The 57,017-nt window shown below is 73.3% G+C and carries 52 protein-coding genes and 1 tRNA gene (1 of these 53 running past the window's edge); 11 read left to right on the forward strand and 42 right to left on the reverse strand.

The annotated features are described in order from the left end of the window. Positions 1-81: 81 nt before the first annotated feature. Entirely contained in the window at positions 82-1,119 is a 1,038-nt protein-coding gene (locus tag ABD284_RS19840) for an NAD-dependent epimerase/dehydratase family protein (protein ID WP_344145651.1), read from the reverse strand. A gap of 249 nt (positions 1,120-1,368) precedes the next feature. On the opposite strand from ABD284_RS19840, the gene ABD284_RS19845 reads away from it, so the two are divergent. Continuing rightward, positions 1,369-1,614: a hypothetical protein gene (locus ABD284_RS19845; RefSeq protein ID WP_344145653.1), complete on the forward strand. Its 246-nt coding sequence runs from the start codon at positions 1,369-1,371 to the stop codon at positions 1,612-1,614. Between the two features lie 163 nt (positions 1,615-1,777). Beyond that, on the forward strand, positions 1,778-2,242 hold the full coding sequence (locus tag ABD284_RS19850) for a YbhB/YbcL family Raf kinase inhibitor-like protein (protein ID WP_344145655.1): 465 nt from the start codon (positions 1,778-1,780) through the stop codon (positions 2,240-2,242). On the opposite strand, the gene ABD284_RS19855 is transcribed toward ABD284_RS19850, so the two are convergent. The 4 genes from ABD284_RS19855 to ABD284_RS19870 are packed head-to-tail and all read right to left on the reverse strand — an operon-like array spanning position 2,230 to position 6,122. Next, the gene (locus ABD284_RS19855; RefSeq protein WP_344145658.1) at positions 2,230-3,030 is read right to left on the reverse strand and encodes an IclR family transcriptional regulator; all 801 of its coding nucleotides are present in this window, start codon (positions 3,028-3,030) and stop codon (positions 2,230-2,232) included. The two genes, ABD284_RS19850 and ABD284_RS19855, sit on opposite strands and share 13 nt — an antisense overlap. Beyond that, positions 3,027-3,863, reverse strand: coding sequence for a carbohydrate ABC transporter permease (locus ABD284_RS19860; RefSeq protein WP_344145662.1), 837 nt, complete (start codon positions 3,861-3,863; stop codon positions 3,027-3,029). Before ABD284_RS19860 ends, ABD284_RS19855 begins: the two co-directional genes overlap by 4 nt. After that, a complete protein-coding gene (locus ABD284_RS19865; RefSeq protein WP_344145665.1) occupies positions 3,863-4,813 on the reverse strand; it encodes a carbohydrate ABC transporter permease in 951 nt (316 codons plus the stop codon). Before ABD284_RS19865 ends, ABD284_RS19860 begins: the two co-directional genes overlap by 1 nt. 10 nt (positions 4,814-4,823) lie before the next feature. Continuing rightward, positions 4,824-6,122, reverse strand: coding sequence for an extracellular solute-binding protein (locus tag ABD284_RS19870; RefSeq protein ID WP_344145668.1), 1,299 nt, complete (start codon positions 6,120-6,122; stop codon positions 4,824-4,826). Positions 6,123-6,347: 225 nt separating this feature from the next. Between ABD284_RS19870 and ABD284_RS19875 the strand changes: the two genes are divergently transcribed. Then, positions 6,348-6,710, forward strand: a complete 363-nt coding sequence (locus tag ABD284_RS19875; protein ID WP_344145671.1) for a hypothetical protein — start codon at positions 6,348-6,350, stop codon at positions 6,708-6,710. Positions 6,711-6,821: 111 nt separating this feature from the next. Here the strand turns inward: ABD284_RS19875 and ABD284_RS19880 are convergent, their stop codons facing one another. Further along, positions 6,822-7,367, reverse strand: coding sequence for a hypothetical protein (locus ABD284_RS19880; RefSeq protein WP_344145674.1), 546 nt, complete (start codon positions 7,365-7,367; stop codon positions 6,822-6,824). A 110-nt stretch (positions 7,368-7,477) separates the two neighbouring features. Here ABD284_RS19880 and ABD284_RS19885 point away from each other — a divergent pair, with 110 nt between their 5' ends. Further along, a complete protein-coding gene (locus ABD284_RS19885) occupies positions 7,478-8,455 on the forward strand; it encodes a diacylglycerol/lipid kinase family protein (protein WP_344145677.1) in 978 nt (325 codons plus the stop codon). Positions 8,456-8,573: 118 nt separating this feature from the next. Here ABD284_RS19885 and ABD284_RS19890 read toward each other — a convergent pair whose 3' ends face one another. Then, positions 8,574-8,867, reverse strand: a complete 294-nt coding sequence (locus ABD284_RS19890) for a helix-turn-helix domain-containing protein (protein ID WP_344145680.1) — start codon at positions 8,865-8,867, stop codon at positions 8,574-8,576. A gap of 66 nt (positions 8,868-8,933) precedes the next feature. Between ABD284_RS19890 and map the strand changes: the two genes are divergently transcribed. After that, positions 8,934-9,716 (forward strand): type I methionyl aminopeptidase, encoded by a 783-nt coding sequence (gene map / locus ABD284_RS19895; RefSeq protein WP_344145683.1) that lies wholly within the window; start codon positions 8,934-8,936, stop codon positions 9,714-9,716. Between the two features lie 33 nt (positions 9,717-9,749). On the opposite strand, the gene ABD284_RS19900 is transcribed toward map, so the two are convergent. Next, positions 9,750-12,806, reverse strand: coding sequence for an NB-ARC domain-containing protein (locus ABD284_RS19900; protein ID WP_344145686.1), 3,057 nt, complete (start codon positions 12,804-12,806; stop codon positions 9,750-9,752). Between the two features lie 403 nt (positions 12,807-13,209). Here ABD284_RS19900 and ABD284_RS19905 point away from each other — a divergent pair, with 403 nt between their 5' ends. Beyond that, positions 13,210-14,040: an SAM-dependent methyltransferase gene (locus tag ABD284_RS19905; protein ID WP_344145689.1), complete on the forward strand. Its 831-nt coding sequence runs from the start codon at positions 13,210-13,212 to the stop codon at positions 14,038-14,040. Positions 14,041-14,127: 87 nt separating this feature from the next. Here the strand turns inward: ABD284_RS19905 and ABD284_RS19910 are convergent, their stop codons facing one another. Continuing rightward, complete coding sequence (locus tag ABD284_RS19910) at positions 14,128-14,460, reverse strand: histone-like nucleoid-structuring protein Lsr2 (protein WP_344145692.1); 333 nt, start codon at positions 14,458-14,460, stop codon at positions 14,128-14,130. 484 nt (positions 14,461-14,944) lie between these two features. Between ABD284_RS19910 and ABD284_RS19915 the strand changes: the two genes are divergently transcribed. Beyond that, positions 14,945-15,628 carry an HAD family hydrolase gene (locus tag ABD284_RS19915; RefSeq protein ID WP_344145695.1) on the forward strand — a complete coding sequence of 228 codons (684 nt, stop codon included), beginning with the start codon at positions 14,945-14,947 and terminating at the stop codon, positions 15,626-15,628. 116 nt (positions 15,629-15,744) lie between these two features. On the opposite strand, the gene ABD284_RS19920 is transcribed toward ABD284_RS19915, so the two are convergent. From ABD284_RS19920 to polA, 22 genes are all read right to left on the reverse strand, one after another. Next, positions 15,745-16,353 carry a cysteine hydrolase family protein gene (locus tag ABD284_RS19920; RefSeq protein ID WP_344145698.1) on the reverse strand — a complete coding sequence of 203 codons (609 nt, stop codon included), beginning with the start codon at positions 16,351-16,353 and terminating at the stop codon, positions 15,745-15,747. A 114-nt stretch (positions 16,354-16,467) separates the two neighbouring features. Next, positions 16,468-16,773: a GNAT family N-acetyltransferase gene (locus ABD284_RS19925; RefSeq protein WP_344145959.1), complete on the reverse strand. Its 306-nt coding sequence runs from the start codon at positions 16,771-16,773 to the stop codon at positions 16,468-16,470. Positions 16,774-17,787: 1,014 nt separating this feature from the next. Continuing rightward, the gene (gene der, locus ABD284_RS19930; protein ID WP_344145701.1) at positions 17,788-19,215 is read right to left on the reverse strand and encodes a ribosome biogenesis GTPase Der; all 1,428 of its coding nucleotides are present in this window, start codon (positions 19,213-19,215) and stop codon (positions 17,788-17,790) included. Positions 19,216-19,585: 370 nt separating this feature from the next. After that, positions 19,586-20,353, reverse strand: coding sequence for a (d)CMP kinase (gene cmk / locus ABD284_RS19935; protein WP_344145704.1), 768 nt, complete (start codon positions 20,351-20,353; stop codon positions 19,586-19,588). A 111-nt stretch (positions 20,354-20,464) separates the two neighbouring features. Next, on the reverse strand, positions 20,465-21,571 hold the full coding sequence (locus tag ABD284_RS19940; RefSeq protein ID WP_344145707.1) for a prephenate dehydrogenase: 1,107 nt from the start codon (positions 21,569-21,571) through the stop codon (positions 20,465-20,467). Positions 21,572-21,894: 323 nt separating this feature from the next. After that, on the reverse strand, positions 21,895-22,257 hold the full coding sequence (gene aroH, locus ABD284_RS19945; protein ID WP_344145710.1) for a chorismate mutase: 363 nt from the start codon (positions 22,255-22,257) through the stop codon (positions 21,895-21,897). Between the two features lie 91 nt (positions 22,258-22,348). Continuing rightward, a complete protein-coding gene (locus ABD284_RS19950; RefSeq protein ID WP_344145713.1) occupies positions 22,349-23,803 on the reverse strand; it encodes a pseudouridine synthase in 1,455 nt (484 codons plus the stop codon). Next, complete coding sequence (gene scpB / locus ABD284_RS19955) at positions 23,787-24,329, reverse strand: SMC-Scp complex subunit ScpB (RefSeq protein ID WP_344145962.1); 543 nt, start codon at positions 24,327-24,329, stop codon at positions 23,787-23,789. Before scpB ends, ABD284_RS19950 begins: the two co-directional genes overlap by 17 nt. A 152-nt stretch (positions 24,330-24,481) precedes the next feature. Next, a complete protein-coding gene (locus ABD284_RS19960; RefSeq protein WP_344145716.1) occupies positions 24,482-25,306 on the reverse strand; it encodes a segregation and condensation protein A in 825 nt (274 codons plus the stop codon). A gap of 63 nt (positions 25,307-25,369) precedes the next feature. Beyond that, positions 25,370-25,798, reverse strand: coding sequence for a hypothetical protein (locus tag ABD284_RS19965; RefSeq protein WP_344145719.1), 429 nt, complete (start codon positions 25,796-25,798; stop codon positions 25,370-25,372). Continuing rightward, positions 25,774-26,730: a ParA family protein gene (locus ABD284_RS19970; protein WP_344145722.1), complete on the reverse strand. Its 957-nt coding sequence runs from the start codon at positions 26,728-26,730 to the stop codon at positions 25,774-25,776. The genes ABD284_RS19965 and ABD284_RS19970 overlap by 25 nt, the downstream gene beginning before the upstream one ends. Before the next feature lie 205 nt (positions 26,731-26,935). Beyond that, positions 26,936-27,964 (reverse strand): site-specific tyrosine recombinase XerD, encoded by a 1,029-nt coding sequence (locus tag ABD284_RS19975; RefSeq protein ID WP_425573289.1) that lies wholly within the window; start codon positions 27,962-27,964, stop codon positions 26,936-26,938. Between the two features lie 216 nt (positions 27,965-28,180). After that, a complete protein-coding gene (locus tag ABD284_RS19980) occupies positions 28,181-28,861 on the reverse strand; it encodes an NUDIX domain-containing protein (RefSeq protein ID WP_386699311.1) in 681 nt (226 codons plus the stop codon). 5 nt (positions 28,862-28,866) lie between these two features. Continuing rightward, positions 28,867-30,564 carry a CTP synthase gene (gene pyrG, locus ABD284_RS19985; RefSeq protein WP_344145725.1) on the reverse strand — a complete coding sequence of 566 codons (1,698 nt, stop codon included), beginning with the start codon at positions 30,562-30,564 and terminating at the stop codon, positions 28,867-28,869. Between the two features lie 379 nt (positions 30,565-30,943). Continuing rightward, positions 30,944-31,852: a hydroxymethylglutaryl-CoA lyase gene (locus ABD284_RS19990; RefSeq protein ID WP_344145728.1), complete on the reverse strand. Its 909-nt coding sequence runs from the start codon at positions 31,850-31,852 to the stop codon at positions 30,944-30,946. 193 nt (positions 31,853-32,045) lie between these two features. Then, positions 32,046-33,041 carry a GNAT family N-acetyltransferase gene (locus ABD284_RS19995; RefSeq protein WP_344145731.1) on the reverse strand — a complete coding sequence of 332 codons (996 nt, stop codon included), beginning with the start codon at positions 33,039-33,041 and terminating at the stop codon, positions 32,046-32,048. Positions 33,042-33,366: 325 nt separating this feature from the next. Next, on the reverse strand, positions 33,367-35,463 hold the full coding sequence (uvrB, locus tag ABD284_RS20000; protein WP_344145734.1) for an excinuclease ABC subunit UvrB: 2,097 nt from the start codon (positions 35,461-35,463) through the stop codon (positions 33,367-33,369). Between the two features lie 338 nt (positions 35,464-35,801). Beyond that, entirely contained in the window at positions 35,802-36,395 is a 594-nt protein-coding gene (gene coaE / locus ABD284_RS20005) for a dephospho-CoA kinase (protein ID WP_344145737.1), read from the reverse strand. 10 nt (positions 36,396-36,405) lie between these two features. Continuing rightward, positions 36,406-36,921 (reverse strand): GNAT family N-acetyltransferase, encoded by a 516-nt coding sequence (locus ABD284_RS20010; RefSeq protein WP_344145740.1) that lies wholly within the window; start codon positions 36,919-36,921, stop codon positions 36,406-36,408. A gap of 114 nt (positions 36,922-37,035) precedes the next feature. Then, entirely contained in the window at positions 37,036-38,526 is a 1,491-nt protein-coding gene (gene rpsA / locus ABD284_RS20015; RefSeq protein WP_344145743.1) for a 30S ribosomal protein S1, read from the reverse strand. A gap of 418 nt (positions 38,527-38,944) precedes the next feature. Next, positions 38,945-39,394 carry an alternative ribosome rescue aminoacyl-tRNA hydrolase ArfB gene (gene arfB, locus ABD284_RS20020; RefSeq protein WP_344145746.1) on the reverse strand — a complete coding sequence of 150 codons (450 nt, stop codon included), beginning with the start codon at positions 39,392-39,394 and terminating at the stop codon, positions 38,945-38,947. Positions 39,395-39,541: 147 nt separating this feature from the next. Further along, on the reverse strand, positions 39,542-42,313 hold the full coding sequence (gene polA / locus ABD284_RS20025) for a DNA polymerase I (RefSeq protein ID WP_386699050.1): 2,772 nt from the start codon (positions 42,311-42,313) through the stop codon (positions 39,542-39,544). A gap of 184 nt (positions 42,314-42,497) precedes the next feature. Here polA and ABD284_RS20030 point away from each other — a divergent pair, with 184 nt between their 5' ends. After that, positions 42,498-42,911 (forward strand): PaaI family thioesterase, encoded by a 414-nt coding sequence (locus ABD284_RS20030; protein ID WP_344145749.1) that lies wholly within the window; start codon positions 42,498-42,500, stop codon positions 42,909-42,911. A 341-nt stretch (positions 42,912-43,252) separates the two neighbouring features. After that, positions 43,253-44,494 (forward strand): ABC transporter substrate-binding protein, encoded by a 1,242-nt coding sequence (locus tag ABD284_RS20035; RefSeq protein WP_344145752.1) that lies wholly within the window; start codon positions 43,253-43,255, stop codon positions 44,492-44,494. A 337-nt stretch (positions 44,495-44,831) separates the two neighbouring features. On the opposite strand, the gene ABD284_RS20040 is transcribed toward ABD284_RS20035, so the two are convergent. The 5 genes from ABD284_RS20040 to ABD284_RS20060 all read right to left on the reverse strand — a co-directional run bounded on the left by ABD284_RS20040 (position 44,832) and on the right by ABD284_RS20060 (position 50,062). Next, complete coding sequence (locus ABD284_RS20040) at positions 44,832-45,623, reverse strand: ABC transporter ATP-binding protein (protein WP_344145974.1); 792 nt, start codon at positions 45,621-45,623, stop codon at positions 44,832-44,834. A gap of 149 nt (positions 45,624-45,772) precedes the next feature. Then, complete coding sequence (locus tag ABD284_RS20045; RefSeq protein ID WP_386699053.1) at positions 45,773-46,660, reverse strand: ABC transporter ATP-binding protein; 888 nt, start codon at positions 46,658-46,660, stop codon at positions 45,773-45,775. Then, positions 46,650-47,636 (reverse strand): branched-chain amino acid ABC transporter permease, encoded by a 987-nt coding sequence (locus tag ABD284_RS20050; protein ID WP_344145755.1) that lies wholly within the window; start codon positions 47,634-47,636, stop codon positions 46,650-46,652. Before ABD284_RS20050 ends, ABD284_RS20045 begins: the two co-directional genes overlap by 11 nt. A 12-nt stretch (positions 47,637-47,648) precedes the next feature. After that, complete coding sequence (locus tag ABD284_RS20055) at positions 47,649-49,097, reverse strand: branched-chain amino acid ABC transporter permease (RefSeq protein WP_344145758.1); 1,449 nt, start codon at positions 49,095-49,097, stop codon at positions 47,649-47,651. Positions 49,098-49,489: 392 nt separating this feature from the next. Next, complete coding sequence (locus ABD284_RS20060; protein ID WP_344145980.1) at positions 49,490-50,062, reverse strand: ANTAR domain-containing response regulator; 573 nt, start codon at positions 50,060-50,062, stop codon at positions 49,490-49,492. Positions 50,063-50,210: 148 nt separating this feature from the next. On the opposite strand from ABD284_RS20060, the gene ABD284_RS20065 reads away from it, so the two are divergent. Continuing rightward, positions 50,211-50,284 (forward strand) — tRNA-Leu (locus tag ABD284_RS20065). Positions 50,285-50,593: 309 nt separating this feature from the next. After that, entirely contained in the window at positions 50,594-51,532 is a 939-nt protein-coding gene (locus tag ABD284_RS20070; protein ID WP_344145761.1) for a DUF1266 domain-containing protein, read from the forward strand. Between the two features lie 106 nt (positions 51,533-51,638). On the opposite strand, the gene pyk is transcribed toward ABD284_RS20070, so the two are convergent. The 6 genes from pyk to gltB all read right to left on the reverse strand — a co-directional run. Then, positions 51,639-53,069, reverse strand: coding sequence for a pyruvate kinase (gene pyk / locus ABD284_RS20075; protein ID WP_344145764.1), 1,431 nt, complete (start codon positions 53,067-53,069; stop codon positions 51,639-51,641). Between the two features lie 71 nt (positions 53,070-53,140). Continuing rightward, positions 53,141-53,695, reverse strand: coding sequence for a type 1 glutamine amidotransferase domain-containing protein (locus ABD284_RS20080; RefSeq protein ID WP_344145767.1), 555 nt, complete (start codon positions 53,693-53,695; stop codon positions 53,141-53,143). Between the two features lie 187 nt (positions 53,696-53,882). Next, the gene (locus ABD284_RS20085; protein ID WP_344145983.1) at positions 53,883-54,773 is read right to left on the reverse strand and encodes a prenyltransferase; all 891 of its coding nucleotides are present in this window, start codon (positions 54,771-54,773) and stop codon (positions 53,883-53,885) included. A gap of 150 nt (positions 54,774-54,923) precedes the next feature. Further along, on the reverse strand, positions 54,924-55,322 hold the full coding sequence (locus ABD284_RS20090; protein ID WP_344145770.1) for a DUF2784 domain-containing protein: 399 nt from the start codon (positions 55,320-55,322) through the stop codon (positions 54,924-54,926). Between the two features lie 159 nt (positions 55,323-55,481). After that, positions 55,482-56,945 (reverse strand): glutamate synthase subunit beta, encoded by a 1,464-nt coding sequence (locus ABD284_RS20095; RefSeq protein ID WP_344145773.1) that lies wholly within the window; start codon positions 56,943-56,945, stop codon positions 55,482-55,484. Positions 56,946-56,978: 33 nt separating this feature from the next. Next, on the reverse strand, positions 56,979-57,017 hold the final stretch of the coding sequence (gltB, locus tag ABD284_RS20100; protein WP_344145776.1) for a glutamate synthase large subunit. Its footprint extends 4,527 nt past the window's final position; the window shows 39 of its 4,566 coding nt (coding positions 4,528-4,566); its start codon lies off the right edge, out of view; the stop codon is at positions 56,979-56,981.

A 57,017-nucleotide genomic window follows, 5' to 3' on the forward strand; every position in this document is an offset into this window, starting at 1 on the left:
AGGTCCCGGCGGCGGGCGCGCAGGGCGGGCCGGGCGGGCGGGGCGGCGCGGGCGAGGGTGCGCAGGCGGCGCGGTCCGGGGTCAGCGGGCGGGGGCGCCGCGCAGGGGCGCCGCCGCGAACTCCGCCATCCCCTCGTCGAACTCCACCTGCGGGCGCCAGCCCAGTTCGTCCATGAGCCGGCGGGAGGAGGCGGTGATGTGGCGGACGTCGCCGAGGCGGTACTCGCCGGTGACGCGGGGGGACGGCCCGCCGTGCGCGCGGGCCAGCGCCTCGGCCATCTCGCCGACGGTGTGCGGGGTGCCGCTGCCGGCGTTGTAGGCCCTGAGGGTGCCGGACTCGCGGTCGGCGACGGCGTCGAGTGCGGCGGCGTTGGCGCCCGCGATGTCGCGCACGTGGACGAAGTCGCGCCGCTGGCGCCCGTCCTCGAAGACGGCGGGCGCCTCGCCGCGCGCCAGCGCCGAGCGGAAGAAGGAGGCCACACCGGCGTAGGGGGTGTCGCGGGGCATGCCGGGCCCGTAGACGTTGTGGTAGCGCAGCGAGACGGCGCGCCCTCCGGTCGAGCGGGCCCACGCGGCGGCGAGGTGCTCCTGGGCGAGCTTGGTGGCGGCGTAGACGCTGCGCGGGTCGGCGGGCGCGTCCTCGCCGACCGTGCCGGGCTCCAGCGCGGCACCGCACCGCGGGCACGGCGGTTCGAACCGCCCCGCGTCCAGGTCGGCGGGGCGGCGCGGCCCGGGGCTGACGTCGCCGTGCTCGGGGCAGGTGTAGCGGCCCTCGCCATAGACCACCATCGACCCGGCCAGCACCAGGCGTCCGGTGCCGGCGCGAGCCATCGCCGCTAGCAGCACCGCCGTGCCCAGGTCGTTCACGCCGACGTAGTCGGGCGCGTCGCCGAAGTCCGGCGACAGCCCCACCATGGCCGCCTGGTGGCACACCGCGTCGACGCCGCGCAGCGCCGCCTCCACCCCCGCGGCGTCGCGGACGTCACACCGGTGGGCTTCGCCCGCCTGCTCCGGCGGCGGCCGCGTGTCCAGCACGACCGGCTCGTGCCCGGCCCGCGCGAGCGCGGCGACGACGTGTGATCCGATGAACCCGGCTCCGCCGGTGACGAGTATGCGCATCCCGGCAAGCTATCCGCCCCCGCCCCCACGCGGTAACACGACCACTCCCTCACCACCCCTCCGCCGATGCCCGGGCATGCTGGGTGCTGCGGGCGCGGGAAGCCGCGGGATCAAGAACACGGAAACCGGTGAACGCCGATCGGTGTGAACAGCCATAGCGCGGGAGCCGCCCAGCGCCGGGGCTCCCGTCTGGTGGTCAGCGCGGTGACCTTGACAGAGGTCGTCCGCGGCGACGCGCATGATGCGACCGTGCACCGTGTTCTCTCGCGGATCGCGGTCCTTGCGGTAACCCGAGAGATCGCGCGCGCCGCCGGTGAGCTGCTCGGCCGCACCGGGCTGTCCCGCCACCGCTGCGCCATCGCCGTAGTCGCGGTGACCGCGCTCCGACAGGCGCGCCCGGTCGTACTGCTGACGAGTGACCGGGAGGACCTGGAGCGGCTCGTCGAAGAACCTGAGCGCTCCAAGGAACAGCGGGTCGCCGTGGTGCGAGTGTGAAGGACCGCGGTCGCCGAACGGCCGCGCGGCACTGCGCAGACGCCGGCTTGCCGGGCCTTTTTCGATGCCCGGAAGGCATGTTGGGTGCTGCGGGTGCGGGGATAGTCGCCGGGGTGGGCGGCGGTCGACCGGCGGCGGCGCCCGCGGACCACAGGAGGCGACCATGGCGGTGAGCATCCGCGACCTCGCGATCACGGCCGACGAGTTCGGCGCCGACGAGCGCATCCCGCACGACCACGCGGCGACCGGCGGCAACACGGCGCCGACCCTGCGGATCTCGGGGGTGCCGGACAGCGCCGCGGAGCTCGCCGTCGTCTGCCACGACCCCGACGCGCCGCTGCCGCGCGGCTTCACGCACTGGACGGTCTACGGCATCGGCCCCTCCACCGCCCGCCTTGACTCCCCGGGCGCGGGCGGGCCGGATCTGCGCGAGGGCCCCAACTCCGCGGGCGGGCACTCCTACTACGGCCCGAACCCGCCCGCCGGGCACGGGACGCACCACTACTACTTCTGGGTCTACGCCCTCGGCACCCGGGTCAGCGGCGCGCCCTCCCGCGAGGAGTTCCTGGCCGACTACGCCGGCAGCATCATCGAGCAGAACCGCGTCGTCGGGACCTACTCGGCCTGAGCCGCCGGTGCGCCGAGCTCGGTGGAGACGCGGGCGGCGACCTCGGCGACCTGAGGGCCCAGCTCGCGCACCCGGGCCGGAGGAAGGCGGCTGACCAGGGCGGATACGCTGATCGCCGCGATCGGGTCGCGGTTGTGGTCGAATACCGGCGCCGCCACGCAGCGCACCTCGGGCTCGTTCTCGCGGTCGTCGATGGCGTAGCCGCGCCCGCGGACCCTGCGCAGCTCCTCGTGGAAGAGCGCGGGGTCGGTGATGGTGTGCTCGGTGACCGGGTCGAGGCCGCCGGCGAGGACGTCGGCGACCAGGTCGGCCGGGGAGTGCGCGAGGATCGCCTTGCCCACCGCCGTGCAGTAGGCGGGCATCCGGGCGCCGATGCGCGAGGCCATCCGCACCGTCGTGGCGTTCTCCACCTTGTCGGCGTAGACGACGTCGTGCCCGTCCGGCAGCACCAGATGGCAGGTGTGGCCGGTGCGGCGCATCAGCCCGCGCAGGTGGTCGGAGGCGACCGAGCGCAGGTCGAGCTGGTCCAGGTAGGCCTGCCACAGCGCGAGGGCGCCCGGCCCCAGCCGGAAGCGCCCGGTCGCGCTGTCGCGGTGCAGCAGACCCGCCTCCTGCAGCGGGGTCGCCAGGCGCAGCACCGAGCTCTTGTTGATGCCCACGGCTTCGGCGAGCTGGGTGAGGGTGGCGCCGCCGCCGGCGGCGGGGAGCGTGCGGACGAACTCCACGATCGCCAGCGCGCGGCGCAGGGAGACCGAGGCGTTGCGCCTCGGCGCGGGCTCGGCGTTCACCCCTTCACCGCACCTCCCAGTCCCGAGGCCAGGCGGCGCTGCACGAACAGGAAGAACACCAGGACGGGCAGGGTCATCAGGACCGAGCCTGCCATGATGGCGCCCCAGTCGTTCTCGTCGGGGCGGAAGAACGACAGCAGCGCCACGGGCAGCGTCTGGTTCTCCTGCGCGGAGATGATGAAGGTGGTCGCAAACAGGAAGTCGTTCCAGGTCATGATGAACGCGAAGATGCTGGTGGCCACCACCCCCGGCGCGGTCAGCGGAAACAGCACCCGGCGCACGAACGAGAAGCTGCCGGCCCCGTCCAGCCAGGCCGCCTCCTCCAGCTCGCGGGGCACCGCCGCGACGAAGCCGCGCAGCATCCAGACGGCCAGCGGGATGGCGAAGGCGGTGTGCACGAGCACGAGCGACCCCAGGTGGTTGAGGCCCAGCTGCGGGACGGACTGCCCGATGCCGCGCATGAGGAAGAACAGCGGGATGGTCAGCGCCTCGACCGGTACCATCTGCGCGACGAGCACCATGACCAGCAGCGTAGCGCGCGAGCGGAACCTGTAGCGGGTCAGGGCGACGGCGGCGAGGAAGGCGCACAGCGTCGAGAGCACCACCACCGCGGCGGCCACGCCGAGGCTGTTGAGCAGGTAGCGGCCGAAGTCCTCCACGAGCAGGACGCGGCGGAAGGACTCCAGGGTGGGGGTCAGGGTGAACGGGGCCGGGTCGCCCGCCTCCAGGTCGGCGCGGGGTTTGAGCGCCGACAGCACCATCCAGTACAGCGGGAACGCCACCACCAGGGCGACCGCCAGTCCCGCGGCGTCGGTCCGCAGTCGGCGGAGCATCACAGCACCTCCCCTTGGCGGCGCAGGGCGCGCAGGTAGACGAGGGAGATCACCAGCAGCAGGGCGGTGGTGACCACGCCGATCGCCGATCCCAGTCCGTACTGGCCCGAGGCGAAGGCCTGCTGGTAGGCGTACACGTTCAGCACCAGGTTCTGCCCGGCGATCCCGCCTCCTCCGGTCATGATGTAGATCTGCGTGAAGATCTTGAAGTCCCAGATGATCGACTGGATGGTCACGACCGCCATCGCCGGGCGCAGCATCGGAAGCATGACGCTGAGCGCGACGCGGCCGGTCGAGGCGCCGTCGAGCCGCGCCGCCTCGATCACCTCGCCGGGGATCGCGCGGATCCCGGCGTAGAGGGTGACCATGACGAAGGGGAAGGAGCACCACACCACCTGGCTGAGCACCAGGCCGAAGGCCGACCATTTGGTGTAGGTCCAGGAGTGCCCCTCGAAGCCGGTCAGACCGATCCCGACCAGGGCCTGGTTGACCGGCCCCAGCGAGGGGTCGAACAGGAACAGCCACACGGCGCTCCCGGTGACCGCGGGGGTGGCCCAGGCGCCCAGTGCGACGAGGAAGAGCAGGGTGCGCACCCAGGCCGACAGCCGGGTGGCCAGCACGGCCAGGCAGCCGCCGACGGCGATGGTCCCCGTCACGCAGGCGCCGGCGAACACGACCGTGTTGCCGAGCACCTCCCAGAACTGCGGGTCGCCCAGCAGGGTGCGGTAGTTCTCCCAGCCGCTGAAGCGCAGCGGCTCGGCCCCGGTGACCTGCGGCTGGCGGTAGTCGTAGAAGGAGACCAGCACGAGCTGGTACAGCGGGTAGACCAGCAGGGCCCCCAGCACGGCCAGTGCGGGGGCCAGGTAGACCCAGGGCTCCAGGCGGCCGCTCCGGCGCAGCCGGGCGAATGCTCGCCCGACCGCGCGGAGCGGCGGTGCGGGGGTGGACATTGCGCTCCGGTCACTCCCCGCCGAAGGACTCGTCGAGCGAGGCGGCGGCGTCGCCGGCGGCCTTGTCGACGGACGCGTCGCCGGAGGCGACCCGCTGCACCATGGTGGGCAGCACCCCTTCGGCGTCGATGCTCGCCCAGGCGCCGGTGACGGGGACGAAGCGGGTGCCCGACTCCAGCGTCTCCACGAAGGGCGCGATGTCCGCGTCGGACGCGGCGACGTCGCTCTGCACTCCGCCGAGCGTGGGCAGGTTGCCCATCGCCTCGTACATCCGCTGCTGGTACTTCTTGCCGGCGAGGAGCTGCACGAACTCCACCGACAGCGTGTGGTGGTCGGTGCCGGAGAGCACACCGAGGTTGTTGCCGCCGGCGAAGGCGGGCGCGACTGAGCCGGGCTCGGTGCCCGGCAGCGGGATGACGGCGGTGTCGTCGGCGACGTCGGCGGCCTCGACCGCGTTGAGGTTGAAGTTGCCGCCGATGGTCATGGCCGCCTTGCCGGCGATGAAATTCTGCACGCTCTCGTTGCCGGTCATCTGGGCGCAGGTCTGCGGCGGGCAGACGTCCTTCGACAGCACCTGGGAGTACAGCTCCAGCCCGGCCTTGGCCTCGGCGGATTCGACGGCGGCGGTGTAGGAGCCGCCCTCCTTCACGGCGATGTCGCCGCCGTGTGCCCAGATGAAGGGCAGGAAGCCGTAGGTGTAGGCGCCGCCGCTGGAGAGGCCGAGCATGTCGGGCTTCTCCTTGCGCACCGTGCGCCCGGCCTCGACGACCTCCTCCAGGGTGCGCGGGGTGTCGATGCCCAGGTCCTCGAACACGTCGGTGCGGTAGAACAGGGCGCGCACGCCGAGGAACCACGGCACGCCGTAGGTGCCGCCGTCCACCCGGGCGGTGGCGGCGACGTCGTCGGACATCTGCTCGCCGGGCTTCCAGCCGGCGAGCTCCTCGGAGATGTCGGCGAACCCGCCGGCCTCGACGTAGCCGGCCAGGTCGGTGTTGCCGTACTCGGCGACGTCGGGGGCCGAGGAGGGGTCGTTGAAGGCGCCCTGGAAGCGTTCGGCGCGGGAGTCGACGGGGATGTACTGGATCTCGACCTGCACGCCCTCGTGGGCGGCCTCGAACTCCGCCACGGCGTCGTCGACGACCTTCTCCTTGGGCTCCTGGTCGACCTCGGAGAACAGCCAGACCCGCAGGGTCCCCTCCATGCTGTCCTCGCCGGTTCCGGCGTTGTCGGTCTGGGCGGGGGCGCACGCGGCCAGCAGTACGGCGAGCCCCAGCAGGGCTCCGGCGCGGATGGGGCGGCGGTATCGCATGGCAACTCCTTCGCCTGGGGGCGGGCGGCGGACGGGGGCAGGGGATGGCCCGTCGCGGTCTATACCGGACTGGACCGTTGATCACCAGAACCTAGGCAGGCCACCGGGGCGGGCTGAAGAGAGGCGGACCAAGGTTGTGCAGAGCACAACGGGCGGGCGCCTATGCGCCACGCTCCCGGCCCGCCCAGGTCGCGCCGGTGCCCGTCCGCCGGACGGACGGATGCCGTGTCCGGCATCGGCCGACTCCGGTCCTGCGGCGGCCCGGCTGGCCGCGGCCGCGGAGGCATACTCGCCGCAGCCGCCCGGCGGGCCGACCGGGACGGGTTCGTCCGCAAGCACGACGGCTACCCGGGCGTGGACGCCGAAGGCGAGGTGACCGGCGGCGTCGCCCACGTCGACCCGGCGTTCTCGCCGTACGCGCCGCCCGCGGCCGACGGGTTCGACGCGGTCGACGCGGTCGACGCGGTCGGCCAGTTCGACGCGGTCGGCGCCCGCATGCTCGCCCGGGCCGAGGACCGCACCGACGCCCGCGAGCGCTGGCCAATCGGCACCCCTACGAGGACCTGCTGCCGCCCGCGCTGCGGGTGACGGACGGCGCGGTCTTGCTCCCGCGGGTGCTGCGCGTCCGGCGGCGCTGCCCTCCGCCGGACGCCGGAGGCCAGCGCCGCCGCCTTCCCCCGCGGCGCGGCGGCCTGCCTCTCAGCGGACGGCTCCCCGCAGGACGTCGCCGCCCCACGCCGCCAGCCGCCGCTCGACGTCCCCGTCCCCGTCACCGTCCCCGCCGAGCACGTGCGTGCTGAAGGCGTCGCGCTCGTGTGCCAGCACGGCCTGCTCCCACACGCAGGGGGCGAGTCCCTGCCGCCCGGGCCGCAGCCCGTCCGGTGCGCCGGGCGGGCCCGCGAACACAGCCAGGTCGGACATGTAGCCTTCGATCCAGGTGTGGACGAGGACGTAGTCGCCGTCGCCGCCCGCGTGCACGAGCAGCACGGCGAGCCCCAGGGAGCCGCGGGCGCGGCCCGACGCCAGATGGCCCGCCGCCAGCTCCAGCGCGGCGCGCTCCTCGCGCTCGGAGACAGCGCGCCCGGGCGCTTCGATCGCATACGCCTTCACCAGGTGCCCGGAGGCTTCCCGCATGTCCAGTGGACGCACAAAGCGGGCGCGGTGCTCGGCCGCGAGCGCGCGGAGTTCGTTCGAGGCCACGGATTCCGGGAGCCTCTCGGGCAGCGCCCGGACGGGATCGGTCATAGGGCCATTATGGGCGGGCGCGCCGGCGCGCCCGCGGCCGGAGCGCGCGCCCCGCCGGACCTGCGCTGCCCCTCCGCCCCGGCGAGCCGCGGCCGCCCGGCGGATGCCCGGTGGGGCAACGTCCCACCTCTTCGGCTAGGTTCGGGCCGTGGGGCGCCTCGACCGCGGGCGCGACGAGTGAATGGAGCACCGTCATTCTGATCCTCTCCAACACCGAGGCCGGCAGCGCCGACGCCGACCGGCTGCGCGAGGTCGCCGCGGAGCTGGGGACCGAGGCGGACGTGGCGTTCTGCTCCGGCTCCGGCGATCTGGACAAGGCGCTGGACACCTGCGAGGGACACGACACGCTCGTGGTCGCCGGCGGGGACGGCAGCCTGCACGCGCTCGCCAACGTGCTGCACCGGCGCGGAGAGCTCGGCGAGCGCGCCGTGGGTCTGCTGCCGATGGGCACCGGCAACGACTTCGCCCGCACGCTGGGCATGCCCCTGGAGCCTTTCGCCGCGGCGGCGGCCCTGCGCGCCGCCACCGAGCGGCCCCTCGACCTGATCGTCGACAACGCCGGCGAGGTCACCGTGAACGCGGTGCACCTGGGCGTCGGCGCCGAGAGCACGCGCGCCGCGTCGCGGTGGAAGCGGCTGCTGGGACCGGCGAGCTTCCCGGTGGGCGGGGTGATCGCCGGCCTGGCGGCGCGCGGCTACCGGCTGCGGGTCGTGGCCGACGGCGAGGTCCTGATCGACACCGACCACAAGGCGCTGATGGTCGGCCTGTCCAACGGCCGCTACATCGGAGGCGGAACGGGAAGGCTGGCGCCCGACGCGCTACTGGACGACGGCCTGCTCCACCTGGTGGTCTCGCGGTCGCGCGGCTTCACCAAGCGCGCCGTGCACGCCGTGCGCCTGCACCGCGGCACCCATCCGCTGGAGGTGGACGTGCACCACCGCCGCGTCCACCAGGTCACCGTCACCGGCGAGCGGTGCGCGGCCAGCGCCGACGGCGAGCTCAAGGAGAACGTCACCGGCCGCACCTGGCGCGTCCTGCCCGCCGCCTGGCGGTTCCTGGTCCCGCCCGAGGAGGACGGCCCGGCGTAGCCGGAACGCGCCGCCGCCTTCGCGCAGGCCGGGCCCGGGGGCCGGACCGGCCGGGCACCGCACCGCGGGCTCTGCCGCCGGCGCCCGCAGCCGCGCCGCGGTCCCGGGATTCACGGGGTCAACCGCGCGCGTGCGATGCGACCGTCGTCGCGTGGTCGGCCCCGGCGTCAGTCCGGTTGATCTCGGCCCACACCTCGTCGAGGGAGAGGCCGAGGACGTCGGCGATCGCCGCGATGGTCGGGAACGCGGGCGTGGCTACGCGACCGGACTCGATCTTGCGAAGGGTCTCCGGTGAGACACGGGCATCGAGCGCGGTATCGAGCATCGGGCGCGCCCCCCTGGCCCGACGCAGGAGGGCGCCGAGGCGCTGTCCGCGCTCGACCTCGGCAGCGGTGAGCGGCAACCTGACCATGGCTCCGATTCTAGTACCGGGATAATATGGCCGGGATAGTTATTGGATGCAGGAGAAGGGCGCCGCGTGATCGAGATCCTGACCCCCGCCGAGCTGGCCCGAGCCGAGGACACCGGCGCCGTGGTCGCCGACATCCTGCAGGCGCTGAAGAGGCGCAGCACGGTCGGCACGAACCTGCTGGACATCGACCGGTGGGCCCAGACCATGATCGTCGACGCCGGAGCGCTGTCCTGCTACGTCGACTACGAGCCGTCCTTCGGGCTCGGCCCGTTCGGCCACTACATCTGCACCGGCGTCAACGACGCCGTCCTCCACGGACGGCCCTACGACTACACGCTGGCCGACGGCGACCTGCTGACACTCGACCTCGCCGTCTCCAAGGGCGGAGTCGCCGCGGACGCCGCCATCAGCTTCATCGTGGGCGACGCGAAGCCGCCGGAGAGCGTCGCGATGATCAGCGCGACCGAGCGCGCGCTGGCCGCGGGGATCGCCGCCGCCGGACCCGGGGCCCGCATCGGCGACGTCTCCCATGCCATCGGCACGGTCCTCAGCGAGGCGGGGTACGGGATCAACACCGAGTTCGGAGGCCATGGCATCGGATCGACGATGCACCAGGACCCGCACGTCCCGAACACCGGGCGGCCCGGCCGCGGACACCGGCTGCGCCCCGGGCTCCTGCTGGCGCTGGAGCCGTGGGTCATGGCGGACACCGCCGAGCTCGTCACCGATGCCGACGGGTGGACGCTGCGGAGCGCGACCGGCTGCCGGACGGCGCACAGCGAGCACACGATCGCCGTCACCGGCGGCGGAGCCGAGATCCTCACCTCGCCGGAACGGGCGCGGCCGTGAGGCACTCCAGGCGCCGGGAGCCCGGACGCACGTCTACGCCGCGGAGCGGGTGCCGGCGAAGCGGCGGGGAAAGTCCGCGCCGACGACGCGGTCGTAGGCGTTCTCGACCTCCTCCAGCAGCGCGTCGGGGACGATCCCCTCCTCCCGGCCGCGCAGGGCGTCGGCCCTGGCCTCCTCCAGCACCTCCATGGCCGCCCGGTTCTCCCCCAGCGCCGAGAGCGCGTAGCCCAGCGGCACCTGGGCGCGCAGCCGCCCCGACAGGTTGCTCAGCCCGCGGTAGACCAGCACCGCCGCCCGCGCCTTCTCCTCGGCCTCGCGGTAGTGCCGGCGGCGGTACAGCGCGTCGGCGGCGTGGCGCAGGGCGCGCGCGTGCCACCACCGGTGGCCGAGCCGCTCGAACCCCGCGGCCGCCTCCTCCATGTCGTGCAGACCCGCCCGCACGTCGGTGCGCAACCGCAGTTCGCCCAGGATCAGCAGGGTGCGGTACCCGCCCCACTCGTCGCCGGCCTCCACCAGGAGCCTGCGCGCCTCCTCGACGCCGCCGACGCTCGCCTCGGCGGTCCACTCGCCGCGGTCGGCGCGCAGCCGCCGCGCCCCGTCGCCGGACCAGTGCGGCAGGGCGGCGTCGTCCCACCCGCCGGTGCACTCGCGCGCGTGGTCCTCGCCGAGGAGGGTGCGCACCCGCTCTCTGTGCCTGCGGCGCCACGCGTCCACGAGCCCGGCCACCCGCTCCTCGTCGCCGAACGTGCCCAGCGTCCCCCGGTAGACGAAGTCCCGCAGGCGCCGCTCGCGCTCCTTCTCCTGCTCGGGTGAGAGCACGAGGTCGCACTCGTCGTACTGCCTCCACAGCTTCGCCACGTCCAGCCGCCCCATGGCACGCAGGCAGCGCGCCCGGTACCAGGAGCCGCCGCCGAGGTCCTCCAGTGCGGCGCGGACGCCCCGCAGGGTCAGCCACGCCTCCAGCTCGCGCCCCATGTGGCCCAGCACCTCGCCGAGGAGCAGCCCGGCCTTGGCGGTCTGCTCGGCGTCGCCGAGGGCGGCGAAGTCGGCCCTGGCGCCGGCGAGGAGCGCGTGCGCGCGCTCGTAGTCGCCGCGGAAGCGCTCCAGCTCGCCGAGGTTGCAGCGGGTGCGCGCGAGCCACCAGCGGTCGCCCCTGCGCTCGAAGACCGCCTCGGCGGCGCGCAGGTCGCGCTCGCCGTCGTCCCGGTGGCCCAGCCGGTAGCGGTTGACCCCGATCGCGCGCGCCGCGCGCGCCTCCCACCGCTCGTCGCCGCCGGCGAGCATCGCGCGCGCCTCGGCGGCCAGCTCGACGGCCCTGACGTGGTGGCCCTCGTTGCCGGCGAGCTCCGCGCGCTCCAGCAGGGCGGTCCCGTAGGCGTGCCGGTCGTTCATCCGCAGCGCCAGCTGCGTCGCGCGCTCCAGCGCGGCGCGCCAGTCGGCCCAGTAGACCCGCCCGGCGCGGCAGTGGGCGGCCAGGGCCCGCTGCAGCCGCCACTCGACGGCCAGCGGCGCGCCGCTGTGCTCCAGCTGCAGGCAGAGCTGGATCTGCTGGCGCTCCTCGGCGAACCACTCGGCCGGGGTCCGGTCCTCGCGCAGCCGGGGCACCGGATCGGGCTCGGGGACCGCGGGGCGCGCGCTTTCGGTGAAACCCCACTCCGGCGGCGAGCGGTCGATCGCGGTGTCCTCGGCGAACCGCGCATAGGCGGCGAGCAGCCGGTCGACGGCGCGGACCGTGCGCCGGTGGCTCCACCGGACGCGCTCGGGCCAGGCCACCCCCAACTCGCGCGCGGCGCTGCTGCGCAGGATCGAGGTGAGCTCCTTGACGGGGCGGTAGCGCAGCGAGGGGCCGCCCTCCCGGTGCGCGCGGCGCAGCAGGTGGCGGTTGCACAGGGCCTCCAGCAGCGCGGTGGCACCGGGCTCGGGCTTGCCCGTCAAGGCGGCGGCCGCCCACGGCGCGATGGAGGTCAGCCCGGTCTGCGTCAGGCGGAACAGCAACAGCCGCTCGTCCTCGGGCCGCTCCCGCAGCAGCAGGCGAAACGCCGCGGCGACGCCGTGGTCGCTGAACAGCTGCTCCCCGTCGTCGCGGCGCAGCTCCTCCAGCAGCTGCCGCGTGCTGACCCCGTTGCGCAGCGCGCCCCGGCACAGCGCGAGGGAGAGCGGGCGGCCCCCGCACTCGCGGGCGATCGCGGCCAGGTCGCCCGGCGCGCTGGGGACCGGCTCCGGGGCGTCGGCGCCGGCGGGCCGCCTCAGCAGCTCCTCACTCGCCTCGGGCCCCAGCGGGCCGAGCGGATGGCGGTGCACGTACATCGGCGCGTCGCGCAGGGTGTCGGTGCTGGTGATCAGCACCGCGCAGCCGTCGCCGCCCGGTAGCAGCGGCTTCACCTGCTCGAAGTCGCGGGCGTCGTCGAGGATCAGCAGCAGCCGGAGCCTCTCGGTGCGGGTCTTGAAGAGCTGGCTCAGCGACTCGAGGCCGATGTCGTCGCGCTGCGGCGCGGCGCCGATGGCGCGCAGCAGCCCGGTCAGAACCTTCTGGGGCCGGCGCGGCGCGCGCGTGGCGCCCACGGGCGCGCCGAACAGCTCGCGCCGCAGGATGCCGTGGGGGAACGCGTCCTGGACCTCGTAGGCGATCTGGGTCGCCAGTTCGGACTTGCCGATCCCCGGCTCACCGGTGACGGCCACGACCAGCGGCCCCGCCGCCTCGCAGCGGCCGGAGCCCCGCCGCGCCCGGCGCCCGCGTCCCGCGCCTCGCCCGGTCAGCGGGGCGAGCTCGGCCAGGATCCGGCGGGCGTCCTCCTCGCGTCCGACGAACAGGGGGCTGCGGGAGTCCACGTCCATCGCCCGGGGGGCACGGGCGGCCGACGCGTGGGGCGGTTCCTCCTGCTTCGACAGCCGGCGGACGAGCTCGCCGGCGGCGCCCAGCGCGCCCGCGGCGGAACCGGCGCCGATGATGGCGACGGCGGGAGCCTGGGGGAACACGTCGCCGAGGACGGCCAGGGCGCCGGCGCAGCCGCCGATGGCGATCAGCAGGAGGACCAGCCACCAACGCGTGCGGTGGCGGGCGGCGGGGTCCGCCCGCGTTCTGTCCGACATCGGGGGCTTCGTGCTCCTTGTTCACTTTTTGTCGGAGGCGGCGGCGCATTCCCGGGGCAGAGGGCGCCTCGTCGGCGGGGAACCCAAGTCTTGGTTCCCCGGCGACGCGTGTCCAGCCGCGGGCGCCACCGCGGATCGGAGTTCACCGACACTTCACTCCGGGCGGCGGCGCGGAACCGGCACCGCCGCCCCTCGGCAGCGCGGCCGACGGGCCGCCGCCCCCGGCGACGACCTCCCGCCCGCACTCCCGCCGCCGCGCCCGCCGCGGCCCGTCCGAGCGGCGCCGCGCCGGGCGGGCGCGCCCGGAGGCCGTGGCGCAAGGTCCGCCGTCCGCGCGGATCCGCGACGGATTGGCCTACGATGATCGGAATTCTTCCCCCTAGGCCCGAAGAGGACTCCGATCATGACCGAGGGCAGCGAAGGCCGGCCGGACGCCCAGTGGCCGCCCCCGAGCATGGACTTCAGCAAGCCGACCATCGCGCGCGCCTACGACGCACTACTCGGGGGCAAGGACAACTACGCCGCCGACCGGGCGCTGGCCGAGTTCGCCACCGAGAACATCCCGGGGCTCAAGGAGTCGGCCCGGGAGAACCGCAGGGTGCTGGTGCGCGGGGTGCGCCACCTGGCGGCCGAGGTGGGCGTCGACCAGTTCCTCGACCTCGGCAGCGGCCTGCCCACCGTGCAGAACACCCACGAGGTGGCCCAGGCGCACAATCCGGCGGCGCGGGTCGTCTACGTCGACATCGACCCGCTGGTCACGGTGCACGGGCAGGCGATCCTCGCCGAGAACGACCGGACGCGGGTCTTCACCGGCGACGTGCGCGACCCCGCGGAGGTGCTGAGCCGCCCCGAGGCGCGTGCACTCCTGGACTTCGACCGCCCGATCGCGCTGATGCTGGTGGGGATGCTGCACTACCTCTCCCCCGAGGTCGCCGACGAGGTGGTCAGCGCCTATCGCGACGCGCTCGCGCCGGGGAGCTACCTGTTCGTGACGTCGCTGGTGGACACCGGGCTGCCGGCGCAGCAGGAGCTGGCCCGCATCACCCGGGAGAACCTGGAGGAGGGCTGGGCGCGGACGCCCGAGGACATCGAGTACCACTTCGGCGATTTCGAACTCATCGAACCGGGCCTCACCTACACCGCCCTCTGGCGCCCCGACAACCTCGTCGACGCCAACAACCTCGCCCCCGGAGAGCAGCTGGGGATGGCCGGAATCGCGCTCAAGAAGAAGTGAATCGATAGGGAGGCGGGCCGCCGGCCCGCCTCCGAAGACTTCGTGTCATCGCGCCCGTTCGCTCGGTAGGCGCCCGTGCATTCGGCCTCAGCGGTGAGCGGCCTCGTATTCGGCGACGATCTCGGCGGGAATGCGCCCGCGGTCGTTTACCGACTTGCCGGCCTGCTTGGCCCAGGACCGGATCTCCGCGGCGCGGCGACCGCCGCCTGCGGCTTTCTTGCGCCCCGGCCCGCGGCGGCCGGCCTGCGCGTGCTTGCGCGCCCCCTGCAAATACGGTGCCAGAACCTCGCGAAGCTTTTTCGCGTTGCCGGAACTGAGATCGATCCGGTAGCTCTTCCCGTCGATGCCGAACTCGACCGACTCGTCGGCGGTACCGCCGTCCATGTCATCGACGAGCAGAACCTCAACCTTCCGAGACATGCCGTTACCTCGATCTTCTCAATCAGCGCCGTCGGATTCGCGTCGTCTGTGGCCGCTAGTCGTCTGTAGCCACTATAGGAAATAACGGCGGAAAATCCAAACAGGGGGAGAACTTTACCTTTGTTTCCCCCTCGCTTTTCGGGTATTCCCCGACGGCGGCGCGCGGCGCCGGGCGCCGCACCGCGAGAGGGGCCGAGGCACCCTCCGCGGCCCCCTCCGGGTGCGGACTTCGTCACACCGCCGCGTCGCGGCCGAGGAGCGGGCATATCCTGACAGGTCGGCGACGCGGCGGAGCGCGGCCGGTACCGCGGACGGGAGGGGTTCGCCGAGGGGCCGACTCCACCGCCGGGCTCGGCCGCTGCGCGGCCGCAGGCGGCCGCCGGGCGCGCGACGGCGCCTGCGATGCTGATGGACGACCCGGGCGCGGCCGCGCCGGCGCCGGGCACAGGACCGCTGACGCAAGCGGTGTGATGATGGGAGAGGCATGGCGTTGACGTCCGAGCTGACCGGTGCCCCGCGGCCCCGGGCGGTGCTGTGGGACATGGACGGCACCCTGGTGGACTCCGAGCCGCTGTGGGGTGTGGCCCTGGACGAGGTGGCCGCGGATCTTGGCCGGCCGCTGACACCGGAGGTGCGTGAGGACATCACCGGCACCGACGACCGGACGACCATGCGCCTGCTGGCCCGCCACACCGGCACCGACGCCACCGAAGCCGAGCTGGAGGCGATGCGCGAGCGGATCGTGGCCCGGGTGGCCGGGCAGCTGGAGGCGCGGGTGCCTGTTCTGGAGGGAGCGCTGGAGGCGGTGCGGGGGCTGCGCTCCGCGGGGGTACCGCTCGCGCTGGTCACCTCGTCGCCGCGGCGGGTCGCCGAGATCTCGCTCGCCGCACTGGGCACGGGCGCCTTCGACGCGGTGGTGACCGCCGAGGACGTCGACCGGCGCAAGCCCGATCCCGAGCCCTACCTGCTGGCCGCCCGGATGCTGGGCGTGGAGCCGCACGAGTCGTGGGCGGTGGAGGACTCCCCCAGCGGCGCACTGGCCGCCGAGAAGGCGGGCTGCCGGGTGCTGCTGGCGCCGGGCGCGCTGGCGGCGGCCCGCACGCCCGGCCGGGTCGAACTGGCCGCCCTGGCGGAGGTCCTGGCGGTGGAGGCCGGCGGGCCCGCCTGAGCGGCCGCACCGACGCCGGCGCCGCGGCGCGGCCGGTTCCGGCCGGCGCCCCCTCGCGGGAGGGGCGGAGGAGGGGCGCCCGGGACCGGGAGGCCGCGTCCCGCACGCGCCGCCCGTCAGCCGAGCCGGTCGAGGACCTCCTGAGCCGTCAGGCAGCCGGCGGTGGCCAGGTCCAGAGCGGCCAGGGACGCCCGGTGCGCGGCAGGGTCGGCCGCGGTGACGCAGTCCGACACCGGGTGGACAGTGAAGCCGAGCTCGGTTCCGTGGCGGGCGGTCTGCTCGACGGTGAGGTCGGTGGCCACGCCGGTCAGCAGCAGGGTGTCGGCGCCGAGCTCGGCCAGCCGCAGGGGAAGGCCGCCGGAGAGGCCGGACAGCCGCTGGTTGTCGACGACGAGATCCCGCTCGCCGAGGTCGGCCATCTCCTTGATGATCGCGCTCCCGGGAGCATCGGGGCGGAAGCTCTCCTGGGCGTCGCCGACGGCGGCCATGAAGGCGGTGTTGCGGACCAGGTCGCCCTCGTCCTCGGGGACGGTGAACCGGGTGAACACCACCGGCACGCCGGCCGCGCGGGCGGCGGCGTGGAAGCGCGACGCCCGCTCGACGACGCCGCTGGAGCGTACGGGCTCACTGAGCATGCCGCCGAAGAACCCTTCGGGGCGGATCACGTTGACCTGCCAGTGCAGGGCCAGAACGACGGTCCGTTCCGCTGCCAGTCTCGGTGCCATGGTGACGATCCTGCCAGGCGCCCGCGGAGGGCGGATCGCCGCCCCGGGACTTCGCGGCCGCCGCCCGCGCGGTCGGCACGGGCGGCGGCGACGGCTCCTGCGGCGCCGCAGCCGTCAGTCGGCGCCGGTGCCCGGCCTGTTCTGGTACACGAGGTCGGCGTAGTCGGGGTGGCGCTGGATCCAGCTCTTCACGAAGGGGCACACCGGCAGCACCGCGAGCCCGCGCCGGCGCACGTCGTCGAGGGCGCCGCGGACGAGCGCGCCGCCCACGCCCTGGCCCTCGTAGGCCGAGTCGACCTCGGTATGGGTGAACACGGCGAGCTCGTCGGTGAGCCGGTACTCGGCGAAGCCCGCGACGGCCTCGCCGGTGCGGGCCTCGTAGCGCTTCTTCTCGGGTGCGTCGACGACCTGGATATCCACGGTTCTGGCTCCTTTTGCGTGCCTGGGTCCGGTTCGCGGGTGTACGGCCCGCAGGCACCGGTCCGGTCCCTGCGGGCCGTGCCGCCACCCGCGCGTCCGCAGCCGGGCGGCCTCCTCGCCGGCGGCCGGTGCGGCCTCGGCGGCGAAGCGCTCGACCTGCGCGCGGGCGTCGCGGCGGGGGCGAAGACGGAAGGTGCCCTTGCCGGGCTCGACGGCCAGGCGCGCCAGCTCCGCGACCCGCGCGTGCGGCGGGCCCCGCAGGGCGCCCGCGCCGTCGCCGCCGATCGCTCCCCCGGCGTCGCAGACGCGCCGGATGTCGGCGGGGTCGCGCCGGGTCCCACGTACGGCGGCGTCGATGCGCTCGCTCATCGCGGGCGGCCTCTCTGATGGGAGGCAGCCGCTGGAGGGCGCCCGGCCGTGCGGCGCGCCGCACGGCGGCGAGCATGCGGCGCCGGAGCGGGCGGGGTTTCCGGGGTCGGGCACCGGGGTCCTCCTGTCGCGAGGCGGCGGCCGCGGCGCGGAGGGGCCGCAGCGCCGAGTCTGCCACCCGCCCTCCGCCAGTGGGCGGCGGGCGGCGGGCCCGCCCCCGCCGTGTCGCGCGGCCCGGGCCGCGCCGGGAAAAGGGAGGCGCCGCCGCAGCGGCGCCTCCCGCGGTCCCACCCCTCCCATGGGGCCGACTTCCGCGCCGTGCCGTCCGAGGACGCCACACACGGGAAGTACGCTCTTTACTTCCCCGAAAAATAGTACATACGCATCAACGCCACCGAAGATCACGCGAAGCGTCCGGTTCAGCCCGCCACCAGCCGGTCCGGACACCGGAAACCACACACAGTCGGTGTCCGAGCACGGGAACTCGGAGGGTGGCCGAGGCCTAGGCGGGAAACCGACCCGGGCCCCCGTGCGCTGGAAGGGGACGGCCGATTCCGCACCCTGCCGTCGTCTGCGCGGGGCCGAGCGCATCCGCACAGCCGACCGGCTGCGGGAGCGGGGGCGCCGAGTCGGCGTGGACCGGCCTCAGCGGCGCCAGTCGGGGCGCTGGCTGCCGCGCGAGGCCCTGCGGCCGCCGCCCTTGCCCTGCTTCTCGCGGATGCGCATCGTCAGCTTGATCGGGCTGCCGTCGAAGCCGAACTCCTCGCGCAGGCGCCGCTCGATGAAGCGGCGGTAGTTGTCCTCCAGGAACCCGGTGGTGAACAGCACGAAGTGCGGCGGCCGGGCGCCGGCCTGGGTCGCGAAGAGGATCTTGGGCTGCTTGCCGCCGCGCACCGGCGGCGGGGTGGCCGCCACCAGCTCCTTGAGCCAGCTGTTCAGCCGCCCGGTGGGGATGCGGGTGTCCCATCCCGCCAGGCTGGTCTCAAGCGCGGGCACGAGGCGCTCGGTGTGCCGCCCGGTCCGGGCGGAGATGTTGACGCGCGGCGCCCAGGAGACCCGGGAGAGCTGGCGGTCGATCTCCTTCTCCAGGTAGTAGCGCCGCTCCTCGTCGAGCGTGTCCCACTTGTTGAACGCCAGCACCAGGGCGCGGCCCGCCTCGACCACCTGCTCGACGACGCGGATGTCCTGCTCGGCGAGCGGCTCGCTGACGTCCATCAGCACCACGGCGACCTCGGAGCGCTCCAGCGCCGTGGTCGTGCGCACCGTGGCGTAGTAGTCGGCGCCCTGCAGCGCGCGGAAGCGGCGGCGGATGCCGGCGGTGTCGACGAACGTCCACGGCCGCCCGCCCAGCTCCACGACCTCGTCGACGGAGTCGCGGGTGGTGCCCGCCTTCGCGTCGACGACCACGCGGTCCTCGCCCGCGATCCGGTTGAGCAGGCTGGACTTGCCCACGTTGGGCCGGCCCACCAGCGCGATCCGCCGCGGCGCGTCCTCGGGCTCCTCCTCGCGCTCGGGCGGGCCCTCGGGCAGCGCGCCGGTCACAGCGTCGAGCATGTCGCCGGTCCCGCGCCCGTGCAGAGCGCTGACCGGGAACGGCTCGCCCATGCCGAGGTTCCACAGCGCCAGGGCGTCGGGTTCCTGGAGCTCGCCGTCCACCTTGTTGGCGGCCAGCACGACGGGTTTTCCGGCCCGGCGCAGGACCCGGGCGACCGCCTCGTCGGCCTCGGTGGAGCCCACGGTGGCGTCGACGACGAACAGGACCGCGTCGGCGGCCCGCGCGGCGTATTCGGCTTGGTGCGCGACCATCTCGGCCAGCCCGGAGACGCCCGTCTCCCAGCCGCCGGTGTCGACCAGGGTGAACTCCCGCGACTGCCACGCGGCGTCGTAGGCGACCCGGTCGCGGGTGACGCCGGGGACGTCCTCGACCACCGCTTCGCGGCGCCCGATGATGCGGTTCACCAGCGAGGACTTGCCGACGTTGGGGCGGCCGACAACGGCGACCACCGGTTTGACCTCGACGTCCTCGTCGGGGCCGTCCGGCGGGCCGTCGAGGTCGGGGTTGTGCTCACTCATCGCTTCCACTACTCCCGGTTTCGCCGCCCCGCGCGCCCAGGATCGCGTGCCGCGGGGCGGAATGACTGGCCGCGCCCGCACCGGGCGCGGCGGAACCGCCGGCGGCCGGTCGGCCGCCGCCTGTCGTGCGTTGTCGTGCTGTCGGCAGCGTGCCGCCGCCGCGTGCACCCGGCCGGGTGGACGCGGCGGGGCGGCGCCGGTGTCCCAAGCCGCCCGGCCCTACGCTCGCGCCGCCCGGAACCGGTCCGCCGATCCGCGGACCCCGGGCGGCCCAAGCGCCTCGCTCCGCCGCCCGCCATCGCCGCCGGGCCGGTCCGGCCCGGCGGCGCGGAAGCGGCCGCGAAACCGCGGCCCCGGGACGCGCGGCGCGTCAGCGAGCGGCGGAGCCCTCGGCCTGCTTCTCGCCGACCGCCTTGCCGGCGCCGGGCCGGTCGCCCGCTCCCGCGGCCGCGACGGCGCGGTCGGTCAGTTCGAGCAGGATCGCCACGACCTCGTCGAGGCCCAGACCGGTGGTCTCCAACTCCAGGGCGTCGGCGGTCTGGGTCAGCGGCGAGTCCGCGCGGCTGGAGTCGAGCAGGTCGCGCCGCGCGAGGTCGGCCTGGACGGCGTCGATGTCGCTGCCGCTCAGCTCGCCGCTGCGCCGGTGCGCCCGGGCCTCGGCGCTGGCGGTCAAATAGATCTTGACCTGGGCGTCGGGGGCGACGACGGTGGTGATGTCGCGCCCCTCGACGACGATCCCTGCGGCTCGGCTCCGCGCCAGCGCGATGGTCTCGCGCTGCATCGCGACGAGCCGCTCCCGCACCGCGGGTACGGCGCTGACGGCGCTGACGCCGGCCGTCACCTGCTGCGTTCGGATCTCACGGGCGACGTCCCTGCCGTCCACGTGGACCGTGGGAGCGGCGGGGTCGGTGCCCATGCTGATGTCCGGGCGCCCGGCCGCCTCCGCGACGGCTGCCGCGTCGTCGGCGTCGACCCCGTGGTGCTGCATCCACCAGGTCATGGCCCGATACATCGCCCCGGTGTCGAGGTACCACAGGTCGCGCGCCGAGGCCACGCCCTTGGCCGTGCTGGACTTGCCCGACCCCGAGGGACCGTCGATGGCCACGACGACTCCCTCGGCGCTGCCCTGCGCGCTCACGTGGTGTTCTCCTCCGGGGTGTACTGCATCCATCTCGTCTCAACCGCTCAGCCTACAGGCGCGGCGGCCCGCTCGGCACCGCCGCACGGGCGGCCCCGGGCGCGCGAGCGCTCACGCGTGGACCGAGTAGCCGCGCTCGCGCAGCACGCGGGACAGGCGCTCGGCGGCCTCGGGGACCACGGAGAGCTGCGCCACGCCCATCGGCAGGCCGTAGGAGTGGTCCAGACGCACGTCCTCGATGTTGACTCCGGCGGCGCCGGCGGCGAGGAACAGCCGCCCCAGGGAGTCGGGCTCGTCGGGGATGAGCACCGGGACCACGGCGTATTCGGGGGTGCGGCCGCCGCCGTGCTTGCCGGGCACGCGCTCGCGCCCGCGCACGCCGCGCTCCAGCAGGCCGCCGACCGCCTCGGGCGGCGGGCCGGAGGGCTCGGCTTCCCGGCCGCCGGCCTCGCGCAGGCCCGCGGCGCAGGCGGACAGGTCCGCGGCGACGGCCTCCAGCACGTCGGCGACCGGGCCGCCGTTGTGGCCGAGGATCTCCCACCACAGCCGGGGGTCGCCGGCGGCGATGCGGGTGACGTCGCGCACACCCTGCCCGGCCAGGGACAGCGCCGCCTCGTCGCCGTCGAGCAGGCGCGCCGCCACGGCGGCCGCGGCGACGTGCGGGCCGTGGGAGACCAGTGCGACGGCGCGGTCGTGGGCGGCGGCGCCCATCGGCACGGGTTCGGCGCCGCAGAGCCGGATCAGGTCGCGCACCGCCGAGACCGCTCCGGGGTCGGCCTTGCCGGTGGGGCACAGCGCCCAGGAGCGCCCGAGGAACAGGTCGGCGCGGGCCGCGCTGGGCCCGCTGCGCTCGCCGCCGCCCATCGGGTGGCCGGGCACGAAGGTGGCCATGTCGCAGCCGGCGCGCTCCGCGGCGGCGACGACGCCGTGCTTGACGCTGGCGGCGTCGGTGTAGACGTGGGCCAGGCCGCGGTCCTGGGCGGCGCGCAGCACCTCGGGGACCGCGGAGGGCGGTGCGGCGATGACGGCGATGTCGGCGGGGCGGCCGGGTGCGTCCTCGTCCAGCGGCTCGCCGGCGCCCAGCTCGCAGGCGAGGCGCAGAACCCCGGGGTCGGGGTCGCTGAGGGCGACCCGGGTGCCGTGCTCGCGCAGGGCGAGCGCGATCGAGGTGCCGATCAGCCCGGCGCCCACGATGACCGCCCGTTCGATCCTGCCCACGTCGCTCCCCGTCCGTCGCGGCCGCGGCCCCTCCGGTGCCGCGGCGCACCTCATCGGCACCCTGCGTATCGCCCCAGCGTAGTCCACCCCGCGCCAAGCGCGCCGCGGCGGTGGAGTGCGGCGCCCCGCTCGCTCCGCTCGTCCCGGTCCCCGCCGGGACGGCCGGCGCCCGCCGGGAATCCCCGGGAATCCGACGCGCTCGACCGGGTCCGCCGCGGGCCGCCGCCGGGACGCGGACACGGCCCGCGATCCACCGCATCGGCGGTGGCGAAACGACGAACACCGGCCCCGAAATCCGGGGCCGGTGCCGGGTGCTTCGCTCGCTACTGGGCGATGTCCAGGCGCAGCGCCTGCGCGCCGCGCAGGTAGACGTGCTGGAGGTCGGCGCGCGGCCGCTCGGTCTCGATGTGGGCCATCAGGCGCACGACGCGCGGCAGCGCGCGGGGGACCGCGATCTCCGTGGCGCACATCAGGGGGACCTCGCTGAAGCCGAGCTTGCGCGCCGCCAGCGCCGGGAACTCCGACGTGAGGTCGGGAGTCGAGGTGAACAGCACGCTGATCACGTCGTCGGTCGTCAACGCGTTGCGCCGGAGGACCTCCGACACCAGCTCGGCCGTGGCCTCCAGGACGAGGTCGCGCTCATCGGCGTCGACCTGCACAGCGCCCCGGATCGCTCGTACTGCCACTTTCGCCCGTCCTTCTTCGTCGTCGTAGGGCGGCCCGGCCGCACCGACGGGCGCAGCCGCCGGCGGGGCCAGGCCGCACGTGGCGCCCTGGTCAGAGTCCCGCGGTGGTGTACAGCTCGCTGACCTCCTCGGCCGTCAGCGCGCGCATCGTGCCCGCCTTGAGGGTCTTGATGCCGACCGGGCCGATCTGGGTGCGGGCCAGGTCGTAGACCGGGTGGCCCACGGCCTCCATCAGCCGCCGCACGATGTGCTTGCGGCCCTCGTGCAGCCTGACCTCGACCAGCGCCTGCGGCTCGCCGTTCTCGACGACGCGGAAGGAGTCGACCTCGACGGGGCCGTCGTCGAGGTCGACGCCGCCGCGGACCTCGCGGACGACCTCGCGCGGCACCGGGCCGGGCACCTTGGCGACGTAGGTCTTGACCACCTGGTAGCGGGGGTGGGTCAGCCGGTTGGCCAGCTCGCCGTCGTTGGTGAGCAGGATCAGGCCCTCGGTCTCGGTGTCCAGGCGCCCGACGTGGAAGAGGCGCTCCTCGGTGCCGCCGGTGTAGTCGGCCAGCGTGGGGCGGCCCTCGGGGTCCGCCATCGTGCTGACGACGCCGCGGGGCTTGTGCAGCGCGTAGTAGAGCTTGTCGGGCGAGACGACGACGCGCATGCCGTCGACCCTGATCTCGGAGTTCTCGGGGTCCACGCGCGCGCCGAACCGGCGCACGGTGTGGCCGTCGACACTGACCCGCCCGGCCACGATCAGCTCCTCGCTGGCCCGCCGGCTGGCGACGCCCGCCTGGGCCAGCGCCTTCTGCAGCCGGATACCGCCGGGGACGTCGGCGTAGGCGTCGCGGTCGTCGCCAGGGCTCTCCTCGTCGGCGGGGTCGAACTCCGAGCGCAGGGTGTTCAGCCTGGCGCGGGCGGCCGGCGAGAGGTCGCGCTCGGCGGCGCCGCCGCCCCGGGGCACGCGGCTGTCGCGGGAGTCGCGCGGCGCGGGGCGGTCGCCCGAGGAGCGGGCGCCGCCGCGCTCCTGGCGCCGGGTGTAGACGCGCGGGTCGCGCCGCTCGCCGGGGTTCGAGCCGCGGGACTCGCGGGATCCGCGCGAGCCGCGTGTGTCGCGTGTGTCGCGTGTGTCGCGTGACTCGCGCGGAGCACGGGCGTCGCGGGAGTCCGGCGAGCCGCGGCCGGTCCCGCTGTTCTCGGCGCGCGCGCCGGAGCGCTGGGCGCGCTCGGCCTCGTTGCGCAGCGCGGGGTCGCGGTGGTTGCCGCCGCTCTGCTGCCGACGACCCGGTCGCTCGCTGCTCTGGCGCCCTCGGCGGTCGTCGGAGCCGCCACGGGGGGCCGAGCCGCGGCCCGCCGCCTGGCCCTGGCCGCGCGGGGCGGAGCCGCTGTCGCGGCCCCCGCTCTTCCCGGGCTTGCCGGCCTTGTCGGACGTGCCGCGGTTGTCGGGGTTGCGCTGGTCGCCGCGCTCACCGCGCGGGGCGGACCGCCCGCGCTCCGCGCGGCGGTCGTCGGAGTCCCGCACACCGCGGGACCGGGAGTTCTTACGTGGCGTGTTCACCGGTGTCGTCAAAACCTTCGATGTCGTCAGGCAGGAAAGGGGCGAGATCGGGAAGTTCGTCCAGGTTTCGCAGTCCGAGCCGCTCCAGGAAGTACCCGGTGGTGCGGTAGAGGTGCGCGCCCGACTCCGGGTCCTGCCCGGCCTCCTCGATGAGTCCCCTCAATACGAGGGTACGCATAACACCGTCACAGTTCACACCGCGCACAGCCGAGACCCGGCCGCGCGAGACGGGCTGGCGGTAGGCCACCACGGCCACGGTCTCCAAGGCGGCCTGCGTGAGTTTGACCTCCTGGCCCTCCTTGAGGAAGTGCTCGACGACGTCGGCGCACTCCGGGCGGGTGTAGAAGCGCCATCCGTCGGCCACCTGGCGCAGGTCGAACCCGCGCCCCTGCTCGGTGTACTCGCGGGAGAGCCCGGTGAGCACCGCGGCGACCTCCTCGACCGAGCGGTCGAACGCGCGGGCGAGATCGTACACGGGCACCGGCTGGTCCACGACCATGAGCACCGCCTCCAGGTCGCGCCGCAGCCGGGCGCCGCGCCCGTCCCCGGCGGACTCCGCCTCCGCGCGCTCCGCGGTACCGCCTTCACCGGCCGGCTCGTCCTGTGCCGCCGGCCGTGCCCACGCGCCGGGCCCGGCCTCCTCGGCCGCGGACCCGGTCCGCTCCTGCTCTGCCGCGCTCACGCTTCCTCCTCGCTGTCCTGTCCGTGCCGGTCGAACTCGTCGGAGACGTCGACCTCGCCCGCGACGTCGCCGGTCCAGTTGACCGTCAGCTCGGCGAGCGGTTCAGGCTGGTCGAAGCCGACGCTGGCCGCGCGGTAGAGCTCCAGCAGCGCCAGGAACCGCGCGACGACCTCGAAGGTACCCGTGCAGTCCGCGGTCAGCTCGGCGAAGGTGAGGGCGCCGTGCTCCCGCAGCGCCCGCACCACGATCTCCGCCTGCTCGCGCACCGAGGTGCGCGTCTGGTGGATGTGGGTGACCGGGACGCTCGGCGGCTCCTTGGGCGTGAACACCCGGGCCGCCAGCATGGCGAACTCCTGCGGGCCGAGCTTGATGAAGACGTCGGGGCGCGCGTCGGCGAAGCGGTCCTCCAGCGGGACCGCCCGCGGGAACCGGCGCCCCTGCGCCGCGAGCCGCTCGGCCAGCAGGGCGGCGACCTCCTTGTAGGCGCGGTACTGCAGCAGCCGCGCGAACAGCAGGTCGCGGGCCTCCAGGAGCGCGAGGTCGGCCTCGTCCTCGATCTCGCCGCGCGGCAGCAGCCGCGCCGCCTTCAGATCCAGCAGCGTGGCCGCCACCAGCAGGAAGTGGCTGGCCTGGTCCAGGTCCCAGGACTCGCCGTGGGCCCGGATGTAGGCCATGAACTCGTCGGTGACCTTCGACAGGGACACCTCGGTGATGTCGAGCTTGTGCTTGGAGATCAGCCCCAGCAGCAGGTCGAAGGGTCCCTCGAAGTTGTCCAGGTGGACCTGGAACCCGCCGTCTGCGGCCTCCTCCTCAGTCGCCATACGGCGGGTTCGTGTCAGGTCGGCTCATCGTTCCAGGTTGCCACCGCCGCGGCGGTGGGCTGTTCAGTTGGTGTTCAGGCGCTGCACGAGCATGCTCGACTCCCCGTGCTCCTCGAAGTCGGCGAGCAGCACCGCCACGGCCTCCCGGACGATCCGGCCGCGGTCGGCGGCCAGTCCGTGGTTGCCGCGCAGCGCCAGCCGGGTCTGCTCCAGAGCGAGCAGCTCGGGCGCCGATATGTAGACGGTGATCTTCTCGTCGTGGCGCTGCCTCCCGCTGGGCCGCGGCGGGCTCGCCTGGATCCCCCGCGGTGCGGGCGCCTGCGCCGGCGCGTACGCCGCGGAGCCGTCGGCCTGATCGGCCTCCGGCTGTCCCGGTGTCGGCGGCTCCGCCGTGGCTGTGGAGTGTGCGGGCTCGGGGTCGACGGGGTCGGATGAGCGGAAGAACAGCTCGTCGGCCCCCGGCAGGGTCACGCGTGACCGCTGTTTGGCCACCGGGCCAGCACCTCCTTCGCGAGTCCGCGATAGGCGTTGGCCCCGGCCGACGAGGAGTCGAACCGCGTTATCGGCTCGCCCGCGACGGTGGCGTCGGGGAAGCGGATGGTGCGGTTGATGACGGTGCCGTAGACCTTGTCGCCGAATCCGTCGATGATGGTGGCCAGCACCTCGCGCGCGTGCAGCGTGCGCGGGTCGTACATCGTCCCCAGGAATCCGTCGATCACCAGGCGCTCGTTGAGCCGCTCCTGTACCTTCTGGATCGTGTCCATCAGCAGCGCGACGCCGCGCAGCGCGAAGAACTCGCACTCCAGCGGCACGATGACCCCGTCGGCCGCAGTGAGCGCGTTGACGGTGAGCAGCCCCAGCGAGGGCTGGCAGTCGATGAGCACGACATCGTAGTCGTCGATGACCGGGCGCAGGGCGCGCGAGAGCATCTGCTCCCGCGCCACCTCCCCCACCAGCTGCACTTCGGCCGCGGACAGGTCGATGTTGCTCGGAATCAGGTCGAGGCCGTCGATGTCGGTCTTGAGCAGGACGTCCTCGACGGCGACGTCGCGTTGCATGAGCAGGTTGTAGACGGTGAGCTCCAGCTCGCGCGGGTCGAGCCGCCCCAGGCCCACCGACAGCGCCCCCTGGGGGTCGAAGTCGACGAGCAGCACCCGTCTGCCGTACTCGGCTATCGCGGCGCCGAGGTTGATGGTGGTGGTGGTCTTACCGACTCCACCCTTCTGGTTACACAGTGCTACGATCCGTGCCGGGCCGTGGCTGTCCAGCGGCTCGGGATCCGGATAGTCCGGCTTAGGTCTGTTCGCTTGCAGTTCGGCCCCCGTGCTGCGCATTTCCCCCCATGGGCTGCTCGCCGGGGAGTCCGGCATGTGTTCGTCGATGGGCGCCCCCGGCCCCTCATCGTCGTACTCCGACCAGCTCACAACCCTTGACCTCCCTACGGACCGGACTGTGCGGACGTCGCGGCGCCCGCCGACCCACCGGCCGTCGGAAAAACTCAATATGTCGACAGCGACCAGCTGTCGTGCCGCGACTCTAGAACTTCCGCGCACAATCATTCAACGCGACACTCTACGGGGTGGGGCGGCCGCCGGTGCGCGAAGTCCCCGCCGCGGCGGCGGGGAGTGCTCACCGGACCGCGTCGGCACGGGGATGGCTGGCGGCGTAGACCTCGCGCAGCCGGTCGACGGTGACCATCGTGTACACCTGCGTCGTGGTCACCGACGCGTGCCCCAGCAGCTCCTGCACCACGCGCACGTCGGCGCCGCCGTCGAGCAGGTGGGTGGCGAAGGAGTGGCGCAGCGTGTGCGGCGAGACGTCGCTCAGCCCGGCGCGCTCGGCGGCGGCGCGCAGCACCGCCCAGGCGCCCTGGCGGGTCAGCCGGCCGCCGCGGGCGTTGAGGAACAGCGCGGGCACGCCGCGACCGGACGCGGCCAGCACCGGGCGCGCGCGGACGAGGTAGGCGTCGAGGGCGCCGCGGGCGAACCGGCCGACGGGGACCAGCCGCTCCTTGCCGCCCTTGCCGCGGAAGCGGACCGCCGCGACGCCGTCCTCGGGCTCGGGCTCGGAGTTGGGGTGCTCGCCCGGGCGGGGCGCGGCGGCGCCGAGGGCGACGCGGGTGATGTCGTCGACGTCCAGGCCCACCGCCTCGGAGATGCGCGCGCCGGTGCCGTAGAGCAGTTCCAGCAGCGCGCGGTCGCGCAGGGCACGGGGATCGCCCTCGGCGGGCACGGCGCCCAGCAGGGACTCGATCGCCTCCAGCGACACCGCCTTGGGCAGCCGCCGCGCGGGGGTCGGCGGGCGCACGCCGCCGGCGGGGTCGGTCGCGGCCAGTCCTTCGCGCAGTGCGAAGCGGTGCAGCCCGCGTACGGCCACGACGGCGCGTCCGGCGGAGTTGCCGCCCAGCGCAGGGTGGTCGGCGTCGCCCTCGCGCAGGCGGCGCAGGAACTCGGTGACGTGCTGCTCGGTGACCGCGGCCAGGGACCCGACGCCGCGTCCGGCCAGGAAGTCCAGGTAGCGGCGCAGGTCGCGGCGGTAGGAGGAGAGGGTGTTGGCCGCCAGCCCGCGCTCGACCGAGAGGTGGTCGAGGTAGCCGGACAGCGCCGAGCGCAGCGCCGCGGCGGGCTGCGGGCGGGCGGAATCCTGTTCTGGGGCCACCGTGGCGATCACCCGCCTTCCGCCGCGTCCGGGGGTTTCGGGGGCGATCATGCCACACGGTGACGACATCGGCGGCCCGACACGGCGATACCCCCAGCAACCCACGCGAGAGGACCACCGGCGACAAGCCGCCCAATGGCGCCGATCCGGACATCGCGCCGTGTTTCCGCCTCCCCCGGCCGGGGTGCGCTCCGCGGGCCGCGGCCGGGGGAGGCCTCAGGAGCCGATGCCGGCCGGCCTCAGCGAGGCGAAGGAGTCGCGGGCGGCGCGGGCGGCGGCCAGCACCCCGACGACGGTGGCGCCGTTGTGCAGCCGCCCGGCCATCACGGCCTCGGCGGCCTCGGCCAGCGGCACCCACCGCAGCTCCATGTCGGTCTCCTCGTGCACGCGCTCGAACCCGATCTCGTCTGCGTTCAGCCGGGTCGGACCGCGGCCGAGGAAGACCTGGATGCGTTCACTGGAGAAGCCGGGCGAGGGGAAGAAGTCCGCCAGCTCGTACCAGTCCCCGGCCGCGAAGCCGGCCTCCTCGCGCAGCTCCCGCTGGGCGGTGGCGAGCGGCGGCTCGCCCTCCTCGTCGCGCACTCCTGCGGGCAGCTCCCACAGGCGGTGCCCCACCGGGTGCCGGTACTGGCTGAGCATCAGCACGCGCTCGTGGTCGTCCAGGGCGAGTGCGGCGACGGCCCCCGGGTGGTCCAGGTACTCGCGGGCGACGACCTCGTCGCCGTCGGGACCGGGCATGTGCACGCGGTCCACGCGCGTGGCGGTCTTCGCACCGCGGTAGGCCACCTCGCTGCCCTCGACGCGCCAGGCCTCGGGGCGGTCGGCCGGGACGGCGCCGGCACGGGTACCGGTACCGGTGCCGGCCGCGGACGGTGCGGGCTCCCCCGGCCCGCGCACGCCGCTCACGCCCACTCGGCGGCGTCGGCGGATCCGTCGAGCGGAGCCGCGGCGGCCCCGGCCGCGCCCTTCCGGACGTGCTCCAGGGCGGCCGAGACCAGGCCGCGGAACAGCGGGTGGGCGCGGGTGGGCCGGGAGCGCAGCTCGGGGTGGGCCTGGGTGGCGATGTAGAAGGGGTGCTCCTCGCGCGAGAGCTCCACGTACTCCACCAGGCGGCCGTCGGGCGAGAGCCCCGAGAAGACCATCCCGGCGTCCTCCAGGCGGCCGCGGTAGGCGTTGCCGACCTCGTAGCGGTGGCGGTGGCGCTCCTGTGCGCGGGACTCGCCGTAGAGCTCGCGGGCGATGGAGCCCTCGGCCAGCTCCGCGGGGTACAGCCCCAGCCGCATGGTGCCGCCCATGTCGCGCTCGCCGGCGACGACGTCGGTCTGGTCGGCCATGGTCGAGATGACCGGGTGCTCGGCCTTGTCGTCGAACTCGGCGCTGTTGGCACCCGCCAGCCCGGCGGCGTTGCGGGCGTACTCGATCACCATGCACTGCAGTCCCAGGCAGATGCCCAGCAGCGGCACGCGGTTCTCGCGTGCGTAGCGGATGGCGCCGAGCTTGCCCTCGATGCCGCGCACCCCGAACCCGCCGGGGATCAGCACGCCGTCGGCGCCGCCCAGCTCGCGCTCGGCGCCCTCGGGTGCGGCGCAGTCGTCGCTGGCCACCCAGCGCAGGTGCACGCGGGTGTTCTCGGCGAACCCGCCGGCCCGCAGCGCCTCGGTCACCGACAGGTAGGCGTCGGGCAGGTCGATGTACTTGCCGACGAGCGCGATGGTGACCTCGTGGTCGGGCTGGTGCACGCGGCGCAGCAGGTTGTCCCACTCGGTCCAGTCGACGTCGCGGAAGGCCAGGCCCAGGCGGCGCACGACGTAGGCGTCCAGGCCCTCGCGGTGCAGCACCTTGGGGATGTCGTAGATCGAGGGGGCGTCGGGGGTCGAGACCACGCCGCCGTCGTCGACGTCGCACATCAGGCTGATCTTGCTCTTCAGGCTCTGCGGGATCGGCCGGTCGGAGCGGCACACGATCGCGTCGGCCTGGATGCCGATGTTGCGCAGCGCGGCCACCGAGTGCTGGGTGGGCTTGGTCTTCAGCTCGCCCGAGGGGCCGAGGAACGGCAGCAGCGAGACGTGCAGGAAGAAGCAGTTGTCACGGCCGATCTCGTGGCGGATCTGGCGCACCGCCTCCAGGAACGGCTGGGACTCGATGTCGCCGACCGTGCCGCCGATCTCGGTGATGACCACGTCGACGTCGGCGGAGTCCATCGCGTAGATGCGCGCCTTGATCTCGTTGGTGATGTGCGGGATGACCTGCACGGTGTCGCCGAGGTAGGCGCCCTGGCGCTCCTTGGCGATGACGCTGGAGTAGACCTGGCCGGTGGTGACGTTGGCCGAGGCGGACAGCTCGGTGTCGAGGAAGCGCTCGTAGTGGCCGATGTCGAGGTCGGTCTCGGCCCCGTCGTCGGTGACGAACACCTCGCCGTGCTGGAACGGGTTCATCGTGCCCGGGTCGACGTTGAGGTAGGGGTCGAGCTTCTGCATGGTGACGCGGAGGCCACGCGACTTCAGCAGCCGCCCGAGGCTGGATGCGGTCAGGCCCTTGCCCAGACTGGAGGCGACCCCGCCAGTAACGAAAAGGTGTTTGGTGCTCGCGGCGGTTGCCAAAGGTTGCTCCCGTGGTCGTACGTCGACGGGCCGTCCGTTTCGGATCGGAGGGCCCGTGCGGTGCCCGGCGCCGGAGGGGGCTCGCCCCGTCCGCGACCTCGGACTCCACGGGCCACCAGAATAACAGCGCCGCGCACCCGCCCCGATACGCACCCGACCGGCACGGGCCCCATGGTGAGGCGCCTGCCCTGGTCCGACGCCGGCTCCGCGCGTGCGCCGCCCGCAGCCGATACCCCGGGCGCGGCGGCGAGAGAGCGGCCGGGCGGCGGCCCGGGCGAGTGCCGCCGGGTGCCGGACGGGGACCGCGGACCGCGCCTCTCCCGGGGCCGGAACCGGCCACGCCGGTCGGCGCGGAGGGCGGCGGCGGGAGCGCGGACGGCTACCGCCCGCCGGAGGGGAAGACGCCGGCGCGCCCCAGGAGCGCCGTAGGAGGCGCCCCCAGGAGCGACCCCAGCCAGATCCCCGCGCGGGCCGTCTCGGTGACGTCGACGCCCGTGTGGAGGCCGCTGCGTTCGAGCTGGAAGGCCAGATCCTCGGTGGCGATGTTCCCGGTCGCGCCGGGAGCGAACGGGCAGCCGCCGAATCCGCCGACGCTGGCGTCCAGCACGGTCACCCCGTGCTCGACCGCGGTGTGGGCGTTGGCGTACCCGGTGTTGCGGGTGTTGTGGAAGTGGCAGCGCAGCCGCGCGCCGCCCGCCACCTTCCGCACGCGTTCGACCAGGTCGGCCACCTGCCGGGGCACGCCCACGCCGATGGTGTCGGCCAGGGCGATCTCCACCGCGCCGGCCTCGGCCGCGCGCCGGGCGACCTCGACCACGCGCTCGGGGTCGGTCTCGCCGTCGAACGGGCAGCCGAAGGCGGTGGAGACGGTGGCGCTGATGGGGACCCCGGCGTCGGCAGAGGCCGCGGCGATGCCGGCGAACGCGTCGTTCATCTCCTCGACCGAGCAGCCCTGGTTGCGCCGGCAGAAGCCGTCGGTGGCCGGGATGGCGACGTTGACCTCGTCGACGCCGGCCTCAAGCGCGCGGTCCAGGCCGCGCCGGTTGAGCACCAGGCCGATGTAGGAGACGCCCTCGCGGCGCGGCACGGCGGCCATGACCTCCTCGGCGCCGGCCATCTGCGGCACCCGCCGCGGGTTGACGAAGCTGACCGCCTCGATCCGGCGGGCGCCCGCCGCCAGCAGCCGCTCGATCAGTTCGACCTTGCGGGCCGGCGGCAGCGGCGTCTCCTCGTTCTGCAGCCCGTCCCGCGGCCCGACCTCGACGATCTCCACCTGCTGCCCGGACATTGCGCCACTTCCCGTCTCGACGTCGGCGTGCGGGCGCGTGCGGCGCACGCGCCCGCACGGCCCAGGATAGTGCGGCCGCCGCGCACCGATCGGCGGTTCGGCCGATCATCCCATCCCTGCGGGCGGAACTCACCGGCGCCGTCCGCCCGGACCGGGTTCCGGCGACGGGGGCACGCGCCGCCCCCTCCCCCGCTCAGCGCAGCGCCAGCGAGGGGCGGACCTCCCAGGTGGTCCACACCGGGCGGTAGCCCATGCGGTTCCAGAAAGGCCCCGAAAGCGGGTTCATCATCGCGTAGTTGAGGACCGTCACCTGCACGTTGTGGGAATCCAGCGCCTGGTGCGCCTCGTTGACCAAGGCCGTGCCGATCCCCCGCCCGCGCTCGTCCTCGGCCACCACCCCGTAGCCGATGTGCGCGGCCGGGGCCGCCCGCACCAGCGGGGCCGCCCACCGGGCGCGGTCGGGCGGGGAGACCCAGACCAGGCCGACCGCGCGGCCGCGCCGTTCGGCCAGCCACACCCAGGAGGGCGAGCGGCCCAGGGCGCGCGCGGCGACGCGGCGGGTCTGCTCGGGGGTCTCCGGCTGGATGAACACGCCGCCGAAGAACTCCTCGTAGCGGTGCTCCTCCATGAGCAGGCTGACGATCGGCGCGAGGTCCTGCATGTCGGCCAGCCGGATGGTGACGTCGCGCGGCGGCAGCGAGGGGGGTACCCCGCGGCGCCGCTCGCGGGCGGCCAGCACGCTGTAGGGCTGGAGGCCGTGCGCCTGCAGCGCGGGCACGCCCACGACGTCGCGGGCCGGCCAGGTGAGCTGGGCGGCCGACTCCGAGCCGGTGCCGGTGGGCAGCTGGCGCAGCTGGTCGCGCCAGCTCGACAGCAGCGAGTCCAGGGCCCGGCCGGGGTCCGGTCCGCCGACGACGGGGGTCAGCCAGTGCTGGTCGGCCATGCCCCAGGTACGGCCGACCTCGCCGGGCTGGTGCCAGGAGTAGCGCATGGTGCCGGTGGCGACCGGCCGCCCGGCCTCGTCGCTGACCGTCAGCAGCGGATAGGTGCTCTTCCGCGGGCGCGTGGGCACCGGCAGCAGGGGGTCGGCCTCGCGCCAGCGCGTGGCGGCGGAATCGACGAGCAGGTCGAACTCCGCACCGCTGCCGGGCATCTCGTCATTCCGCACCCGGGCGACATAACCGCCCATCCCACCTCCCAGGCCGCGCATACCCGCACTCACCCGCCCTCGGCTCCGGCGCGGCTGTCGGGAGCCGATCAGTGGTCACGTACCGTTGCAACACGGACACAAAGACCGTAGCGCCTCAAGAGTCACTTCGCTCGCGATTGCGACAAGAGTTTCCCCGATCGTTTTGAAATTGACGCTGTGCAATTTCACGGGGGCAAAGCCCGGTGGGTCCAACGGTAACCGATTCGGGCCGGGTTGCGGCTGTTGGGGCGATCCTACGACCCCGCCACGGCATGCGGCGGCCCGCCGCCCCGCTCACGGGCGGCGGACCGCTGCGCGGATGCGCTCAGCCGACTCCGGCGGCGTCCATTCCGCGCAGCTCGCGCTTGAGTTCCTTGATCTCGTCGCGCAGCCGGGCGGCGAGCTCGAACTGCAGGTCGGCGGCCGCCTGGTGCATCTGCTCGCCGAGCTGGTCGATGAGCTGGGCGAGGTCGGCCCGCGGCATGCGGGAGATGTCCTCGGACCGCTCCGGGCCCGCCTGCTTCAGGGAGGGCACCGGCGCCTTGGTCTGCCGGTAACCGGAGCCGATCAGCTCCTCGGTGTCGACGTCCTCGCGCGCCAGCGAGTCGAGGATGTCGGCGATCTTCTTGCGCAGCGGCTGCGGGTCGATCCCGTTGGCCTCGTTGTAGGCCAGCTGCTTGGCGCGGCGCCGGTTGGTCTCGTCGATCGCGCTGCGCATGGAGTCGGTGACGTTGTCGGCGTACATGTGCACCTGGCCGGCGACGTTCCGCGCCGCGCGCCCGATGGTCTGGATCAAGGCGCTGGAGGAGCGCAGGAAGCCCTCCTTGTCGGCGTCGAGGATGGCCACCAGCGAGACCTCGGGCAGGTCGAGCCCCTCGCGCAGCAGGTTGATGCCCACCAGCACGTCGAACTCGCCCACCCGCAGCTCGCGCAGCAGCTCCACCCGCCGCAGGGTGTCGACCTCGCTGTGCAGGTAGCGCACGCGGATGCCCATTTCGGCGAAGTAGTCGGTGAGGTCCTCGGCCATCTTCTTGGTCAGCGTGGTGACCAGCACCCGCTCCCGGCGCTCGGCGCGCTCGCGGATCTCGTGCACCAGGTCGTCGATCTGGCCCTCGGTGGCCTTGACGACCACCTCGGGGTCGACCAGCCCCGTCGGTCGGATGACCTGCTCGACGACGTCGCCGCCGCTCTGCCGCAGCTCGTAGTTGCCGGGGGTGGCCGAGAGGTAGACCGTCTGCCCGATGCGCTCGACGAACTCCTCCCACTTCAGCGGGCGGTTGTCCAGCGCCGAGGGCAGCCGGAATCCGTGGTCGACCAGGGTGCGCTTGCGCGAGGCGTCGCCCTCGTACATGCCGCCGATCTGGGGCACGGTCACGTGGGACTCGTCGACGACCAGCAGGAAGTCCTCGGGGAAGTAGTCCAGCAGGGTGTTGGGGGCGCTGCCGGGATCGCGGCCGTCGAAGTGGCGCGAGTAGTTCTCGATGCCCGAGCAGCTGCCCACCTGCCGCAGCATCTCCAGGTCGTAGGTGGTGCGCATGCGCAGGCGCTGGGCCTCCAGCAGCCTGCCCTGGCCCTCCATCTCGGCGAGGCGCTCGGCGAGCTCGGCCTCGATCTGGGAGACGGCGCGCTCCATGCGCTCGGGGCCGGCGACGTAGTGGGAGGCGGGGAACAGGTACACGTGGTCGTCCTCGCCCAGGACCTCGCCGGTCAGCGGGTGCAGGGTCAGCAGCCGCTCGACCTCGTCGCCGAACATCTCGATGCGGATGGCGAGCTCCTCGTAGACCGGGATGACCTCGACGGTGTCGCCCCGCACGCGGAACGTGCCCCGCGTGAAGGCCGTGTCGTTGCGCGCGTACTGCATATCGACGAGCTTGCGCAGCAGGTCGTCGCGGTCGACCTGCATGCCGACCTCGAGCTCGGCCATGCGGTCGACGTACTCCTGCGGCGTGCCCAGGCCGTAGATGCAGGAGACCGAGGAAACCACGATCGTGTCGCGCCGCGTGAGCAGCGAGTTGGTGGCCGAGTGCCGCAGCCGCTCGACCTCGTCGTTGATCGAGGAGTCCTTCTCGATGTAGGTGTCGGTCTGGGGGACGTAGGCCTCGGGCTGGTAGTAGTCGTAGTAGGAGACGAAGTACTCGACCGCGTTGTTGGGCAGCATCTCGCGCAGCTCGTTGGCGAACTGGGCCGCCAGGGTCTTGTTGGGCTGCATGACCAGCGTGGGCCGCTGCAGCTGCTCGACCATCCAGGCCACCGTGGCGGTCTTGCCGGTGCCCGTGGCGCCCAGCAGCACCGTGTCGCGGTCGCCGGCCCCGACCCTGCGGCTGAGCTCGGCGATGGCCGAGGGCTGATCGCCCGCGGGGGTCATGTCCGACACGACCTCGAACGGCGTCTTCTTGCGCTGGATGTCGCTCACCGGCCGCACGTCGCCTCAGCTCCCCTCGCGTTCCGGATGTCTCCCCCACGCTATAACCACCCACTGACAACACGGCCCACACGCAGCGGATTCCCAGGTCAGCCGATACAGGACGGCTCACGGCCCCGCTCTCTCCACCGGCGTCAGGCCGCCATCGCCGGTACGCCGGGGAGGTCGGCGAATCGGGCCTCGGCATCGCGGCTCACGAGCGTGCGCCGGTTCCACGGGTGGGCCGCGATGTTCAGGCCGCGGGCACCGCGCGGTGTGCCCTCGCGCCTGATGCGAGCGATCAGCCCGGCAGGACGGTCCCGCCGCAGGCGTGCGGCCGCCCGGCGCGGGCTCCCCGGTCAGGCCCGCTTGCTCAGGTGCTCCCACACCTCGGCCACCCGGCGGTCCAGATCCTCGGGGGTGCCGGAGTTGTCGACGACGACGTCGGCCTTCGCGCGGCGGCGCTCGCGGGTGGCCTGGGCCCTGATGCGGGCGCGGACCTGCTCCTCGTCCATGCCCCGGTCGCGCACCACGCGCGCGACCTGCTCCTCCTCCGGTACGTCGACGACCACGACGACGTCGTAGAGGCCGCCCAGGTCGTTCTCCACCAGCAGCGGGACGTCGTAGACCACGACGGCGTCGGAGGAGGCGCCCGCCATCAGCTCCTCGGTCCGCCTGCCCACCCGCGGGTGGACGATGGCGTTCAGCTTGGCCAGGCGCGCGGAGTCGGAGAACACGATCCGCCCCAGCTTCGGGCGGTCGAGCCGGCCGTCGCCGGTCAGCACGTCTTCGCCGAACTCCGCGACGATCTCCTCCAGCCCCGAGGTGCCCGGCTCGACGACCTCGCGGGCGATCCGGTCGGCGTCGATGACCAGCGCGCCGTGGCGGGCGAGGCGCTCGGCCACGGCGCTCTTGCCGGAGCCGATGCCTCCGGTGAGTCCCACACGCAGCATGGCGGCGACTCTAGACGGTGGCGGGCCGGGGCTCGCGGCCGGGGACCGCTTTGCGCATGTGGACCAGGGCCAGGTGGTCGGACATGCGTTCGCGGCCGGTCTCGGTGTAGCCCAGGCTCCGGTAGAGGCGCAGGTGGGCCTCGTTCTGCTGCCCGGTGAAGACCGTGAACGCGGCGAGGCCGGGATGGGCGTGGGCCATCCGCTCCTCCAGGGCGCGCACCAGGGCCCGGCCGATGCCGCGGTGGCGCCGGTCGGGCGCCACGCAGAGCCGGTTGAGGAGTCCGGTGGCGTCCTCGGCCCGTCCGCGCACCGCGCCGACGATCCGGTGCCCCTCGACCGCCGTGAGCACGTGGCCGGCGCCCTCGACGGCGCGCCGGACGTTGTCGGCGGTCTCGGCCAGCGGCAGGATGAACGGGTCGCCGTAGAGCTGGGCCTCGTCGACGAACGCCGCCCGCTGCAGGGTCCAGATCTCGCCGGCGTCGTCGGCCGATGCGGCGCCGATGACCGGCTCGGGCGGGATGGGCATCGCTGCTCCGTTGCGGGGTCGGTGGAGGCGGCTGCGGCGAGCATAGCGAAGGGCCGCCCCCGTTTCCGGGAGCGGCCCTTGGCGATTCGCGTGCCGACCGTGCGGCCGGGGGCGTCAGCCCTCGGAGCCGCCGGCGAGCTTCTCGCGCAGCGCTGCCAGCGCCTCGTCGGAGGCGAGGGCGCCGCCGGTGTCCGGCTCGGCGGCGGCGGGTGCGCTCGGGGCCGCAGCGGGGGCTTCGCCGCCCTCGTACGGTGCCTCGGCGCCGGCCTCGGCCTCAGCGGCCTGGGCCTCCTCGACCTGCTTGCGGTGCGCCTCGAAGCGGGACTGCGCCATGGCGTACTGGCGCTCCCACTCGTCGCGCTGGGTCTCGTAGCCTTCGAGCCACTCGCCGCTGTCGGGGTCGAAGCCCTCGGGGTACTTGTAGTTGCCCTGCTCGTCGTAGTCGGCCGCCATGCCGTAGAGCGTCGGGTCGAAGTCGACCTGGTCCGGCGAGACGCTCTCGTTGGCCTGCTTCAGCGAGAGGCTGATGCGGCGGCGGTCGAGATCGATGTCGATGATCTTGACGAAGATCTCGGTGCCGACCTGGACGACCTGCTCGGGGATCTCCACGTGGCGCTCGGCGAGCTCGGAGATGTGCACCAGGCCCTCGATGCCCTCCTCGACGCGGACGAACGCGCCGAAGGGGACCAGCTTGGTGACCTTGCCGGGAACGACCTGGCCGATCTGGTGCGTGCGGGCGAACTGCTGCCAGGGGTCTTCCTGCGTGGCCTTGAGGGACAGGGAGACGCGCTCGCGCTCCATGTCGACGTCGAGGACCTCGACGGTGACCTCCTGGCCGACCTCCACGACCTCGCTCGGGTGGTCGATGTGCTTCCAGGACAGCTCCGACACGTGGACGAGGCCGTCGACACCGCCGAGGTCGACGAAGGCGCCGAAGTTGACGATGGAGGACACGACACCCTTGCGGATCTGGCCCTTCTGCAGGGTGTTGAGGAAGGTCTGGCGGACCTCCGACTGGGTCTGCTCCAGCCAGGCGCGGCGCGAGAGCACGACGTTGTTGCGGTTCTTGTCGAGCTCGATGATCTTGGCCTCGAGCTCGCGGCCCACGTAGGGCTGGAGGTCGCGCACGCGGCGCATCTCCACAAGCGAGGCCGGAAGGAAGCCGCGGAGTCCGATATCGAGAATCAGACCACCCTTGACGACCTCGATCACGGTGCCGGTGACGACGCCGTCCTCTTCCTTGATCTTCTCGATCGTGCCCCAGGCGCGCTCGTACTGCGCGCGCTTCTTGGACAGGATGAGGCGGCCTTCCTTGTCCTCCTTCTGGAGGACGAGGGCCTCGACGTGGTCGCCGACGGTCACGACCTCGCCCGGGTCGACGTCGTGCTTGATCGACAGTTCCCTTGACGGGATAACACCCTCGGTCTTGTAGCCGATGTCGAGCAAGACCTCGTCTCGATCGACCTTCACGATGGTGCCCTCGACAATGTCACCGTCGTTGAAGTACTTGATGGTCTCGTCGATCGCCGCGAGGAAGGCTTCCTCGGACCCGATGTCGTTGACCGCTACCTGGGGTGTCGAGGTTACCTCTGTGCTGCTCGTCATGTGTGGGTGGACTCCGGATACGGACATTGGCAGAATAGGTGCGCCGCGGATTCACGCGGCCGAACAGCACCTCCTGAGACGACCTCGGGCTCCGAGCCGAAGCTCGGACCTCTCAGCGAATCCCCGGATGCCGACCAGCCGCCGCGCCCCCGATAGCCCCGGGGGGTCGAGTCGAGTATGCGATCTGGTCTGTCACACCGGCACGATCTCCGAGGTCGAGTTGCGCACGCGAGTCCACAACGCTCTTGCCACAATATGAGACGCGGCCCTCCAGGTCAATCGGAAGCGGCCCGACAAACCGGTCTCCGGGGCAACCTGCGCATGCTACCGGCGCGGCGCGCACCGCGCCCCTCGGGGGCCGCGACCGGCCGGGGCCCGCACCGCCGCGCGGTCGCCCGGCCGGGTTCGGCCGGGCGTGTCAGTCCTCGCCGCCGCGCCCGCGCATCCGCTTGACCTGCGAGCGCCGCTTCTTCGCGGCGAGCCGGCGCTCGGTCGAGCCGCGGGTGGGGCGGGTGGCCCGCCGCGACCGGGGGCCGGGGGCGGCGGCCGCGGCGAGCCGCGCGGCCAGCCGCTCGCGGGCGAGTTCGCGGTTGCGCAGCTGGGAGCGGTGCTCGTCGACGGTAACGGTCAGCACAGTACCGTTCAGCCGTCCCGAGAGGCGGCGCAGCGCGCGCTCGCGCTGGTCGCCGGTGAGCGACTCGGTGGCGGCGACGTCCAGCGACAGCGAGACCCGGGTGTCGGCGGTGTTGGCGTGCTGGCCGCCCGGGCCGCCGGAGCGGGTGAACCGCCAGGCGAGCTCGGCCTCGCGCAGCTCGACGGGCGGCTCGCCGCGCCGCGAAGCGCCGGGCCCGCGCCCGGGTGCCGACATGGTGCACGCCTCCTCGATGGACGTCCCCGCTCGCGCGCCGGTGCGGCGGGCGGGTGGGTCCGGCTCTGCTCGGTTCCTGCTCGCCTCTCGGGTGCGCCTTCCCGCCCGTGCGGGGGACGACACGCGCCGGGCGCGGCCGCCGCCGGCTCAGTGCGCGGCGTCGTGCCAGTCGCGGCCCACGCCGACCGAGACGGCCAGCGGCACCCGGAGATCATAGGCGCCCGACATCTTCTCCGACACCAGTTTCCGGGCGGAGTCGAGCTCCTCGCCGGTGACCTCCAGAACGAGCTCGTCGTGCACCTGCAGCAGCGTCCGGGAGCGGTAGCCGCCCTCGCGCAGCCCGGCCTCGACGTCGAGCATGGCCACCTTGATGATGTCGGCGGCCGACCCCTGGATCGGCGCGTTCAGCGCCATGCGCTCGGCCATGTCGCGGCGGTGGCGGTTGTCGCTGGTGAGGTCGGGCAGGTAGCGGCGCCGGCCCAGCATGGTCTCGGTGTAGCCGTCGCGGCGCGCGCGGTCGACCACGGCGCGCAGGTAGTCGCGCACGCCGCCGAACTGGACGAAGTAGTCGTCCATCAGGCCCTTGGCCTCCTTGGGCGTGATCCCCAGCTGCTGGGAGAGGCCGTACTCGCTGAGCCCGTAGGCCAGGCCGTAGTTCATCGCCTTGATGCGGGCGCGGGCCTCGCCGTCGACCTCGTCCACGCCGATGCCGAACACCCGCGAGGCGATCTCGGCGTGGAAGTCGCGGCCGGTCTGGAACGCCTCGATGAGCGACGCGTCCTCGGAGAGATGGGCCATGATCCGCAGCTCGATCTGGCTGTAGTCGGCGGTGAGGAGGTCGCTGTAGCCGTCGCCGACCACGAAGGCGCGGCGGATGCGGCGCCCCGCGTCGGTGCGCACCGGGATGTTCTGCAGGTTGGGCTCGACCGAGCTGAGCCGGCCGGTGGCCGCGACCGTCTGGTTGTAGGTGGTGTGGATGCGACCGTCCTCGGCGATGGTCTTGACCAGGCCCTCGACGGTGGTGCGCAGCCGGGTCTGGTCGCGGTGGCGCAGCAGGATGACGGGCAGCTCGTTGTCGGTGCGCGCGGCCAGCCACGCCAGCGCGTCGGCGTCGGTGGTGTAGCCGGTCTTGATCTTCTTGGTCTTGGGCAGGTCCAGCTCGTCGAAGAGGATCTGCTGGAGCTGCTTGGGCGAACCGAGGTTGAACTCGCGGCCGACCACCCGATGGGCCTCGTCGACCGCCTGGCGCACGGCGGCGGCGAACTCCTGCTCCAGGGAGTCGAGGTACGCGCGGTCGGCGGGGATGCCGGTGCGCTCCATGCCCGCCAGCACCCGCAGCAGCGGGAGTTCGAGGTCGCGCAGCAGCGCGGCGCCGCCGCGCTTGTCGAGGTCGAGGTCGAGCCCGTCGGCGAGGTCGAGGGTGGCGCGGGCGCGGGTGGCGAGCTCCAGGCGCTCGGCCGCGCGGTGGTCGCCGTCGGCGCCGCCGTCGCCCCCGATGTCGAGGGAGAGCTGGCCGGAGTCGCTTTGCCGCTCGCCGAGCTCGCGGTTGAGGAAGCGCCGGCACAGGTCGGGCAGCTCGAACCGGCGCCCGCCCGGCTGCACGATGTACGCCGCCAGCGCGGTGTCGCTGGTGAGCCCGCGCAGTTCGAAGCCGTGGGCCCACAGCGCCAGCAGCGGGCCCTTGGCGTCGTGCAGGCTCTTGGGGCGGTCGGGGTCGGCCAGCCAGTCGGCCAGGGCGGAGGTGTCCGCGGGGCCGAGCTCGGCGGGATCGACGAACACGGCCGCGCCGCCCGCGGTCGCGACGGCGAGGCCCGTGACGGTTCCGGTGCCCGCGCCCCAGGTGCCCGAGACCGCCACGCCGCAGCGCGAGCCGTCGGAGGCGTTGGCCGCCAGCCAGGCGCCGAGTGCGCCCGCCTCGGGCACGGCGAGGTCGACGGTGAACTCCTCGTCGGCGGCCTCGGGCGCGCCCTCGGCGGTGTCGCCGAGCACGGCGAAGAGGCGGTCGCGCAGGGTGGTGGCGAACTCCAGGTTGTCGAAGAGCGTGTGCACGCCAGCGCGGTCGGCCTCGCCCCGCGTGAGCCCGCCGACCGGGCGCTCCAGCTCGACGTCGGGGTCGAGGCGGTTCAGCTGCTGGTTGCGCAGCACCTGGTCGAGGTGGTCGCGCAGGCTCTGCCCGGCCTTGCCGGTGAGCTCGTCGGCGCGGGCCACCAGCTCGTCCAGCGACCCGTACTTGGTGATCCACTTGGCGGCGGTCTTGGGACCCACCCCGGGCACGCCCGGGAGGTTGTCGGCCTTCTCGCCGACGAGCGCGGCGAGGTCGCGGTAGCGCTCGGGCGTGACGCTGTACTTGGCCTCGACGGCCTCGGGGGTCATGCGGGTGAGCTCGGAGATGCTGCGGCCCGGGTAGAGCACCGTACAGGCGTCGTCGACCAGCTGGAAGGCGTCGCGGTCGCCCGACGCGATGAGGATCTCCATGCCCTCCTCGCGGCCGCGCGCGGTGAGGGTGGCGATGACGTCGTCGGCCTCGTAGCCCGGGGCGGAGACGCTGGTGATGCCGAGCATCGTCAGCAGCTCCTGCACGAACTCCACCTGCGCGGGGAACTCCGGCGGCGTGTCGGCGCGCCCGGCCTTGTAGTCGGAGTAGGACTCGTGGCGGAACGTGGGGCCGGACAGGTCCCATGCCACCGCGATGTGGGTGGGCTGCTCGTCGCGGAGCAGCTTGATCAGCATCGAGGTGAAGCCGTAGATGGCGTTGGTGGACTGGCCCGTACTGGTCGTGAACTTCTCGACGGGAAGCGCGAAGAACGCGCGGAAGGCCATGGAATGGCCGTCGAGCAGCAGCAGGCGCCCGCACCCGGGCGGGCCCTGCTCAGCCGTTGACGTGCCGTTCTGTCCGGGGGTCTGCTGAGTCGTCGCCACAGGCAAATCCTAGGATGCCGTGCGGACATTTGCGCGTTGCGCCATACAGGCGGGGCACCCGGCCCCGCCCGGCGGTGCGCCGGCGGGGTCCGGACACCCGGCGCCCCCGGCGCCGGCGGCGACTGCAGGGGAACGGGGCGGGCCGCCCCGGTTCCCGGGACTCTTATGGAGGGCGGAAGAGAACATGGCGATCGACGCGGACGGGCTGGCCGACCTGACCGGCGCGAACATGGGCGGCGACCTCGGTGAGCGCATGGGGCTGGAGATGCTGGAGGCGTCCTCCGAGCGCGTGGTCGGCCGGATGCCGGTCGAGGGCAACACCCAGCCCTACGGCCTGCTGCACGGGGGTGCCTCGTGCGTGCTCGCCGAGACCCTCGGCTCGGTGGGGTCGATGATCCACGCGGGCGAGGGCCGCGTCGCCATGGGCATCGAGATCAACGCGACCCACCACCGCAGCGCGACGCGGGGCCACATCACCGGCGTGGCCGAGGCGGTGCACCTGGGCCGCACGCTGGCCACCTGGGACATCACCATCACCGACGACCAGGGCCGCCGGGTGTGCACCTCGCGGCTGACCTGCCTCATGCGCGACGCCTGAGCGTCCGCCCGGGCGCAGGACCACGGGGGCGCGGTGCCGCCGGTGCGCCGCGCCCTCGCTGCGCGCCCGCACCCGGCGAAGCCGCGTACGCGGCGTGGTCACCGAGCGCGAATGTCACGGCGCGAATCGTGAAAAGCGGCTCTGATCAGCAGGTTCTCCCCCAATACATGACTACGGAGAGATAACGGCATGAACCCGACTCAGCACCGACATGAGATCCGACCTACCGGAACGTGAACGGGTGTGATTAAGCTCCGCTAACGCCCGTGGTTAAGCGCGATCACCCTCGCCGCGGCCAGGGCGCACCAGCGCTACCCAGCCGGTTGAACGGAGAGACCTCGATGCCAAGCAAGAAGGCCCTCAGCCTCACCGCGGCGGCCGCGGCCCTCACACTTGGGCTGACCGCCTGCGGCGGCGGCGGAGGCGGAGAAGGAGGCGGCGGCGAAGACCCGCTGCAGTTCGGATACGTCTTCCCCGAGACGGGGGACCTCTCCCACCTGGGCCCGCCGCAGATCCAGGCCGCCAAGTACGCGCTGTCGGAGATCAACGAGGCCGGCGGAGTCGCCGGCAGCGAGGTGCCCGACATCCTGACCGGCGACGAGGCCAACGACGCTGCTCAGGCCAACGACGCCGCCAAGCGCCTGGTCGACCAGGACGCCGACATCATCCTGGGCGCGGCCGCCTCGGGCATGACCCAGGCCATCATGGACACCGTGACCGGCGCCGAGGTCGTCGAGTGCTCGGGCTCCAACACCGCGCCGGGCCTGGCGAGCGAGGACGAGACGGGCTACTACTGGCGCACGGCGCCCAGCGACACCATGCAGGGCCCGGTCCTCGCGCAGAAGATCGCCTCCGACGGCCACCAGAGCGTGGCCATCACCTACCGCGCCGACGACTACGGCGAGGGCCTTGCCAACGCCACGGCCGAGGCGCTGAAGCAGAACGGCATCGAGGTCGCCTTCAACGAGGGCTACGACCCCAACACCTCCAACTTCGACTCGGTCGTCAGCGACGTCGCCGACGCCGACGCCGACGCGGTGGTGATGGTCTCCTTCGAGGAGGGCGTGCAGATCATCACGGGCCTGATCGAGTCCGGCGTCAGCGCCGACCAGATGTACGGCACCGACGGCCTGAACGACGAGACCCTGGCCGAGAAGGTCGACGCCGAGAACCCGGGCACCATCGCGGGCTTCCAGGGCACGGCGCCCGACAACGGCGAGGAGAAGTTCATCGAGGGACTGACGAACTTCTCCTCCGACCTCGAGGTCTACCAGTTCTCCGGCCAGGTCTACGACTGCGCGATCGTCACCGCGCTCGCCGCCGAGCAGGCCGAGAGCACCGACCCCGCGGTCTTCGTCGACGAGGTCCGCGCGGTCTCCCGCGAGGGCACCGAGTGCTCCGGGTTCAAGGAGTGCAAGGACCTGATCGCCGACGGCGAGGACATCGACTACCAGGGCGTCAGCGGCCCGATCAACTTCGACAAGGACGGCAACGTCACCTCGGCGACCTTCCAGATCTACGGCTACGACGACCAGGGCGCCCACAGCAAGCAGGACGAGATCACGGTGGACAGCGAGGCCTAGCGCCCCGCGTCCGCGCCATCCCGCTCCCGGGCGCCGGCGCACCCGCACACGGCCCCCGGCCGGTCCTCGGACCGCCGGGGGCCTTCGCACGGGCAGGGCCGGGCACCCGCGCGGACTGCACCCGCGCGGACTGGGCCCGGCCGCGGCCCGGCGGCTCCGGCGGCGGTGCGCCCGCCTCCCGGGCGCACCGCCGGCCTCCGCAAGGCGGGCCCGGGAGGCTCCCGGACGGCCCCCCGCGGCCTGCGGCGCACATGCGAAAGGGCGGCGCCTCGGCGCCGCCCTTTCGCGTCCGTCGTCCCGGTTCCGCCGGTGCCGGACGGCACCCGCCCGGCCGGGTTCAGTCGACCTGCGCCAGAGTGCCCAGGTAGAGCTCGATGACGTTGGGGTCGTCCAGCAGCTCCCGCCCGGTGCCGGTGTAGGCGTTGCGCCCCTGGTCCAGCACGTAGCCGCGGTCGCAGACCTGCAGGCAGCGGCGGGCGTTCTGCTCGACCATGACCACCGAGACCCCGGTCGCGTTGATCTCGCGGACGCGGTGGAACACGTCGTCCTGGAAGATCGGCGAGAGTCCGGCCGTGGGCTCGTCCAGCAGCAGGACCGAGGGCTCCATCATCAGCGCGCGCCCCATGGCGACCATCTGGCGTTCGCCGCCCGAGAGCGCACCGGCCTTCGCCTTGCGGCGCTCGGCCAGCAGCGGGAACAGCTCGGCCACGGACGCCAGGCGCCTCTGGAAGATCTTGGGACGCAGGAACACGCCCATCTCCAGGTTCTCCTCGACGGTCAGGCTGGGGAAGACGTTCTGGGTCTGGGGCACGTAGCCGACGCCGCCGGAGACCAGCTCGTGGGCGCTGCGGTCGACGATGCTCTCGCCGCGCAGCGTGATGGCGCCCCCGCGCACCGGCAGCAGCCCGAAGATCGTCTTGATCAGGGTGGACTTGCCGGCGCCGTTGGGGCCGATGATTCCCACGACCTCGCCCTCGCGCAGGGTCAGCGTGCACCCGTCGAGGATGTTGACCTCGGGGACGTAGCCGGCCTTCACCTCGTCGGCGACCAGCAGGTACCGGGAGTAGTCCTCGACGCCTTCGGCCGGTCCGGCCTTGTCGAGCACCTCCTCGCGGTGCTCCTGCAGCATGGCCGCGTCCTCGGGCGGCTCCGGCGGGCGGGCGCCCCGGTCCCCCCGCTCGGCCGCGGCACCGGCCTGCCGGACGTCCGGGCCCTCCTGGTCCTCGCGGCGCGACTCGGCGCCGCCGTCGCCGGACCGGCCGGCCGCCTCGGATCCGCTCACGGCCCCTCCTTCCTCGCCTGCGCTCCGCTGCCGGGCTCGTCGTGGCTCGCGCCCAGGTAGGCGTCGATGACCTGGTTGTTGGAGCGGATGTCGGCAGGGCACCCCTCGGCGATCACCTGCCCTTGGGCCAGCACCACGATCCAGTCGCTGATGCCCATGATCACGTCCATGTCGTGCTCGACGAACAGCACCGTGGTGCCTTCGTCGCGCAGTGCGGTGATGTGCTCCAGCAGGGACTGCACCAGCGCGGGGTTCACGCCGGCCATGGGCTCGTCGAGCATCACCATGGTCGGGTCGACCATGAGCGAGCGGGCCATCTCCAGCAGCTTGCGCTGGCCGCCGGAGAGGCTCCCGGCGATGTCGTCCTTCTTCGCGTCGAGCTTGAAGCGCGCCAGCAGGTCCAGGGCGCGCTCGCGGTTGGCGGCCTCCTGGCCGGCCCACATCCACCGGGCGAAGGCGCCCGCGAAGCGCTCACCGGTCTGCCCGGGCGCGGCCAGCAGCATGTTCTCCAGCACGGTCAGGCGGGTCAGCGCCTTGGTGAGCTGGAACGTGCGCACCATGCCGCGCCGGGCGACCTTGTGGCCGGGGATGCCGTTGAGCCTGCGGCCCTGGAACGACCACTCCCCCGCGTCGGCCCGGTCGAACCCGGTGAGCAGGTTGAACAGCGTGGACTTGCCGGCACCGTTGGGGCCGATCAGCGCGGTGATGGTGCCCCGCTGGACCTCCAGGTGCTCCACGTCCACGGCGGTCAGGCCGCCGAAGGAGCGGCGGATGCCGTCGGCCCGCAGGATCGGGTCGGCCTTGGCCGACCCGGGCACCGGCTCGGCGCCGGCCATCAGGTCCCGGCCCGCCTCGGGCGCGCCGCGCGTCGCGTCACTTGACATTGACCAGCATCTCCTTGCGGTTTCCGACGAGGCCCTGCGGCCGGTAGACGATCAGCAGCATCAGGACCACGCCGACGAGGGCGTGGCGCAGCGGGCCGGAGTCGGAGGTGGCCAGGAAGGGCAGCACCTCGTTCGAGGCCATGCCGCGCAGGGTCTCGTCGAAGAGCGTGAGCAGGAACCACATGATGACCGGGCCGACGACCGGGCCCCAGATGGTGCCGACGCCGCCCAGCAGCAGCATCGCCCACAGGTAGAACGTGACCTGCGGCATGAACTGGTCGGGGGTGATGTTCTGCTGGTTCAGGGCGATCATCATTCCGGCGAGGCCGCCGAACACGCCGCCGAAGACCAGGCTCTGCAGCTTGTAGGTGAAGGCGTCCTTGCCGAGGCTGCGCACGGCGTCCTCGTCCTCGCGGATGCCCTTGATGACGCGGCCCCAGGGGCTGTGCATGAGCATCGCCGTCATCACCAGCCCCAGGGCGGCCAGGCCCCAGCAGGCGAGCATCAGCCAGAGCTCGTCGGAGGAGAAGTCGACGTCGCCGATCCCGAAGGAGCCCGCCGGCAGGGGGTTGGCCGCGTAGAAGCCGTCAGCGAAGCTCTGCCGGCCGTAGACGCCGCCGGTGACCGGCCGGGCGAACTCGGCGCGGTAGACCAGCCGCAGCACCTCGGCCACGGCGATGGTGGAGATCGCCAGGTAGTCGGAGCGCAGCCGCAGGGTCGGGATGCCCAGCAGCAGAGCCAGGACCACCGAGCAGCCCAGGCTGGCCAGAAAGCCCGCCCACAGCGGGAGTCCGAAGGTCGCGACGCTGACCGCGACGCCGTAGGCGCCCACGAGCATGAATCCGACCTGGCCGAAGTTGAGCAGGCCGGTGTAGCCGAAGTGCATGTTCAGCCCGATGGCCGCGAGCACGTAGATGGCCGCGATGGGCCCGATCGCCGTCTCCAGGGACAAGGCGAGGATCGTCATGATGTCCATCGTCCGTCTCCCCTAGCCGACCCGTTCACGACGGCCGAGGATGCCCTGCGGCCGGACCAACAACACGACGATCATGATGAGCAGCGCCCACACGTTCATCAGCTGCGGCGAGAACCACAGCGTCGAAAGCTGCGCGACGAGGCCGATCGCCAGGCCGCCCACCATCGCGCCGTAGGCGGTGCCGAGCCCGCCGAGGATCACCGCGGCGAACATCAGCAACAGCAGGTGGAAGCCCATCTGCCAGTACACCGACTGGTTCAGGCCGAGGAGGACCCCGCCCAGGGCCGAGAGCGCACCCCCCAGCACCCACACGTAGACGGTGACGCGGTCGACGTCGATGCCGGAGGACTCGGCGAGGTCGCGGTTGTCCGAGACCGCCCGCATCGCCTTCCCGATCCGGGTGAACTGCAGCATGCTCGCGACCAGGACCAGCACCAGGACGGACACCACCACGATCGACAGGTCGCGGGGCGTGATGGCGACCGGGCCCCACTCGATCATGTCCTGGATGCGGAACTGCACGTACTTGCGCCGGTTGGCCTCGAAGACGACCAGCAGGACGTGGCGGAGCAGCAGGGCGATCCCGATGGTCACGATGAACATCTGGATCATCGCGACGTGGCGCCGCCGCATCGGCCGCCACAGGAACCGCTCCAGCAGCCCGCCGAGCACGCCGCCGCAGACGACGGCGAGCACGGTGGCCACGACGAACGGGTTGGTGGCGAAGTCGAGGACGGGCACGCCCACGAAGGGCTCGTGCAGCGAGGACAGGGTAGCCGTCCCGCTGAAGATCATCGCCATGATCGCGCCGAAGGTGACCATGTCGCCGTGGGCGAAGTTGATCAGCCGGGTGGTGCCGAAGATGAGCGAGAGGCCGACCGACGAGATGGCGATGATCAGGCCGAAGAGCAGGCCCGCCACCGTCAGCGAGACCACCTGGCCGAACATGCCGGAGCCCTCGGGGGCGGGCGGGGCCTCGACGGCGCCCTCTTCCTCGCCGCCTCCCGCGGCGCCCTCGCCTTCGTCGGTCCCGGTGTCGCCGTCGGAGGACTCCGACTCGCTGGGGGAGGAGGTGGGCTCTCCCTGCCCCTGCGGGACGAGCTGGTAGACGACGGCGAAGCGCTGGTCGTCGCGGACCTCGACGTCGCGCTCGGGCCCGGCGGGGAGCTCCAGGACGTCGTATTCCTCGGGTACCGACTCCTCGTCGAGCACCACGTGGTAGGTGCCCGCGCCGGGCAGTTCCACTTCCCAATCGCCGCTGGAGTCGGTGGTCGCTTCGCCGATCCGCTCGCCGTCCTGGGAGACGGTGATGTCGATGCCCTCGACACCCTCGTCGCTGTCCGGTTGGCGGATCTGGCCGAATAGCGACGCACCGCCCTGGGTGTCTGCTGCTGCCGCACCCGGGATCGCCAGGGTGGCGGCGATCAGGGCGAGCAGCACCGTCACGAGGCGTGTGCGCACGCGCGCTCCTTGCGCATTCGTCAGAGGCCGGAACCGGTGTTTGTCCGCTTCCGACGGATTTGCTGTTCGGTGGCGTGAGTTTAGCCCGCTTTACCCTGTGCGTTCAGCACCTCTAAAGCCACGTGATGCAAACGTCACTGCTTTGTGCGCATCCGTGATCGAACCGGGACGTTTCTCCTGTTGACGGGGGCGATGGCGGCGCGGCCGGACCCGCGGAGGCGACCGCGGGCGGAGGAACCCTCACCCTCCGTGACCGCCAAGCCGCGGCGCCCGCGGCGGCCGGGTCCGAGCCGGTGCCCCCGACAGGCGAAACCCCGGCGCGGGCTCGCGCCGGGGTTCGGGTGCCTCCGTCCGCCCGGACGGGCGGAGTGGCGGGTGCCGCGAGTCGGGGCTCAGCCGCCGCCCTGCTCGCCCAGGGTCTCGATCACGGTCTCGGCGACCTTGCGCATGGTCAGCCGGCGGTCCATCGAGTTCTTCTGGATCCAGCGGAACGCCTCGGGCTCGCTGAGGCCGTGCCGGCTCTGCAGCAGCCCCTTGGCGCGCTCGACCAGCTTGCGGGTGTCCAGCCGCTCCTGCAGGCCGCTGACCTCGGCCTCCAGCGCCGACAACTCGGCGTAGCGGCTAACGGCCATCTCGATCGCCGGTACCAGGTCGGACTTGCTGAACGGCTTGACCAGGTAGGCCATCGCTCCTGCGTCGCGGGCGCGCTCGACCAGCTCACGCTGGGAGAACGCGGTCAGGATGACGACGGGCGCGATGCGCTCGGCGGCGATGCGCTCGGCGGCCGAGAGCCCGTCCAGGACCGGCATCTTGATATCGAGGATGACGAGGTCGGGCCGGTGCTCGCCGGCGAGGCGTATCGCGGTCTCGCCGTCGCCGGCCTCCCCCACAACGGCATAGCCGTCCTCCTCAAGCATCTCCTTGAGGTCCAGCCTGATCAGGGCCTCGTCTTCCGCGATCACCACGCGGCTCTGCGTCGTCGTCACGTACATGAGGGTACCGAGATCCGCTAGGATACAGAGCAGTGGCCGCGGGAACTTAAGCCAAGGCGTAACCTCGCCAGCCGCACCCCGGCCGGGGTCTTCGGCTCGGTTCGCCCCCTTTCCGCTGCAAGCCCTGATACGCCAACCGGTAGAGCGAGCGAGCTCAAACCTCGTACAGTGTGGGTTCGAATCCCACTCAGGGCACCCTGTGCCTCTCGCACCCCCGTCGGCGGCGCGGTCGAGGCGACCACTCTTCCGGGCACCCGCCCCGGTTCTCCCGCTAGTCGCCCGCGCGCTCCGCTCGCATTCCGCAAGGCCGTACGCACGCACGGCGTGTCGGCGGCGCTGCGCCGGTCACATTGCGGCCACAACACGAGCACAACCCGTAAGTTCGGTCGCCACGACCGCCGCGGTTCGCCGATCCTGGAGTAAGGGCGTGTTCTACGACAGCGGCTCGGGCGGCGTCTGCGGCCCGCGACGGGCGGTTGTCGGCTGCGAGTAGAGGAGAGCCTGGTGCTGACCGCGGTGGCCGCGATCGCCGGGGCGCTGACCATCGGCGCCTGGCTCCTGGTGTCGTGGGGGTCCCGGCGCCGGCAGCCCTGGTTGATGGCCCCGCTGGCCGCGGCGGTCGTGCTGCTGGTCGCGGTGGGACTGGCCGGATGGGCGTTCGCACCCGTCGTGCTCCTGGCCGCGGGTACCTTCGCCGAGCTCGTCGTGGGATCGCGCGAGCCCCCCGCGCTGCGCACCGCCGCCCCCGAGGCCTCGCTGAGCACCGAGCGCTGGGCCGCCGCCGTCGCGGCGCCCTTCCGCACCGCGCTGGCCGAGCCCTGGGACGAGGTCGAGTGCCCGCAACTGAGGCGCGGCTACCGGAGAGCGCTGGAGCGGGAGTGGGGCGTCGTCGACCGCGCCTCGTTGCTTGCGACGGTGGAGCGGCTGTGGACCGAGCTGCACGGCGGCGGCGACGCCGACGTGCGCGTCGACTTCGCCGCCGCCACCCTGTGCGGACGGCCCCGCCCCGACTCCGCGCGCGAGCGGGTGGTGCACCTGACCCCCGAACAGGTGGGGCGGCTGCGGGCCGTCACCGGCGCCGAGCAGGGCGCGGACGCGGTGGTCGTCGCCGCCCACCAGTGGTGGCGGGCGGCGCAGATCGTCCGGCTGGTGCTGGGCGGGGCGACCCTGGAGTGGCTGAGCCGCGTGGAGACGCAGAGCCTGCTCCGCCGCACGGCCGGCGACCTGCAGCGGCGCTATGCGAGCTGGCAGCAGCTCGCCGAGGCTTTCCACTGCGGGTACCTGCTCACCTACGCCCAGCGGGGGCCGGGGTGGGAGCGCACGTGGACCGCGCTGGAACTGCTCGCGTTCGACCCGGCCAGCCCGTGGCAGCGCCTGCCGTGGGACATGCCGCTGGAGCGTGCGTCCTACGAAGGCGGACTGCCCAGCGCACTGCCGAACTGAGGCGGGGCCGGGCCCCGGTCGGCCCTCCCCGGTGAAGGCCGGTGGGCCTTACCGGGGCGAGGGCCGGAATGGGGAGGCGGTCGCCCGCCTCGACCCTGCGGCCGGATCAGTGGCCGTGGGTGATCGCGTCGCCGATGCGGTGTACGCGCAGCGAGTTGGTGGAACCCGGGGTTCCGGGCGGGCTCCCGGAGACGACGACGATCTTGTCGCCCTTCTGGTAGATGCCCATCTCCAGCAGCTCGCCCTCGACCTGGCGCACCATGTCGTCGGTGTGGTCGACCCAGGGCACGCAGTGGGTGTCGACACCCCAGGTCAGCGCCAGCTGCGCCCGCGTGGGCCCCTGCGTGGTGAACGCCAGCAGCGGGATCGGCGAGCGGTAGCGCGCCAGGCGGCGCGCGGTCTCGCCGGACATGGTGAAGGCGACCAGGGCCTTGGCGCCGACGGTGGCTCCGACTTCGGCGGCGGCGCGGGCGATGGCCCCTCCGGTGGTCTCGGGGACCCGGCTGAGGATGTGCGAGGCCCGCAGGGACTCCTGCTCGGCCGCGGCGACGATGCGGGCCATGGTCTCGACCGTCTCGATCGGGAACTGGCCCACGCTGGTCTCGCCGGAGAGCATGACCGCGTCGGCGCCGTCCAGGACGGCGTTGGCGACGTCGGAGGTCTCGGCGCGGGTGGGCCGCGGCGAGCTGATCATGGACTCCAGCATCTGGGTGGCCACGATGACCGGCTTGGCCTTGTCGCGGCAGCGCTCGATGGCGCGCTTCTGCACCATCGGGACGTTCTCCAGCGGAAGCTCGACGCCGAGGTCGCCGCGGGCGACCATCACGCCGTCGAAGACCTCGATGATGTCCTGGAGCCGCTCGACCGCCTGCGGCTTCTCGATCTTGGCGATGAGCGGGACCCGCACGCCGACGTCGTCCATGATGCGGTGGACGTCCTCGGCGTCGGCCGGGCTGCGCACGAAGGACAGCGCGACCATGTCGACGCCCTCCTCCAGGGCCCAGCGCAGGTCCTCCTCGTCCTTCTCGGTGAGGGCGGGCACGCTGACCGAGACGCCGGGCAGGTTGAGGCCCTTGTGGTTGGAGACGCGGCCGCCGATGAGGACCCGTGTCTGGACCTCGGTGTTGGTGGCCTTCGTGCACTCCAGGACCACGTTGCCGTCGTCGATCAGGACGCGGTCGCCGGGGCGCACGTCCCCGGGCAGTCCCTTGTAGGTGGTGGAGACCCGGTGCCGATCGCCGGGGACGTCCTCGACGGTCACCGTGAACTGGTCGCCGGCGGCCAGTTCGACGGGGCCTTCGGGGAAGGTTCCCAGGCGGATCTTGGGTCCCTGCAGGTCGGCGAGGATACCTACGCTGCGCCCGGCGGCCTCGGAGGCCTCCCGGACGTTGGTATAGCTGGCGTGGTGGTCCTCATGCGTTCCGTGGCTGAGGTTGAGTCGCGCTACGTCCAGTCCCGCGTCGACGAGCGCGCGGATACTCTCCGGGCTCGACGTCGCGGGACCGAGAGTCGCGACGATTTTTGCTCGACGTGTCACGCTTAACACTCTAAAGCGTCTGGGCAGTGCAGTGGTCTAAACCAGGTTGCGAGTGGGCGTACTCCAGGTCGCTACCCGGCGAACGCGCTCAGCAGCGCGTCGTCGAACGCGGGCAGGTCGTCCGGTTTGCGGCTGGTGACCAGCTTGTTGGGCCCCAGGGAGCAGACCACGACCGGTTCGTCGGCCCAGTCGCCGCCGGCGTTGGCGATGTCGGTGCGCAGGCTCGGGAACGAGGTGAGGCGGCGCCCGGCGACCGCGTCGGCTTCGACCAGCAGCCAGGGCGCGTGGCAGATCGCCGCGACCGGCTTGGCCTTGTCGAAGAACTCCTTGGCGAAGGCGACCGCGCGCGGGACCGTGCGCAGGAAGTCCGGGTTGGCCACGCCGCCGGGCAGCACCAGCCCGGTGAAGTCGTCGGCGCCCACCTCCTCGACCGTGGCGTTGACCACGAAGGTGTCGCCCTTGTCGAGGTGGTTGAACCCCTGGATCTCGCCGGGCGAGGTCGAGATCAGCTGCGGCGTTCCCCCGGCCTTCTCCACGGCCTGCCAGGGGTCGGTGAGCTCGATCTGCTCGGTGCCTTCGGGAGCGGCGAGGAAGGCGATGATCGATCCGTTGAGGTCGCCGGCCATGGTGGTCGTCCTCCTTCTCGTGCGGCGGCCTTCCCGGCCCGCCCGCGGCGGCCGCCGTCGGGCGCCGGGCCTGCACCGCTGCCGCTGCCCACGATGCCGGGGCTTACGCGTGCAGGCGGGCGGCGCGGCGGCGCGGTCCGGGCCCCGGGGCTTGGCCCCGCGCCCGGGCGGCGCCGCTCAGCGGGGCTCAGCCGGTCCGCACGGCGGGGACGTCGGCGGAGAGCCGGCCGTAGTCCCGCAGCGTCTTCAGGTGCCGCACGGTGAGCAGCCCGCGCCATTCGTTGCGGGCGCTGACGGCCCAGCTGTCCCAGGTGATGTCCCAGCCGCCGTCGCTGCGCCAGCGGTTGAGGAGCCCGTCGAGGGCGGCGGAGATCTCCTCGTCGGTGAAGAGCCGCCGGGCGATGTGGTCGGGGCGGCCGGCCAGGTCCAGCGGCCGGTGCACGTGGCCCGCGGCCGCGGGATCGGTCTCGATCACGGCGCGGATGGCCGGGGCCAGGCGTTGGAACTCGGTCTCGGCGCGCCGGCGGTCGGGCACGTTCTCCAAGAACGTGCACACCGCGATGGCCTCGTCGGGGTCGGTCCAGCGCAGTGCGGCGATGCGCGTCCAGCAGAAGGCGGTGGCGCGGTCGCGCCAGGCGTGGCAGATGCGGTGGCGGTGCATCAGGCCCACCAGGGTCGCCGTGGGGTCGAGCGCGCCCGCGAAGTCGTGGGTCTCGCGGTAGGCGGGCGCCGCCTCGGTGTGGCGCGCCGTGGGCAGCACGGGCGGCACTCCCCCGCTGTCGCGGGCGATGCTGGTGAGGTAGCGGCCGATGCCGTCGGCGATGTCGCGGGGGACGGCGCCGAGTTCGTCGAGGTAGCGCAGGGCCACCACGACCGCGGCGGGCTGGCTGCCGTGCCCCCGCAGGTCGGGTTCGAGGCCGTTGCCGTAGCCGCCGTCGACGTTGCGGTAGGACTCCAGGGCCGAGCGGATGGGCGCGGCCGAGCCGCTGCGGAAAAGGTAGGCGAAGCGGTGGCGGTCGATGAGTCGGGCGTTGCGCGAGATGAAGTGCTCCGCGGAGCGGAGGGCTTCCGGGGTCACCATGCTCATGCCACGAATGTACGCCCGCACCTGGGGATCGGTTCAAAGGCGCGGGGCCGGCCGGACGCCCGCTATGCGCCATTTTTGCACTTCTTTACGCGCAGATCGCCCCTTTCGCGCCTTTCGCGGCAGCGAAATCCACACGGATCCTTAACGGGATCCGGTCCCCTCGTCCTGTTCTCTCGACGCGCGCCGCCGCCGCACCGCCAGAAGCAGCGCCCCCAGCCACGACAGCGCCACCACCACCCCCACCGCGAACTGGACCTCGGTCAGGAACCGCTCGGGGTAGACCACACCGGTCAGGTAGTGGTCGATGAACCCGCTGGGAGGCAGCCCCTGCAGGCCGGCCTGCAGGCGCGCCCAGTCCTCGATCCCGGTGAGCGGGCAGTGCCACTGGAAGTCGATGATGCCCAGCGAGTAGGCGCACACGGCCGCGTGCGGCCACAGCGCATGCGGTCGGCGCCACGCGAGGAATCCGCCCAGTGCCACATAGCACAGGAAGCCGAAGTGCAGCAGCATGGCCGCGTCGGCGATCAGGCGGTAGCCCATACTGGGCCAATACCCGCCGACGCGGCGTGAATGCCCGCCACTACGGCGATTCCGGGGTGCGGAGCGCGCGGCGGCGCGCCGTCGCGGGGTCCGGGCGCGGGGCGCAGGCGTGGCCTCCCCAGGGTGCGGCGCGGGCGCGCCGCACCCCGGACCCGCAGGTCAGCTCGCGGTCAGCGGCCGCTCCGTGGGCGGAACGGCCGTCGGCAGGACGGTGTCGGCACCGGTGAGGTACCGGTCCAGGCCCGCGGCCGCCGAGCGGCCCTCGGCGATCGCCCACACGATCAGCGACTGGCCGCGTCCCATGTCGCCGGCGCAGAAGACGCCCTCGACCGTGGTGGCGTAGTCGGCGCCGCGCACGACGTTGCCGCGCCCGTCCAGCTCCACGCCCAGCTCCTCGATCATCCCGGCCTTCTCCGGGCCGACGAAGCCCATGGCCAGGGTGACCAGACCGGCCGGGATCTCGCGCTCGGTGCCGGCCACCGGCTCGAAGCCGCCGGCGGTGCGCTCGACGTCGACCAGCCTGAGCGCGCGTACGCGCCCCTCGTCGTCGCCGAGGAACTCCACGGTGTTGACCGAGTACAGCCGCTCGCCGCCCTCCTCGTGGGCGGTGGTGACCTTGTAGACCATGGGCATGGTCGGCCACGGCTGGTTCTCGGGCCGCTCCTCGGGCGGCTTGGGCATGATCTCCAGCTGGGTGACCGACAGGGCGCCCTGGCGGTGCGCCGTGCCAACGCAGTCGGCGCCGGTGTCGCCGCCGCCGATGACGATGACGTGCTTGCCCTCGGCGCTGATGGCGGGCGTGTCGACGTCGCCCTCCTGCACCCGGTTGGCCTGGGGCAGGTACTCCATGGCCTGGTGGACGCCGTCGAGCTCGCGCCCGGTCGCCGGCAGCTCGCGCCACGCGGTGGCACCGCCGGCCAGCAGCACCGCGTCGTGCTGGGCGCGCAGCTCCTCGGCGGTGATGTCGGTGCCCACGTCGACGCCGGTGCGAAAGACCGTGCCCTCCGCCCGCATCTGGCCCAGGCGGCGCTCGATGTGCCGCTTCTCCATCTTGAACTCGGGGATGCCGTAGCGCAGCAGCCCGCCGATGCGGTCGGCCCGCTCGAAGACCGTGACGTCGTGGCCGGCGCGGGTGAGCTGCTGGGCCGCCGCCAGACCGGCCGGCCCCGAGCCCACCACCGCGACCCTCTTGCCCGATCGGGTCTCGGGCGGCTGGGGCCGCACCCAGCCCTCCTCCCAGGCCCGGTCGATGATGGAGTTCTCGACGTTCTTGATGGTCACGGCGGGCTGGTTGATGCCGAGCACGCACGCCGACTCGCACGGAGCCGGGCACAGCCGCCCGGTGAACTCCGGGAAGTTGTTGGTGGCGTGCAGCCGCTCGATCGCCTCGCCCCAGTCGTGGCGGTGGACCAGGTCGTTCCACTCGGGGATGAGGTTGCCCAGCGGGCAGCCGTTGTGGCAGAACGGGATGCCGCAGTCCATGCAGCGCGACGCCTGCTTGACGACCGTGCCGCGGTCGGCCTCGTGGTAGACCTCGTGCCAGTCCTGGATGCGCACGTCGACCGGGCGGCGAGCGGGCAGCTCCCGCTCGGTGATCTTCAGAAACCCTTTCGGGTCAGCCATGGTGTTCCCCTCCTTTCGGATCCGGCCGACGGTTCAGGACTGAGCGGCGGCCATGATCGCCTCGCCGACGTC

Origin of the sequence: Streptomonospora arabica, assembly GCF_039531585.1 — a bacterium.
GTDB classification, from domain to species: domain Bacteria; phylum Actinomycetota; class Actinomycetes; order Streptosporangiales; family Streptosporangiaceae; genus Streptomonospora; species Streptomonospora halophila.

Bases quoted from the DNA above. Each gene is read 5' to 3' on its own strand.
- ABD284_RS20045 (WP_386699053.1), bottom strand. From the start codon at position 46,660: ATGTCAAGTGACGCGACGCGCGGCGCGCCCGAGGCGGGCCGGGACCTG.
- ABD284_RS19880 (WP_344145674.1), bottom strand. From the start codon at position 7,367: ATGACCGATCCCGTCCGGGCGCTGCCCGAGAGGCTCCCGGAATCCGTG.
- arfB (WP_344145746.1), bottom strand. From the start codon at position 39,394: ATGTCGGCACCCGGGCGCGGGCCCGGCGCTTCGCGGCGCGGCGAGCCG.
- ABD284_RS20095 (WP_344145773.1), bottom strand. From the start codon at position 56,945: ATGGCTGACCCGAAAGGGTTTCTGAAGATCACCGAGCGGGAGCTGCCC.
- ABD284_RS20080 (WP_344145767.1), bottom strand. From the start codon at position 53,695: ATGGCCGGCGACCTCAACGGATCGATCATCGCCTTCCTCGCCGCTCCC.
- coaE (WP_344145737.1), bottom strand. From the start codon at position 36,395: ATGCTGCGTGTGGGACTCACCGGAGGCATCGGCTCCGGCAAGAGCGCC.
- ABD284_RS19870 (WP_344145668.1), bottom strand. From the start codon at position 6,122: ATGCGATACCGCCGCCCCATCCGCGCCGGAGCCCTGCTGGGGCTCGCC.
- der (WP_344145701.1), bottom strand. From the start codon at position 19,215: ATGAGTGAGCACAACCCCGACCTCGACGGCCCGCCGGACGGCCCCGAC.
- ABD284_RS20010 (WP_344145740.1), bottom strand. From the start codon at position 36,921: ATGCCCATCCCGCCCGAGCCGGTCATCGGCGCCGCATCGGCCGACGAC.
- ABD284_RS19915 (WP_344145695.1), top strand. From the start codon at position 14,945: ATGGCGTTGACGTCCGAGCTGACCGGTGCCCCGCGGCCCCGGGCGGTG.
- ABD284_RS19990 (WP_344145728.1), bottom strand. From the start codon at position 31,852: ATGTCCGGGCAGCAGGTGGAGATCGTCGAGGTCGGGCCGCGGGACGGG.
- ABD284_RS19920 (WP_344145698.1), bottom strand. From the start codon at position 16,353: ATGGCACCGAGACTGGCAGCGGAACGGACCGTCGTTCTGGCCCTGCAC.
- ABD284_RS20030 (WP_344145749.1), top strand. From the start codon at position 42,498: ATGGCGATCGACGCGGACGGGCTGGCCGACCTGACCGGCGCGAACATG.
- ABD284_RS19840 (WP_344145651.1), bottom strand. From the start codon at position 1,119: ATGCGCATACTCGTCACCGGCGGAGCCGGGTTCATCGGATCACACGTC.
- ABD284_RS19865 (WP_344145665.1), bottom strand. From the start codon at position 4,813: ATGTCCACCCCCGCACCGCCGCTCCGCGCGGTCGGGCGAGCATTCGCC.
- ABD284_RS19890 (WP_344145680.1), bottom strand. From the start codon at position 8,867: ATGGTCAGGTTGCCGCTCACCGCTGCCGAGGTCGAGCGCGGACAGCGC.
- ABD284_RS20040 (WP_344145974.1), bottom strand. From the start codon at position 45,623: ATGCTGCAGGAGCACCGCGAGGAGGTGCTCGACAAGGCCGGACCGGCC.
- rpsA (WP_344145743.1), bottom strand. From the start codon at position 38,526: ATGACGAGCAGCACAGAGGTAACCTCGACACCCCAGGTAGCGGTCAAC.
- ABD284_RS19850 (WP_344145655.1), top strand. From the start codon at position 1,778: ATGGCGGTGAGCATCCGCGACCTCGCGATCACGGCCGACGAGTTCGGC.
- ABD284_RS20035 (WP_344145752.1), top strand. From the start codon at position 43,253: ATGCCAAGCAAGAAGGCCCTCAGCCTCACCGCGGCGGCCGCGGCCCTC.
- ABD284_RS19960 (WP_344145716.1), bottom strand. From the start codon at position 25,306: ATGGCGACTGAGGAGGAGGCCGCAGACGGCGGGTTCCAGGTCCACCTG.
- ABD284_RS19860 (WP_344145662.1), bottom strand. From the start codon at position 3,863: ATGCTCCGCCGACTGCGGACCGACGCCGCGGGACTGGCGGTCGCCCTG.
- ABD284_RS20090 (WP_344145770.1), bottom strand. From the start codon at position 55,322: ATGGGCTACCGCCTGATCGCCGACGCGGCCATGCTGCTGCACTTCGGC.
- ABD284_RS19995 (WP_344145731.1), bottom strand. From the start codon at position 33,041: ATGGGCGGTTATGTCGCCCGGGTGCGGAATGACGAGATGCCCGGCAGC.
- ABD284_RS20050 (WP_344145755.1), bottom strand. From the start codon at position 47,636: ATGGACATCATGACGATCCTCGCCTTGTCCCTGGAGACGGCGATCGGG.
- ABD284_RS19905 (WP_344145689.1), top strand. From the start codon at position 13,210: ATGACCGAGGGCAGCGAAGGCCGGCCGGACGCCCAGTGGCCGCCCCCG.
- ABD284_RS19910 (WP_344145692.1), bottom strand. From the start codon at position 14,460: ATGTCTCGGAAGGTTGAGGTTCTGCTCGTCGATGACATGGACGGCGGT.
- ABD284_RS19900 (WP_344145686.1), bottom strand. From the start codon at position 12,806: ATGTCGGACAGAACGCGGGCGGACCCCGCCGCCCGCCACCGCACGCGT.